Consider the following 56791-nt stretch of genomic DNA (forward strand, 5'->3'; position numbering starts at 1 on the left):
TCGACGAAGTCCATCAAGCCCGGTGGGCTGTTCCACAGCACGAACTCTCCGGACCTGACGCCGTCCGGGTCTCCGTCGGGGTCGCACTCCGGTTCGCCGTCTTCGTCCACTCCGGACTCTTCGCCCTCCTCACCCTCTTCGCCTTCGAGCCCACCGCGCACCCCGGATGCTCCGTCCACTCCGGACAGCTCCCCGTCCGCTCCCGGCTCGGGTTCGCCGCACACGGGCCCGTCGTCCACCCCGGACGCCCCTGCCGCGCCCCCGCGCAACACCGGCCAGACCACCCAGTCCTCGGTCGCCACCCCCGAAGCGCCGGCTCGCGCGGACGTCCCGCACGCCCCGCAGCCCCCGCGCACCCCGGACACCACCCCGTCGTCGCCCCAGCCGGGCCCGATGGGCAGCGCACCGAACGCCGCCGGCAACGCCCCCGCCGGTCGCCCCGGCACCCCCGGCTCACGCGGTGACGTGCCCCCGTCCGCCCCAGCCGCCCCGCGTTCCCCGGACCACTCGACGACGGCCTCCCGCGCCGACGCCCCGTCTCGCCCGTCCACGGCTCCGACGCACTCGGCGCCTTCGGCTCCGTCGTCGCCGTCGATGCCGTCGTCCCCGTCCGGTGGCATGCCCTCCGCCCCCGGCGGTGCCCCGCACGCCCCGTCGTCCGGTGCTCCTTCCGGCGCCCCGCGCACCGACGCGACCCCGCCCAGCCGCGCCACCGCTCCCTCGGCGGCGGCACCGCACGCCCCGTCGACTCCGCACACCCCGTCGACCCCGTCGGCACCCCCAGCGGGCGGCGGCACCCCGCACGCCCCTTCCGGCGGCTCCCCGTCGGCCGGCTCCCCGCGCACCGACACCCCGATGCGCCCGCAGCCGTCCACGCCGTCGTCCCCGAGCGCTCCGCACACCCCGTCGGCCCGCACGGACGCGCCCACCGCGCCGTCCTCCCGCCCCGACGCACCCCAGACCCATCCGGCAGGCGGCCCGACCGCGCCGTCCCGTCCCGACGCCCCGCACACCGGCACGACCACGCCGTCGTCGCGCCCGGACGCCCCGCACAGCGGACCGGCCGCACCGCACAGCCCCAACACACCCCAAACCCCCACCGCGCCGCACTCTCCCACCGCGCCGCACTCCCCCACCGCGCCGCACGGCGGCCCGAACACCCCGTCCCGCCCGGACGCGCCGCACCGTCCCGACGCCCCCAACCGTCCCGACGCCGGCCCACGCCCGGACACCTCCCGCCCCCGCACGGACGCCCCCGCGGGCCACCCGTCCCGTCCCGACGCCCCCACGCGCCCGGACACCCCGCACCGCCCCGACAGCCCGTCTCGCCCCGACGGCTCCCGTCCGCACTCGCCGGACTCCCCGCGCTCGCGCGGCACCGGCACCGACGCACCCCCGCACCACGCGCCGGACGCGACCCGTCCCGAGGCGGCCACCCCGCACTCCCCCGCGGCTCCGCACTCCCCCGACGCACCGCACCACCCCGACGCGCCACACCACCCGGACGCCGACGCGCCGTCGCACACCCCGGACAAGCCGCACGACCCGGACTCCCCGGACCGCCCCCACGACACCGACGTGGACACCACACCGGCGGACCGCCCGTCCCCGGAGGCCGCACACCAGCGCCACGCCGAGCAGACACCGGCCGGCGTCTCGCACCACGGCGGCGACCCGGACATGGGCGACCTGCCCCACCGCGTGCCGGACGACCCGCGCTACTTCACCGCGGACGTCCACGTCACCCCGGACGGCCACGCCCGCATCGGCGGCCACGACTACACCCCCGCCGAGTACGCGGACATGCTGCGCCGCGGCGGGTACGACGGCAGCCGCCCGGTCCGCCTGATCGGCTGCGACGCGGGCAGCAACGACTTCGCCCAGCAGCTCTCCCGCCACCTCGACGCCCCGGTCCTCGCCCCCACCAAGCCGGCCTGGACCGACGTGAACGGCCGCGTCTTCACGAGCGACGCCGACATCCGCCCCGACGGCACCCGCCAGCCGAAGATCCCGCCGAACGGCGAGTGGGAGACCCACCACCCGGACGGCACGAAGACCAAGACCGGCGACGACGGCTACGCCCCGGACACCGAGCGCCACGACCCGGACGCGACGACGGACACCGACGGTGCCAAGGATCGCGGCACCGACGACACCGACTCGACGAACGACGCGGCCGACGACAGCTGCACCAAAGACGGCGAGAACGCGGACGAGCCGCCCAAGGCACCGTCGGCGAGCGACCAGCCGGTAACCAACCCGAAGCACTTCCCGGACCCTGCGGTGGATCCGGGGACCGCGCCCGACGCCCGCGACCCCGACTTCGACCAGGACAGGTCCCGCGGCTCGCTCGTCGACGAGGTCGACCCGAACGACACGAGCCGGGTCACGCTGAAGGACGGGCTCATCCACGCCGTCGACGGCAAGCCGGTCAAAGAGTACATCCAGGACCTCTCCCGGCAGCGCGCGGAATACCACGCCGCCAACAAGCTGCCGGGCGACGGTCCGTGTTCCGCGGTTGCCATGGATCTCAAGACAGGCAAGATCACCGAGGGCGTCAACGGCAGCAGCACGGACCTCATCGACCCGGAAAACCTGCACCCGCTGCTGCGCGAGAACTACAAGGGCATGGGTGATTGGCAACACCCGGTCATGAAGAACGAGACCGACATGCAGCAGATGCCGGTGCTCGGGGAGAACGGCAAGGCGCTCAAGGACGCCGAGGGCAAGGTGATCCACGAGCCGTGGATCATGCAGGGCCAGGCCCACCACGACGAGCCGTTGCGCCACGCCGAGGTCAAGGCGGTCAACGAACTGCTGTGGGCCCGCCAGCGGGAGTTCGACGCGCAGTGGAAGGCGGAGCACGGTCCTGACTCCGTGCCGCCCGCGCTCGGTCGAGAAGCGCTGCAGGAGATGCGTTTCGACCCGCGCTGGACGCAGGACATGATGCAGAAGAAGGTCATGATAGCGCCGATCGGCAGCGACGCTCCGGCGTGCGCCAACTGCAACACGATTCTGCGGGATGTGCCCAGTTACACTGGCCGCATTCAATATTCACCCTTCGACCACAGGTCCAAGGCAAGTTTCATACCTCCAGCGACGGAATGACCCATGCGCATCGACAGCACTGAGTCGTACTTGGACGAGACCACCCGCATCCATCACGATGGCGAGCTCTTCGACGGGGAGGTTGAAACCAAGGACGCAGACGGCAACGTCATCGGCCTCATCACCTACTGGCAGGGAATTCCGCACGGGCCGCAGACCCTCTGGTACCCGAACGGGCAAAAGCGCCAGGAGGGCGTCAACAACGCTGGCCTGGCCGTGGGTGAGTGGCAGAAATGGCATTCCAACGGCCAGCTCGCCGAGTGGCGAACGTTCGACGCGCAGGGTCAGCCGGTCGCACGCAAGCGCTGGGACAAGGACGGCAGTCTGATCGAGGACAAGACGTTCGGCCGGTGACCGATGGTGCGTGTCAACTGCGGCCAGGCCGCCGAAACGGCGGCCGCCGTCCTGCTGCACAACGGCAAGCCGTTCACCGGTTAGCTCGAAGACACCGACGCTGAAGGTCGCGCCATCGCGTTCGCGTTCTACGTGAACGGCGTCGAACTCGGTTTAGACCGAGTGGCGAAAGCTCATCAAAGGCCGGTACGACCGGGGTTGCGCGGCCGGCAAATGGCGCGAATGGCACCGAAACGGCACCCTGGCCGAGCAAAGCCTGTTCAACTAGATCGGCGAGCTGATCCAACTGCGGCGGTGGGACGAGAACGGCGCTCTCGTGGAGGAGCGACTATCCGGTGTCACATGAAGACTCTGACATCCGCATCCGAGTGGAGGACACCGAAGACAGGGTCGAAGGTGTCTTTCACAATGGGCACCCGTTCACCGGCGAGGTGGTCGAGGTCGGTGCCAGCGGCAACCTGATCTCGCTGTACACCTACTACGCGGGCGTACAGGACGGACCTTACGCCGAGTGGTACGCCCCGGACCGCCTGTTCAGGTCTGGCACGATGCGCTTCGGCATGCTCAGCGGCGTGAACCGGCAGTGGCACCCGAACGGGCAGCCAGCGCTCGAAACCGAGTTCGACCAGGGGCGTCAGCTCTACCGCCGCGAATGGGACGAGGACGGGAACACGATCGCGGACGAGGGGTGTTAACCACGAGCGACGAAGCCGCCACCGAACTCGGCGACGCCCTCAGCGAAGGGCTGATCACACTCATCGACCAGAACCCGATCCGCCTCCACGAGACCGATCGCTAAGCCCTCGCCGTGACCGACCACCACTGCGCCGGTGACACGGACGCCGCTGGTCAAGGCACTGGAGCTGCACAGGCAGCACTGGACCCGACCATCGGAAAGGCCTGGAAGGGTTCATCGCTCGCACCGCTCGTCCTCGCCTGCTTCGCGAAGGACGCCGGCCTCGAGATCCGGCTGCGGTCGCACTACCTGCCGAACACGCTGCTCGGTGGGGGCCGAGTGGGTGGAGTGATTACGTGAAGGCACACCGCCAGTAGCGCTGACGGGAACCACCGGAAGATCAACACCCTCGGAACCAGTGTGAACGGGTCGAAGCCACCGACCCGCCCGCACGTGCACGGGCAGCCCGATAAGATCAGCGCGTTGTGACGGGGAGAGGGGCGAGGAGCACATGGGCCAGCCAGCGACACCGCTGAGCGAGCAGGAACAGCAGCAGCTCGTGCGGCAGATCGGCCGTGCCATGCTGCCGGCGATGCCGCAGGGCTGGCAGCGCATCCGTGCCGAGTACCGCGCGGCGGGCAGGCACATCGAGGTCGACCTCGCGTTCGCCGGGCCCGACGGGCAGCTGCGGCCGGTGCGGCCGCCGATGGACGTGGTGCAGATGTTCGGCCAGCTGCGCGCCGGGATGTACCAGCCGGACCGCGGCACGTGGCTGAGCGCGACCTACGAGATCGAGGCGCCGGCGGCGTTCACGGTCGACTTCAACGCCGAGGACGAGCCGCGCTGGCGCAACACGCCGCCGCCGATCGGGTTCCGCGACGAGCTGCAGACGTTCCCGCGGCCGGACCAGCTGATCCCGGACTGGTGGCGGCAGCGCGTCGGACTGCCGCCGCTGCCCCAGCCGGAACCGGAGCCGCAGCAGGAGTTCCACGTCCCGCCGCAGCAGCCCGAGCAGCAGCCGTCGGCCGACCTGCGCACCGCGAAGGTCTACGACGGCAAGAACGACGACGGCCGCATCGTGGTGAACCGCCAGCCGGTCGACCCGCAGCTGGTGGACAACCTGCTCACCTACCTCGAGACGGCGCCGGTCGTGCTGGCCGCGCGCAGCTACGACGTGGACGAGTTCTCCGCCAACGGCGAGCAGGACGTGCCGCTGAACTTCCGCACCGACGGCACCTGGGTCTGGGCCGGCGCGGTGCCGCACTACCTGCGCAAGTACGGCCTGCCGCCGGAGCCCGAGCTGGTGGCGCACGCGGTGTCGCGCGGGTTCCGCATCGGTGAGGTGAGCGAGGCGGCGCAGGACCGCGCGGTCTCCCTGATCACCGGTCAGTGAGCGAGAAGCGCTGAAGGGGGCTCGGCTGCGGCCGGGCCCCCTTCTCCACGTTCTCAGCCCGTGGTCGCGACGACGGGGCGGCGTGCCCGCACGGCGAGCGTGACCAGCACGGCGACCCCGGCGACCACGTAGAGGTTGCCGATCACCTGCTGCCACCACGCCCACTGCTGCTCCACGTCGTTGTCACGCGGGAACAGCCAGTGCGGCCCCACCGCGAACACCGCCACGACCAGCCACGACGCCCAGTGCCGCCGCAGCGCGGGCCGCGACAGCAGCACCAGCGCGGGCGCGATCCAGATCCAGTGGTGCCCCCACGAGACCGGCGAGATCAGCAGCCCGCCGAGGGCCACGGCGAAGAACGCCTCGACCTCGCCGACACGTGCCGCCACCCACCACGTCAGCGCCACGACCAGCAACGACAGCACGACCCAGGTGAGCACCTGCGGGCCGCTCTCCAGCCCGAGGCGGGCGAGCAGGCCGCGCAACGACTGGTTCGACGCGTAGGTCAGGCGTCCGACGCGGGCGGGGTCGAGCAGCGCGTGCGTCCAGTACTCGCGCGCGTCGCCGAACGCGATCAGGAACCCGAGCAGGCCGAACGCGAAGAACGACGCGATCGACACGAGCACCGGCTTCCACTGGCGCCGGGCCACGAAGAACAACGCGAAGAACGCGGGCGTCAGCTTGATCGCCGCCGCGAGCCCGATCAGGGCGCCGCGCGGCCACCAGCGGGTGCGTTCGAGCAGGCAGTCGGCCATGACCAGCACGCCGAGCAGCAGGTTGACCTGCCCGAACCAGAGCGTCTCACGCAGCGGGTCGAAGATCGACGACACGGCGGCCGCGCCGAGCCCCCACTTGACCGCCTCCGGCCCCCACCCGAGCACGCGCGAGGCCGCGACCAGGCACAACGTCGTGAGCAGCGCCAGGTTCGCCACCGCGACCGCGAGGATGGCGACCACCAGCGGCACGAGCGCGAGCAGGCTGAACAGCGCGGCGGCGGCCGGCGGGTAGGTGAAGGGCAGGTCGGGGCCGCCGAGCGGCTTCGCGAACCCCTCGACGTAGAGCGGGAGGCCCTGCAGCAGCGCGTCACCACCGTTGCGGTAGACGCGCAGGTCGAGCGACCACCCCGGCGGGCGGAGCATGACGTACGCGAGCGTGCCGATCATGACGACGGCCCACGCCACGACGACGCGCTTGGCTCCCCGGTCCAGCTGCATCGGGAAATCCTAGCGATGGGGGTGCTGAGGCCCACGTCACGGACACCGGGCCGGATTTCTCACGTAGCGTTGTCGCGTGACCGCGGAACGTGGAACTCTGTTGGTGGAGCGCACAAATGCGCACGCTCGGGCTATCCTGTGCGCATGAGCCCCGCACTGGAGACGGTGCTGGCCAAGGCCGGCCTGCAGGTGACGCCCGACGAGTTCCTCGCGCTCGTGACCGACGCGGCGCGCAGGCTCGCGCCGCCACATCCCGAGCCGGTCAGCTACTTCACCCCCGAACAGCAGACGGCACTCGCCGACGTGGGCCTCGACCTGTCCCCGGCCGGCCCGTCCGACGCCAAGCCGCGCACCCGCACCGTCGTGGCGCACGCGGTCCTGCGCGACTCCGCGCTGACCGTCGCCGACGCCGCACGTCAGCTGCAGATCGACACGAGCCGCGTCCGCCACCGCCTCGGCGTGGGCAGGCTCGTCGGCTGGAAGGACCGCGGCAGCTGGCGCCTGCCAGCCTGGCAGTTCGCCGGCACCGGCGTCCTGCCCGGCCTCGAAGCCGTGCTCACGGCCGTGCCCACCGACCAGCCGGCGCTCGTCGTCGCCGCGTTCATGACCACCGCCCAGGAGGACCTGCTGGTCGACGGCAAGCCCGCGACACCCCGCGACTGGCTCCTCGCAGGAGGAGACCCGCGCCTCGTCGCCGACCTGGCCTCCGCGCTCGGCACCCCCGCCTGAGCCGTTCCCGAACACCCGACAGGACCCGAATGTCACGGCTTCCGCAGCCGCCTGCCCCTGCCGTGCTCCAGGCACACCTGCGCCGCACAGAGGACGTGGTGGCCGTCCACCGCGCGACCCGCCTGGTGCGCGTCTTCACGGCCAAGGGCTCCCACCCGCAGCGCTGGAACTCGTTCCGCTACGCGGGCCCCCTCCCGCACGCCCGCTTCGACGCGCAGGCCCCGACCCCCGACGGCAAACCGGCCCCGGACCACGAGAACGGCGTCCTGTACTTCGGCCTGTCCGTCCGCACCTCCGTCGCCGAGGTCTTCCAGGCCACCTCGATGGTCGACCGCCGCACCCGCTCCCCGTTCCTGGTGGTCCTGCGCCCGCGCCGCACCCTGCGCCTGCTGGACCTGGGCGGCCTGTGGCCGACGCGGGTGGGCGCCTCGCAGGAGATCTCGACGGGCCCGAAGGCCGTGACGCAGGCGTGGGCCCGCGCGATCCGCGCGGCCTACCCGGAGCTCGACGGGCTGTGGTACCGGTCGTCGATGGACTCGGGCGACCCGGCCGTGTGCCTGTGGGACCCACCGGGAGCTTCGGGGCTGCCGGCGGCTCCGGACGTGTTGCTGCCGTTGGACCACCCTGGGCTGGACCTGCCGTTGGCGCGGGTGTGCGAGGAGTTGAACTACACGCTCCTGGGCTGAGTTCCTTCCGCCAACTGGAGCAAGATCGCATCCGCTTCTCCACTCGCGGCCTTGGCGTCTTCATCATTGCCGAGCACCGCGTACACGCCAGCCAGGTTGCGCAACGCCTCCGCTGTACCCACCCGATTGCCCAGGCGCCGGTGCAAGGCAAGCGCCTGTCGTGCGCTCACCAAGGCGGGAGCGAACCTCCGCGACCAGAAATGGATCACACTGGCGATGTTCAGCGTCTCCGCTTCACCCGGCTCGTCCTTCGGCTCCAGCCCGTGGTGCAGCTCCAGTGCGGTTGAGATGGCAGCCAGCGCCTCGTGGAGCTGCCCCAGCCCTTGAAGACATCGCGCCTTCAAGGTGTACGAGGCCGCGAGCCACGCGTCGTCGTCGCCTGGGTGCAAGCTCCTCGAGATGGTGGCGTGAGTCAGTGCAAGTTCGTCCATACCTCGTGTCAGGAACATGGCTGCCAAGGCTTCCTGGCAGTGCGCTTGCTGTATGCGATCACCAGCTTCCATCGCAAGAGAAAGCGCGAGCTTGAGGACATGCGTCGCCTCCTGCCAGTCAGACAGCCTGCACAGTGCTCGCCCAAGTCCTCTGTGGACACGGGTCCGCTCGATCTGGTCGCCGGCTCGATTCACGGGATCGATCGCTTCCCGATACACCGTGACTTGATCGCGCCAATGACCTCGTGAATTGAGGTAGCTGTGCAGCGTCAGCGCAAGCTGCCAGGCATATCTGTCGTGCCCCATCGCAGCCGCATGACCAACCATGCCCGTCAACACCGCATGTTCGTTCGTGAACCACTCCGCTGCCTCAGTCAGCCCGTCGAACGTCAGCGGCGCCACCACCGGGTCCAGTGGCGGCAGCTCGATCCCGATCCGCTGAGACACCAACGCCCGATCTCCCGCCCACGCCGTGTGCAGGTAAAACCCGAGCATCCGCCGCTGCGCCTCGTCATCGCTCCCGGCCAGCTCCATCGCGAACAACCGCAGCAGGTCGTGGAACCGGAACCGCCCGGGCAGGTACTCGTCCAGCAAGCTCGCCGCGACCAGTTCCCGCAACAACGCTCTGCAGTCCCCCATCCCCGCGAGCGCCGCGGCCGCATGCACGTCGACGTCCGGTCCGGGATGCAGCCCCAGCAACCGGAACAGCCGCGCGGCCGGCTCCCGCAACGCCCGCACGGACCACGAGAACACCGCCCGCGCACTCAGTTCGTCCTCGCCGAGGTCGAGCGCTTCCAACCGGCCGCGGCGCAACTCGGCGACCACCTCACCGACCGGCAGGTGGGGTTGCGCCACGATCCGCGCCGCCACGATCGCGAGCGCCAGCGGCAACCCGGCGCACAGTTCCGCGACCTCGGCCAGCTCCGCGGTGTCCACGCCACCCAGCCGCACCTTCAACAACACCACGGCCTCGTCGGCGGACAACCGGTCGAGCCGCAGCGGCCGTGCCCCGTGCTCCGCCACCAACCCCGGCAACCGCCGTCGGCTGGTGACCACGACGAAACAGCTGGCGCTGCCCGGCAACAACGGCCGCACCTGCTCGACGGTGCGCACGTTGTCCAGCACGAGCAACACCCGCCGCCCCGCGACCTTGCTGCGGAACAACGCCGCCTGCGCGTCCAACCCGACCGGAATCGCATCACTCGAAACCCCGAACGCGTCAAGGAACCCGCGCACCGCTTCCGCCGCCGCCATCGGCTCGCGATCCGGCTCGAACCCGCGCATGTTCACGTACAGCTGCCCGTCGGGAAACCGGCCGGCCACCCGGTGCGCCCAGTGCAACGCCAGCGCGGTCTTGCCGACCCCGGCCATGCCGTTGACCGCCGAGATCACCACGGCACCCGAGCTCAGCGCCGACTCCAGCTGGTCAAGCTCCGCGCTCCGCCCGCTGAAGGTGGCCACCTCCAACGGCAACTGCCGCGGCACGACCTCCGCGGCCTGCGGGTGGACGTGCACGCCGCCGTACACGGCCCCGGCCTGCACCACCGCGCCGTGCACCCTCCCGGGCACCGTGTTCTTCACCGGAACACCATCACGCCATGCGAGGTGCGGCGCAGCGTCCGAACGGGTCGTGTCCGGCTACTCGGTCGTCAGGTGGTCCAGCTCGGCGAGCTTCTGCTTCACCTCGGCCAAAGTCGCGCGCTGCAGCTCGTTCAAGATCACCAGCGCTTCCTCCCACGCGGCGCGGGCATCGTCAGGCCTTCCGAGAGCGCGGTGCACGTCTCCGATGCGCTCCACCGCCTCGGCGATGCCCGGCCGGTTGCCGAGGTGCCGATGCAGGTCGAGTGCTTCGGCAGCGGCCCGCATCGCTGGCTCGAACTCGCTCCTGCCCAGCTCGATGAGGCTGATGGTGTTCAGCGCCTCGGCCTCGCCGGTCTCGTCGTCGCGCCGCGACAGGCCGCGGTGCGCCTTCAACGCCGCCCGCGAATGCTCCAAGGCCTCGTCGAACCGGTGCAGCGCCGCGTAACAGCGGCCGGCCACGTTGAGCGCGAACGCCCGCCACACCGGGTTGTCACCGGGCGGGTGCAGGGCGAGCGCCGCGGTGACGTGTTCCAGCGCGCGATCGTGCAGCTTGCGCTCGGAGTACAGCCACGACAGCGCCTCGTGGCTGTGCGCCTCCTGCCGGTGGTCACCGGTCCGGCGGGCGAAGTCCAGCGACCGCACCAACACCTGTTCTGCCTCGTCCCAGTCGGACAACCTGCTGAGAGCCCTGCCGAGTCCTCTGTGGATCCGGGTTTGCGCGAGGGGATCGCCCAGCCTGTTCACCGGACCGATCGCCGTGCGGTAGACCGCCTCGTAGTCGCGCCAATGGCCGCGGGTGTCCAGGTAGCTCCGCATCGCCAACGCGAGCAGCCAGGCGTGCTCGTCGGACTCGATGGCGGCCGCGTGGTCGACCATGGCGGTCAGCACGGCGTGCTCGGCCGCGAACCACTGCCCGGCATCGGCAGGTCCGGTGAAGGTGACCGGTTCGACGAGCGGGTCGAGCCCAGGCAGCTCGACGCCGACGCGTTTGCGCACCAACGCCCGATCACCCGCCCATGCCGAGTGCAGGTAGAACCCGAGCATCCGGCGCTGCGCATCGTCTTCCGTTCCGGCCAGCTCTCGCGCGAACGCCCTGAGCAGGTCGTGGAAGCGGTACCGGCGGTACAGGTACTCGTCCACGAGAGTGGCGCGGACCAGCTCGTCCAGCAGCTCGCGGCACTCGGCGACCGGCAGCCCGGCGAGAGCCGCAGCCGCGCGAGCATCGATGTCGGGCCCGGGGTGCAGGCCGAGCAGGCGGAACAGACGCGCAGCGGGCTCGGTCAGCGCGCGCACCGACCAGGAGAAGACAGCTCTGCAGTTGTGGTGCCCGTCGAGTTCGAGTGATTGCAGCCGTTCTGCCCGCAGCTCCTCGACCTGCTCTTCGACCGGTGTCGTGCCGCGCCCCGCGATCCGCGCGGCCACGATGCTGAGCGCGAGCGGCAGACCCGCGCACAGCTCGACCAGATCGGCCAGTGGCTCCGGGGCGACGTCACCGAGCCGGTCCAGCAGCAGAGCTGCGGCCTCCTCCTTCGGAAGGAGGTCCAGCCGCAACTGGGCGGCGTTGTGCAGGGCGACGAGGCTGTCCAGTCGGTTGCGGCTGGTGATCAGCACGAGGCAGCCGGAACCACCGGGGAGCAGAGGGCGGACCTGAGCTGCTTCGCGCACGTTGTCGAGCACCACGAGCACCCGCCGACCGGCGACCTTGCTGCGGAACAACGCGGTTTGCGCATCGAGGCTGACCGGAACAGCGTCGCTCGGCACCCCGAGCGCGTCGAGGAACACGCGGACCGCTTCAGCCGGAGACATCGGCTCCTGGTCCGGGTCGAATCCCCGCATGTTCACGTACAGCTGCCCGTCCGGGAACCGCTCGGCCGCCCGATGCGCCCAGTGCAACGCCAGCGCGGTCTTGCCGACACCGGCCGTACCGTTGACCGCGGAGATGACCACGGCGTCCGACCTCACCGCAGACTCGAACCGGTCCAGCAGGCCGAGCTCCGCCAGCCGTCCGCTGAACTTGCCGACACCGGCGATGAGCTGCTTCGGCACCTCCGGCTCAGGCGCGACCCGCACGTGGACATCCCCGTACACGTCCCGCGCCTGCACCACCGCGCCGTGCACCGTCCCGGACACCGTGTTCTCCACCGGAACACCATCCGCCGGAACGGGGCACGGCACAGCGGCCGAACGGGTCAGTTCCTCACAGGTAGCGCCCCCACCACTCCAGCACCGCCGCGAACCGCTGCCTGCGGTGCCGCGGCTGGCCGGACCGGGTCAGCTCGTGCCCCTCGCCGGGGAAGATCAGCATCTCCGCCTCGACGCCGCGCCGGCGCAGGGCCACGAACATGCGCTGGGCCTGTTCGAGCGGGCAGCGCCAGTCCTGCTCGGAGTGCACGACCGCGAACGGGATGGTGATCTTCTCCGCGTAGGTCAGCGGGCTCATCGCGCGCTGGGCCTCGGGGTCGGGGCCGCAGTAGGCGTCGGGGAAGTAGTAGCCGATGTCGGAGGAGCCGGAGAAGGAGTCCCAGGCGTTGACGGCGCGTTCGCTCCAGGCCGCGCGGAAGCGTTCGCCGTGGTGCGCGGACAGCCAGGAGGCCATGAAGCCGCCGTAGGAGCCGCCCATGACGCCGACGCGGCCGGCGTCGCAGTCGGGGTGTTCCAGCGCCACGTCGAGCAGGGACAGCACGTCGTCGACGTCGACGGTGCCGAACTTGGCGACCACGGCCTGGCCGTGGGCCTGACCGTAGCCCGCGGAGCCGCGCGGGTTGGGCAGCACGACGGCGTAGCCGGCGGTGGCGTAGACCTGGGCCTCGTCGAAGAAACCCCAGCTGTGGTACATGAACGGGCCGCCGTGCACGGCCAGCACGACCGGGTGCGGGCCGTCGCCGTCGGGCAGCACGAGCCAGCCGTGGACGGGGTAGCCGTCGGAGGCGGAGCCGGTCAGCTCCACCACGCGGCGGGCCGGCACCTTCGAGAACGACGTGCGCGTGCCGGTTCCGACGAACTCGACCTCGCCGGCGTTGTCCGGAGTGGACACGACGGCGACGACGGTGGACCCGTCGGAGGCGAACGACTTCACCACCGCGGACTCGCCCGCGAGCACCTCGCCGGTGCCGCCGCCGGACAGCGGGATTCGCCGCAGCTCCACGGCACCGCGGTTGCGGACCGCCACCAGCACGTCCGGACCGACCACCACGGGCGGGCCGGACAGCCGTTCGACGTCGACGGATTCCTCGTCGGTGAGCCGCTCCGGGCCACCGGAGCCGTCCAGCGGCGCCCGCCACAGGCCGGTGTTGCGCGCCACCGCGTCGATCCCGGTGAACTCCGTGCCCAGCCAGTGGACGAACCCCTCGGCGACGAACGGCATCGACGCCTCGCCCCGGCTGCGGACCAGCACGGACGCCGGGCCACCGGAGGCCGGCACCGTGTACAGGTCGCTGACCAGCGTCTCGGCCGCGCCGAAGTCACGTGGTGCGGCGAACACCAGCTCCTCCGGGGACAGCCACGCCGGGTCGGCCACGTCGAAGGAGCCGTCGGTGACCTCGATGACCTCGCCGGACAGGTCGGTCACGTGCAGCCGCGGCCGGCGGTCGAGCAGGAAGCCGACGTCGTCGACGCGGTAGTCGAGCCGCGTGATGCGGCGCGGCGCCTCGGCCTCGGGGCCGTCGTCACCGGTGCCGTAGCGGCCCTCCTCCGGGATGCGCGCCACGAACGCGATCCGCGTCGAGTCCGGCGACCACACCGGGGCGCCCGCGCCCAGCGGCAGATCGGTCAGCTTGCGCGGTTCACCGCCTGCGGTCGGCATGACATAAAGCTGCGGTTTCGTTTTGCCCGAAACGCGCAGGAATGCCACCTGGGTGCCATCGGGAGAAATACGCTGTGCATGATCACGGTCACCGTGTGTCCACGGTGTCGTGCTGCCGTCGGGGTGGACCCGGTGCAGGCCACCCCGGTAGGTGTTGGTGGCGAAGTCGGGCGTGGCGAGGCTGACCAGCACCAGGTCTCCGGACACCGCGACGGTGCCGGGCGTGGTGAGCAGCTCCAGGTCTTCGGGGCGCACGGCACGGACGGTAACAGGTTTCTTTAGCAACGCTCACAACGTTTTGTTGACCGATCACAAAAATTGACTCGCCACATAGATTTCCGCGTATGACGCGCATCGTGTTCTCCGGTGGACGGGTCTTCACCGGCACAACGACCGAGCCAGGCGACGTGGTGGTCGGGGGTGACCGCATCGTCGACGTGGGCACCGACCTCGACGGCGACACCAGGGTCGACGCCACCGGCCACACCCTGCTGCCGGGGCTGTTCGACTGCCACGTGCACTTCATGTTCAGCGGTGCCGACCTGGTCCGCGACCTGAACACGCCGTTCTCGCTGCCCTTCTACCAGGCCATCGGCAACATGCGCGCGACGCTCGACTGCGGCATCACGACCGTCCGCGACGCGCTCGGCGCCGACCTCGGGGTCGCGGAGGCGGTCCGGCGCGGGCTCGTCCAGGGGCCGCGCATGCAGATCGCGATCAACATGGTGTCGCAGACCGGCGGCCACAACGACGACTGGATGCAGTGCGGCGCGCACGTCAGCCCGCCGCTGCACCCCGGCCTGCCCGACACCGTCGCGGACGGCCCCGAGGAGCTGCGCAAGGTCATCCGCACGCTGGTCCGCCACGGCGCGGACATCATCAAGATCGCGTCCAGCGGCGGCGTGATGTCACCGCGCAGCAACCCGCGGCACGCGCACTTCCGCGACGACGAGATCGCGATGATCGTGCAGGAGGCCACCGCGGCCGGCATCGCGGTCATGTCGCACGCGATGAGCGGTGACGGCATCCTCACCGCCGTGCGCAACGGCGTGCGGTCCATCGAGCACGGCGTGTTCCTCACCGACGAGGGCGTCGAGGAGATGCTGCGGAACGGCACCTGGCTCGTGCCCACGCTGATGGCGCCGCGCATGGTGCTCGACCAGGCCGCCCGGGGTGTCGCGATCTCCGACGTGGTCCTGGACAAGGCGAAGATGGTGGTGGCGCAGCACTTCCAGTCGTTCCAGAAGGCGCACCAGGCGGGCGTGAAGATCGCCATGGGCACCGACTCGGGCGTGGGACCGCACGGCGACAACCTCACCGAGCTCACCCTGATGACCGAGTACGGCATGACGCCCGCGGAGGCGCTGCACGCCACCACGCGGTCCGCGGCGGCGTTGCTGCGCCTGGAGAACGAGCTCGGCGAGCTCGCACCGGGCAAGCTCGCCGATCTGGTTCTGGTCGAGGGGGACGCCGAGCAGCACGTGAAGGCCGGAACGCTGAGGCAGGCCGTCCGCGCCGTCTACCAGAACGGCGTCCCCGTCGGGTAGCTAGTGGTCGGCGCCGATGTGCTTGGCGGCTTCCGGGTGGCGCTTCACCTTGAGCAGGCTGGCGATCGTCGTGATCGCCAGCACGCCGACGATCACCGACAGCGAGACCTCGATGCCGATGGTCGGCACGTGGAAGGGCTCGCCGCCGTTGAGGAACGGCAGGTTGTTCGTGTGGAGCGCCTCCAGGATCAGCTTCACGCCGATGAAGCCGAGGATCACCGAGAGGCCGATCGACAGGTAGACGAGCTTCGCGAGCAGGCCACCGAGCAGGAAGTACAGCTGGCGCAGACCCATCAGCGCGAACGCGTTGGCCGTGAACACCAGGAACGGCTCCTTGGTGAGGCCGAAGATCGCGGGGATCGAGTCGAGCGCGAAGAGCAGGTCGGTGGAGCCGATCGCGACCATCACGATGAACATCGGGGTCACGAAGCGCTTGCCGTCGATCTTGATGAACGACTTGGCGCCGTGGAACTCGTTGGTGACCGGGAAGACCTTCCGCACCACGCGGAGCATCAGGTTCTCCTTGTACTCCTCCTCCTCGTCGTGGTTCTCCCTCGCCAGCTGCCAGCCGGTGTAGATGAGGAACGCGCCGAAGATGAAGAAGACCCAGCTGAACTCGGCGATGAGCGCCGCGCCGAGCGCGATGAAGATGCCGCGCATGACGAGCGCGAGCAGGATGCCGATCAGCAGCACCTTGTGCTGGTGGATCGCGGGCACCTTGAACGTCGTCATGATGATCAAGAAGATGAACAGGTTGTCGACGCTCAGCGAGTACTCGGTGATGTACCCGGCGAAGAACTCCGTCGCGTACTGCCCACCGGAGAAGTACCAGATGCCGGCCCCGAACAGGGCGGCCATGGCCACGTAGAACACAACCCACCGGGCGGCCTCACCGATCGTCACCTCATGGGGTTTTCGATCGACGATCACGAGGTCCACGGCGAGCAGGACGAGCAGACCAACGATCGTCGCGATCCACATCCATGCGGGGACGTTCACAACCCAACCTCCGGGATTCCTCAGCGCACGCCAAACAACCCGGAGGTCTCCTCCGCCGCCCGGCCGGTCCTGTGAAGACCACCCGCACGACCGACGGCACCGGAAGCCCGACGCTGGACTCCGTACTGACGACACCGCCGCTTAGGGAGTACTCCCCTCCATCCTGCGTGAATATTGTGCTCCACGACGACCGGTTAGCGCCACACAGGGTGAGCAGACCCACGCAACCAGGTGCGATGGGAATACGTTGCGTGGTCTCCTGAGCAGTACCCGACCGAACCTGAAGCCCGGCTGAAGATCGACTCTTGCTGAGACCGGCACCGGGTCCCGACAGGTCGCTCTCAGCGAAACTCGCATATCGTCATCGCTGTGTCCCGCCTCTCCCGCATTCGCGGCAGGTGGTCGATCCCCGCTCTGATAGTGGTCGCGGCCCTCGTGGCCGGTGGCTTCTACTTCACCAGATCAGGCGACGACCCCGCGCCCGTGCAGTACAAAGAAGCGAACATCGACGCACCCGAGAGCCCCGACAGCGCTCAGACGGTGACGATCGAGACGCGTCTTTACCTCCCCCAGCAGACGCCCGCGCCCGCGATCATGCTCGCGCACGGCTTCGGCGGCAGCCTGCGCAGCGTGCACACGCAGGCGGAGGAGTTCGCCCGGCGCGGTTTCGTCGTCCTGACGTGGTCCGCACGCGGTTTCGGCCGCAGCACCGGCCAGATCGCGCTCAACTCCCTCGACCGCGAGGTCCGCGACGCGCAGAAGCTCGTCGACTTCCTCGCGACCCGCGACGAGGTGCAGAAGGACTCCGGTGGCGACCCGCGCGTGGGCGTGACCGGTGCCTCCTACGGCGGTGCGCTGTCGTTGCTGCTCGCCGGCACCGACAAGCGGGTCGACACGCTCGTCCCGGTCATCACCTACAACGACCTCGCGCAGGCGCTGCTGCCGAACTCCGCTTCGGCCGAGCCGCGTTCCGACGCCACGCCGGGAGCGACCGCGTTCGGTGAGGACGGCGTCTTCAAGCGGTCGTGGGCGGGCATCTTCTTCTCGGCCGGCATGACGTCGATCGACCTCGCCTCGCCCACGGGTGAGGCGCCCGAGGTGGGTGACACCGAGTCGAACAACCAGGCGCCGGCACAGCAGCCGCAGCAGCAGCCGGGTGGCGGTTCGGGCGCGGCCGCACAGCCGCCCACGCCGTCGCTGGGCGCCTGCGGCCGGTTCACGCCCGCCGTGTGCACCGCCTACACGGAGGTCGCGACGACGGGCAAGGCCTCGCAGCAGACGCTCGACCTGCTGCGCCGCTCGTCACCGGTCGAGGTCACCGACAAGATCACCCAGCCGACGATGCTGGTGCAGGGCGAGCAGGACACGCTCTTCGGCCTCGACCAGTCCGACGCCACCGCACAGCAGATCGCCGCGGCGGGCGGCAAGGTGAAGACGGTCTGGTACGCGGGTGGTCACGACGGCGGCAACCCCGGCGCCACGCTGCGCGGACAGATCGCCGACTGGATGGTCTTCCACCTGATGGGCAAGGGCACCGACCCCGGTACCGGCTTCGAGTACCAGGTGCAGGGCGCGTTCCGCTCGTCCGGAACGCCGTCGCTGCGCACGGTCGTCGCCCCCTCCTACCCCGGTCTGGCGCCCGGTTCCACGAGCGAGCGCCGTTCGGTGAAGCTCAGCGGCCGCGAGCAGGTGGCCGTGAACCCCGCCGGCGGCAACCCGGCGGCGATCTCGAACCTGCCCGGTCTCGGCTCGGCGCTGGCGCGGTCGTCGTCGATCTCGTCGCGGCTCTCGCTCGACCTGCCCGGTCAGGCGGCGGTGTTCCAGTCCGACGCCCTGACCTCGCAGCTGCTGCTGACGGGTTCCTCGACGGTCCGGCTGCGGGTGGCGCGCGGTGACCAGAACAGCGGCGAGGCGATCCTGTTCGCGAAGCTCTACGACGTGTCGAAGGACGGCACGCGGGTGCTGCCCGGCTCGGCCGTGGCCCCGTTCCGCGTGGCGCTGCCGCCGGACGGTTCCGCCGCCGAGGTGACCGTGACGCTGCCGCCCGCCGTCCGCCCGGTCGAGAGCGAGCACCGGCTGGCGCTGGTGGTCTCGACGACGGACCAGGCGTTCGCGAACGCCGAGCAGCCCGCCGCGTACCGCATCTCGCTGGCCGACGACACCATCTCGGTGCCAGTCGTGCCGGGCCGCAACGTGACGACCGGTTTCCCGGTGGCCGCGCTGTGGGGCATCGTGATCACGCTGCTGGTGCTGATCGGCGCCGGTGTCATCGCGATGTTCCGCCGCCGCCTGGCGCACGACTCGGACCCGGAGCTGTCCGGGGTGCCGCTGGTGATCTCGAACCTCACCAAGTCCTACCCCGGCGGCCTGACCGCGGTGAAGGACCTGTCGTTCCGCGTGGAGCACGGCCAGGTGCTGGGCCTGCTGGGTCCCAACGGTGCCGGCAAGACCACGACGCTGCGCATGGTGATGGGCCTGATCCACCCGTCCGAGGGACACATCCGGGTCTTCGGGCACAAGGTGACGCCGGGTGCGCCCGTGCTGTCGCGGATCGGGTCGTTCGTGGAGGGCTCCGGTTTCCTGCCGCACCTCTCCGGTGCCGAGAACCTGCGCCTGTACTGGGCGGCGACCGGTCGCCCGCTGGAGGAGGCGCACGTCGAGGAGGCGCTGGAGATCGCGGGCCTCGGCAACGCCGTGAACCGCCGCACCCGCACCTACAGCCAGGGCATGCGGCAGCGCCTCGCCATCGCCCAGGCGATGCTGGGTCTGCCGGACCTGCTGATCCTGGACGAACCGACCAACGGTCTCGACCCGCCCCAGATCCACCAGATGCGCGAGGTCCTGCGCCGGTACGCCGCAGCCGGCCGCACCGTCCTGGTGTCGTCGCACCTGCTGGCCGAGGTCGAGCAGACCTGTTCGCACGTGGTCGTGATGCACAAGGGCCAGCTCGTCGCCGCGGGCGAGGTGGCCGACATCGCGGCAGGCGGCGGCGAGGCGACGTTCCGCGTCGACTCCCCGTCGAAGGCAGCGGAGGTGCTGCGCAACCTCGAAGGCGTGCACGACGTGCACGAAGACGAGGACGCAGTGCACGCCTCGATGAACGGCGTCCCGCGCGCTGCCGCACTATCGGCCCTCGTGGCCGCCGGTGTGGCCGTGGACCAGGCGGGCCCGCGACGCAGGCTGGAAGACGCGTTCTTGGAGCTGGTCGGTGAATGACTTCCTGATGGCAGCGGCGTCCACCACGGCGGACGCCCCGGACCCGGTGTCGCTGGAGGCGCTGGCGGAGGCGGGCCTCGACGTGGCCGCCTCCGACGACGAAGAGCAGCGGGAGGCCACCGCATGACCTCCACCCGCTCGGTGCCTCCCGCGCGCCCTCTGGCGAACGCCAACCGCATCCGCCTGAGCGCCGGCAGGCACGCTCCCGCAGGCGTCCCCTCCTCCTGCGAGCGCACGTCGCTCGCGCGCGAAGGGGGTCCCCTTGACTCAATTATCCCAGGCAGCACCGACAATTTCGGCGCACCGGACGCGGCGGAGGCCGTTGACCGCAGCGCGCACGGCGCCGGCGTTGCCGCTGAGGTGAGCACCTTGGTGAGCGCCGGCACGGCGAACACCCCAGCGACCGCTGACGTGGCAGGCACCGATGTGCCGGGCACACCGGTGGGCGCCGACATGGCGAACACCCCGGTGGGTGCCGACGCGCCGGGTGAGCACAGTCCGGCCGGTCACGGCGAGCACGACCCGGCCGACGGCGTCGGCGGGCAGATCACGACGAGCGCCGGTGTTGCCGGCGCGCGCGTCACGACCGCCACCGACGAGGTCGGCCGGCACGAGGAGGTGGACCGGTGAGCGAGAACGGCGTCCACACCGACCCCGGAGCGATCAGCGACCTCACCGAGGCCGCCGCCCACCAGCAGACCGAGGTGGCCGAGGACGGCTCCTCGAAGGGTTACCGGCCCCGCAGGACCCTGCGGATCAGCGTCGAGCTGCAGCGCCAGGTCAAGCGCCGCCGCACCCAGCTCGTGCTGGGCTTCCTGGTGCTGCTGCCGTTCATCCTGGCCCTGAGCTTCGAGCTGGGCGAGAGCCAGAACCGCCGCTCCGGCGGTTTCGTCGACCTCGCCACGGCCAGCGGCATCAACTTCGTGGTGCTGACGCTGTTCGTGAGCGGCAGCTTCCTGTTGCCGATGATCGTGGCGCTGTTCTTCGGCGACACGATCGCGTCCGAGGCGTCGTGGTCGAGCCTCAAGTACCTGCTGGCCGCACCGATCCCGCGCCACCGCCTGCTGCGCCAGAAGGCGATCAGCAGCGGCCTCCTCAGCTTCTTCGCCCTCGCACTGCTGCCCGCGGTCGCGCTCGGCGTCGGCGTGCTGTGGTACGGCGCGGGCGAGGTCGTGAGCCCGACCGGTGAGGCGGCACCGTTCGCGGACGGCGTGCTCGGCATGGGGCTCGCCGTCTGCTACATCGCGATCAACCTGTTCTGGGTGGCGGGCCTGGCGCTGTTCCTGTCCGTGTCCACCGACGCGCCGCTCGGCGCGGTCGGCGGCACGGTGCTCGTGTCGATCCTGTCGCAGATCCTCGACCAGATCGAACCGCTCGGGGACCTGCGCAACTACCTGCCGACGCACTACTCGATGGCGTGGGCCGACCTGCTCTCGACCGACGTGGACTGGTCGGAGATGACGCGCGGGGTGTTCTCCGCGCTCGTCTACGGCGGCATCTTCACGCTGCTCGCGGCACGCCGGTTCATCACGAAGGACATCACCAGCTAGCTAGTGCTTGCCCTGCACGCAGAACTCGTTGCCCTCGGGGTCGAGCATGACGACCCAGTGCCCCATCCGGCCCTGGTCGAACTCCTCGACCTTCGTCGCACCGAGGGCGACGAGCCGGTCGACGGCCTCCAGACCCGCGTTCACGTCGAGGTGGACGCGGTTCTTGGCCGTCTTGCCCTCCGGCACGCGCTGGAAGAAGAACCGCGGCCCCGCGCCGTCCGGGTCGATGATCGCCGAGTAGTCGTTCCACCGCTCCTGCGGGATGTTGTTCGCCTGAGCGAACTCCTCCCAGGTCGCGAACCCGCCGGGCGGCGGCTGCACCACGTACCCGAGCGCCTCCGCCCAGAAGGCGGCCAGCTTCGCCGGGTCCGCCGCGTCCATCGTCACCTGGATTTCGGTTGCCATGGCGCAACGGTAAGACCGAATGCGGACAACCACTGTCCGGAGTGGTGGAAGATCGAAAACCGGGGCTAGACCGGCCGCTTCCGCTTCGGCAGCCGCGCGACGACGGCGTCGTAGGACCCGTCCACCAGCTCCAGCAGGTCGTCGTCGGGCACCGAACCCTTGAGCGCGATGGTGTTCCACCCGTAACGCCCGATGTACCCGCTCACCGTGATGTCCGCGGGAAAGCGCTCTCTCCACACCGCGGCGGCCTCCCCGTCGGCTCCGCACTTGAGCCCGACGGTGTGCACGTCCAGCCCGACGAAGGCGAAGGCCTTCCCTCCCACCTTGCAGACGAGCTCGGCCTCACCCCACGGGTACGTCTCCTCCGCGCCGGGTTTGGCGGCGCAGTAGGCGATCAGCTCGTCCATCGTCACAACGCGATTATCGCCCGCCGAAGCCCGCGACGAAACGAGTGAGCAGCTCCGCGAACGCCGCCCGCTCGTCCTCGCTCCACTCCGCCATCGCCGCCGCACAGGCCGTCTGCCGCGCCCGGTGCAGCTCGGCACTGGTGGCCCGCCCCCGCGGCGTGCGCACGAGCAGCACTCGCCGCCCGTCCGCCTTGTCGGCAACGCGTGCGACCAGACCGGCGTCCACGGCGCTGGTGACGAGTTTGCTGGCCCGCGGCTGATCGACGTGCAAAGCCGCCGCAACCCCGGAAACCGTGGCCTGCACCCCGCCCCGCTCGGCCGCTTCGATCACGTCGAGCACGTCGAAGGCCGGTACGGCCAGCTCGGCGAGCGCCCTGCGTGACTGGCTGCGCCGCATCGCGATCAGCGCCTGCTCCACCGCGGCGAGGTGGGTGTCGACGTCCACCGGGAGATCATGGCCGCATCACGCTCGAATGGGTGTTGTCAGCCGACATCTCACCCCAGAGGGCGATTTACGCGCCGCAGTTGCCGGCTTCACGGTGAGCGACCGGTCGTCCATTGTGGACTGGGCGGGTGCGGTGGGACCTGCGTTGTGCGCGGTGGAGGTGAGGGCGGGGCGGGAGCGGCGGGCGTTGCGGGACGACGGTGGCGCCGTTGTGGCGAATCGAGACGATGGGGTTGGCCTTGCGGGCGGTGGTATAGCGGCGGTTGCTGTCGTCGCGGAACAGCGATGTCCGCTGGACGCGCGAGCCGGCGCGAACCAATGCCGAGGCAGCCCGGAACCGAGGCAGCCTGGAACCGTGGCGATCAGCCGGGGAGACCAAGCGGCCGCGTGCCGAGGCAAGAAGCGGGGGCGCTTGCGTTGTGGGCGGCCCGCGCCGCGCGGGCTACGTCACACCGGCCGCGTGCCGAAGCGGGGAGCGGGGCACCTGCGTAGCGGACGGCACCCGCCACGGGGCTACTCCACGCCGGTCGCGTGCCAAGGCAAAAACAGGCGCGCTTGCGTTGTGGGCGGCCTCCGCTGCGGGGTTACTCCGCGCCAGCCGCGTGCCGAAGCGAGGAGCGGGCGCCTGCGTAGCAGACGGCACCCGCCACGGGGCTACTCCCCATGCTGGCCGCGTGTCGAAGCGAGGAGCGGGGGCGCTTGCGTTGTGGCGCCCCCGCCTCGGGGTTACTTCACGCCGGCTGCGTCCATGCCCCGCAGCTCCTTCTTCAGGTCCTGGACCTCGTCACGCAGGCGCGCGGCCAGCTCGAACTGCAGGTCGCGGGCCGCGTTCATCATCTGGTCGGTCAGCTGCTGCACGAGGTCAGCGAGCTCGGAGCGGGCCATGCCCGCGCGTTCGTGGGACTGCAGGACGCCGGCGGAGCGGCCGCCCTCGCCGGTGGCGCGCTTGCCGCGGGACTGGTTGCGGCCCGAGCCGCCGACCGGCACCTCGTCGTCGGCTTCGGAGTACACCGTCTCGAGGATGTCGGTGATCTTCTTGCGCAGCGGCTGCGGGTCGATGCCGCGTTCCTCGTTGTAGGCGATCTGCTTGACGCGGCGGCGGTTCGTCTCGTCGATCGCGTGCCGCATCGAGTCGGTGATCTTGTCCGCGTACATGTGGACCTCGCCGGACACGTTGCGGGCAGCGCGGCCGATCGTCTGCACCAGGGAGGTGCCCGAGCGCAGGAAGCCCTCCTTGTCCGCGTCGAGGATCGCGACCAGGGACACCTCGGGCAGGTCGAGGCCCTCGCGCAGCAGGTTGATGCCGATCAGCACGTCGTACTCGCCGAGGCGCAGCTGGCGCAGCAGCTCGACGCGGCGCAGGGTGTCGACCTCGGAGTGCAGGTAGCGGACCCGGATGCCGAGCTCCAGCAGGTAGTCCGTGAGGTCCTCGGCCATCTTCTTGGTCAGCGTGGTGACCAGGACGCGCTCGTCGCGCTCGGCCCGCTCGCGGATCGAGTGGACCAGGTCGTCGATCTGGCCCTCGGTCGGCTTCACGACGACCTCCGGGTCGACCAGGCCGGTCGGGCGGATGACCTGCTCGACGAACTCGCCGCCCGCCTGGCCCATCTCGTACGGGCCCGGGGTCGCCGACAGGTACACGACCTGGCCGATGCGGTCCGCGAACTCCTCCCACGTGAGCGGGCGGTTGTCGAGGGCGGACGGCAGGCGGAAGCCGTGCTCCACGAGGTTGCGCTTGCGGGAGGCGTCGCCCTCGTACATGCCGCCGATCTGTGGGACGGTCACGTGCGACTCGTCGATGACCATCAGGAAGTCGTCGGGGAAGTAGTCGAGCAGCGTGGCGGGGGCGGTGCCGGCGGCGCGGCCGTCGATGTGGCGGGAGTAGTTCTCGATGCCGTTGCAGAAGCCGACCTGGCGCATCATCTCGATGTCGTACTGGGTGCGCATGCGCAGGCGCTGGGCCTCCAGCAGCTTGCCCTGGCGCTCCATCTGCGCGAGCGTCGTCTCCAGCTCCGCCTCGATGTCCCGGATGGCGCGCTCCATGCGCTCGGGGCCCGCGACGTAGTGGGTGGCCGGGAAGATCCGCAGGTCCTCCACCTCGCGGACCACGTCACCGGTCAGCGGGTGCAGGTAGTAGAGCTTGTCGATCTCGTCGCCGAAGAACTCGACGCGCACCGCGAGCTCCTCGTAGGACGGGATGATCTCGACCGTGTCGCCGCGCACGCGGAAGGTGCCGCGGGTGAACGACATGTCGTTGCGCGTGTACTGCACGTCCACCAGGGCGCGCAGGAACTGGTCGCGATCGACCTCGGCCCCGGTGGCCAGCGGGATCGAGCGGTCGAGGTACGACTGCGGCGTGCCGAGGCCGTAGATGCACGAGACGGACGCGACCACGATGACGTCGCGCCGGGTCAGCAGCGACATGGTGGCGGAGTGCCGCAGCCGCTCGACGTCCTCGTTGATCGAGGAGTCCTTCTCGATGTACGTGTCCGTCTGCGGGATGTACGCCTCTGGCTGGTAGTAGTCGTAGTAGCTGACGAAGTACTCCACCGCGTTCTGCGGGAAGAGCTCCTTCAGCTCGTTCGCCAGCTGCGCCGCCAGCGTCTTGTTCGGCGCCATGACCAGCGTCGGCCGCTGCAACCGCTCGACCAGCCACGCCGTCGTCGCCGACTTGCCGGTACCGGTGGCGCCGAGCAGCACCACGTCCCGCTCGCCCGAGCGCACGCGCCGCTCCAGGTCGGCGATGGCCGCCGGCTGGTCGCCCGCCGGCTGGTACTCGCTGACCACGCGGAACTGCCCGCCGGTGCGGGTGATCTCGCCGACGGGACGGTGCTCGGAGTGCGCCTTGACGGTGCTCTCCTCTTGCGGGAGCTCGGTTGCGAATGCCACGGGAAGCACGTTACGCCGGGGGTCTGACAATTTCAGATTGTGCCTGGTCAGAGCCCTCTAATCGCACGGACAGCAGTTGCAGTCGCAGTCGCAGTTCGGGCCGCAGTCCGGCCCCGGGTCGCACCCGTCGCGCCGCTTGTCGCTCCACGGTCCCGGGAACGGGTCGCGGCAGCAGAACTGGCACGTGCCGCACATGTAGAGGAACGCCCCGCAGCCCTCGAAGCACCCGCGCGGCTGCCGCTGCCAGTTCAGCCTCGGGTACGCCCACAGCCCGCTGCCCGGATCCGACCAGCGCGGCTTGTCCGGCGGGTGCTGGTGGCGCTTCCGCTTGCCGAACACCCGGACGATCGACTCCTCCAGCTCGTGCACCAGCAGCTTGTGCACCAGCCGCCCGTCCACGAACTCGACCTCGGCCAGCGCGAGCCGGATGCCCGCCACCGCGTCCAGGCACAGCCGGTGCGCCTCCTGCACCGACGTCCCGGTGGCCAGCAACGGGTTCCACGAGCCCGAGGCGCGGTCCTCCTCCAGGTCCTCCGCCGCGTCGATCAGATGGGCGACCCGCCCGAACAGCCGCCCGACCTCGCGCAACGGCTCCGCGTTCGCCGGCCGCCCCGCGATGATCGCCGTCTGCGCCACCGCGAACCCGGTGGCGGTCTCCGTCGGCTCGGTCACGGCCAGCACCGAGCTGCCCAGCCCCGCCGCTGCCTCGACGAGCGTCTGCCGACGCACCGAGTCGATCATCACCGACGCGTCGAACCCGAGGTCAGCGGCCGTTCCGATGCCCTTGGCCGCCCACCGCTGGGCGACCGCGCGCCCGGCCCAGCCGACCCGGCCGGCCAGCCCGTCACCGTCGTCGACGTGGTCGTGGACCTTCAACGAGGCCAGCACCAGCGACACCGATGCCGCCAGCCGCGCGCCCGCACCCACGGCCACGTCCGCGGACTTCATGCCGCGCAACGCGCACGGCCCGGCGGACCGGCGCGACAGACCGGTCTGCGCCTCGACCGCGGCTGAGATCATCAACCCGTCGTAGTTGGTGACGAGACGTGACAGATGACCGTGCTCGTCGCGCAGCGAGAGGCACATCCCGCACAGGTGCGCGAGCCACGCGGACCGCAGCTCAGCGCCCAACCTGTTGCGGCAGGGGCGGATGATCCCGAACATGCGCGCGATCCTAAGTGGCCGCTGACGAATCTGATGGCAGTATCGCTGACGTGGCACACATCCATCCGCCGAAGATCGAGTACTTCGACCTGGACGCCAAGAGCAACACCGATCCCAAGGGGCAGCTGAGGAGCGTCGACGAGTACCGCCTCACCCCGGCCGGGCTCTACATGTTCCGCCCGCTCTCCGGGCACCCGAGGATCAGCCACTTCGAGAGCTGGTTCCTGCCCAAGCTGAACCTGCGGGTCACCCGCCAGTCCTGGCACCGCGGCCACGAGCAGGACTTCGACTTCTACGTCGACGTCGTGGAGATCTCGGCGATCGGCAGCGTGTGGCGCACGACCGACCTCTACCTCGACCTCCTCGTCCGGACGGGCCGCAGCACCACGGTCCTCGACACCGACGAGCTGCTGAGCGCGCTCCAGCACAACTTCATCACCGCGGAACGCGCGCAATGGGCATTGGAAACCACCTATGCGGCGCTGTCCGGAATTTCAGCACACGGTCACGACGTGGTTCGGTGGCTCACCTATTCGGGTTGTCCTACGACCTGGCGTTGATACACAGAGTGTGGTCGTCATCTGACCGTGACGTAACAAATCGATCCGCCGTGTAACTGCGAGCACATATTTGACTACCCTCGGCGTCGTGGGAGCGGTCACTACACCTCAGCTGGTCGACACCGTCGACACCATTTCGGGCGTCCGGAGCTATTCATCCGGGGGCATGCGGCACCTCAGCTCGTGCCACGTGGAGCGCTGGGGTCTGCGGATCGAGCACCCCACACCGGAGGACCCGTTCTCCGACTCCGAGGTGACGTGGCTGCTGCCCGACGTCGGCGTGCGGCTCACCACGTTCCACCCGCGGTCGCGGCACGCGCGCAGCGGCCCGAGCGTGCTGACGGCCGTGCGCGTCGAGCGCGACCACCGCCACTGGCAGACCACGGACCTGCTGCTGGGCCTGGCCGTTCCCGGCGGCACCACGGCCCGCATCGTGCGCAGCGAGGAGTTCGCCGCCGCCGTCGCGGGCCGCGTGCTGCAGCCGGGCGACGCCGACCAGGCGCTGCGCACGGTCCACCGCACCCTCGAAGAGCTCAGCAACGTCAACCACAACCTCACCTCGTGGCTGACGTGGCACGGCATCTACGACGCCTGGCCGCCCCTGTAGGCCTTGATCCGCTCCACCGCGGCGACCATGAACGGCTCCTTCGCGTCACCGTAGGCGAACCCGCTGTCGTGGCCCGCAAACCGTTGTGACAGTTCGAGTTTCACGTTCTCGTACTCCTCGCGGGCCCGCGCGTCGTGCCGCAGCCAGTCGCGGAAGTCGACCGCCCACCGCCAGTTGGCCGCGCCCTCGACCCGCAGGTGCAGGTTCACCCGCCGCCCCGGATCCGCACCCGCGTGCAGCCGCTTGTCCCAGCCGCCGTCCTCACCGCGTGGCGTGTCCTCGTACGGCCCCACGTACGGGAAACCGGCCTGCGCCAGCACTTCCCGCAACCCGTCGGCGGTCTCCATGTCCTCGACGGCGAGCTGGAAGTCCAGCACGTCCTTCGCCGCGAGCCCGGGAACGCTCGTCGACCCGATGTGCTCGACGTGCCGCCCGCCCGCGGCCAGGGCGATCCGCCGCGCGACCCGCGCGGCCTGCGCCGGCCACGTCTCGTCGTAGGGCACCACGACCGGCTGCCCCGACGCGTACGTCCGCGTCCGCACGTTCTCCTCGAACCGGACGAGCCGGTCCCACAGCCCCGTCACGTCCGGGACCTCGCCGGAGTTGTCGAGCCACACGTCCGCGGCCGCCCGGCGCTGCTCCTCGGTGGCCTGCGCGGCGATCCGGTTCCGCGCGTCGTCCTCGGCCATCCCGCGGCTGGTGACGAGGCGGTGCAGCCGGGTCTGCGCGTCCGCGTGCACGACGATGACCAGGTGGTAGGCGGCAGCCAGGTCGCGCTCCACGAGCAACGGGATGTCGTGCACCACGATGCCGTCCGCCGCCGCCATCCGCTCCGCGGTGAGCTGCCCGATGCGGGGGTGCGTGATGCCGTTGAGCGTCTGCCGCGCCTCCTCGGTCGCGAACGCCTTGGCCGCCAGCGCGGCCCGGTTCAGCGTGCCGTCGGCGTTGAGCACGTCGTCACCGAACGCCTGCACGACCTCCGCGAGGCCGTCGGTGCCCGGTTCCAGCACCTCGCGCGCCAGCTTGTCGGCGTCGATGATCGTCGCGCCGCGTTCTTCGAGCAGCCGCGCGACCGTCGACTTGCCCGACCCGATCCCGCCGGTCAATCCCACCCTGAGCATGCCGGTCAGGTTAGCCGGGCCGCGGGGGCGAGCAGGACCGCGACGCTAGACCGGCGGTGTCATCGCCTGCTGCGCCAGCGGCGGCAGGATCTTCGTGAGGTTCTGCGGCGGCACGAAGCCGTTGCGCGAGCGCACCACGAACGTCGACTTGCCCAGCGACCCGATGAGCAGCTGCTCGTCCTTGCCCTCGATGAGCGTGCCCTTCTGCTTGCCGACGTCGACCTCGGTGATCTTCGCCCCGTCCTGCCGCTCCGCCTCGACGCTCTCCGCGACGCGGGTGCGGGCGGTGAGCTCGTCGGTGTAGGTCGACAGGCCGATGATGATCTTCGCGGCCGGCAGCCCCTGCTTGGGCGGGATGCCGTAGTAGCAGTCGATCTTGCCGGTGCGGCCGATGCCCGGCTCCTTGACGCCGATGATGATCTGCGGCTCCCCCGGCAGCTCCTGGCCGAGGATCGCGTTCATCGTGTCCACGTCGACCACGAGGTCGCAGTCGTCGGGCAGCGCGGGCCGGTCGACCATCGCCAGTGCCTTCGACTGCGTGGTCGGCGGGGTGATCTTCGGGATCTGCGGCGGCGGCGCCGAGGACTGCGGGGCCGCGGACGAGCAGGCGGCGGTGAGCGCCGCCGCGCCGAGTGCCATGAAGAAACGTATCCCACGCATAGGTTTCTCAACCTACACAACGGACTCAGCCCTTCACCACAGAGTGAACGAGTGGCGCCCCGTCCGTCTTTGTGGCATCTGCGAGTACTACCAACTCGCCCTCGCCCCGCCTCCAACTGCACCCAACCGGTCCGTCCCCCTGAGGCCACGTCGCACAGCAGAACCGGCAACGGAACGCCGCCGTCGTTCAACGCGAGCCGCCCGGCGGTCTCCAGCATCGACTCGGCACGACCATCCGCTTCCGCCAGCCACAGCTTCGCAACGCCATCGCCACGACCGCCTGGGCGCGATGCCAACGATTCCGCGATCTCCTCCCTGGTCACGAGCTCACGGCGGATCGCGTCGTCCGCCGCCCACACAGCGTCCAAACCGTCGTGCTCGATGACCTCGTCGATCCACTCGTCCATGGACCTCAGCCTGTACAGGTGAGCCGTGTAGCGGAGGCGCCCGCGCCCATCTGTGGACAAGTCGAGCAGTTGGTTGCAGTCAGATGCCTGTTGATCTTGAGTTGGCAGTACTTGCAGATGCGGGCGGCAACAACGGCGAAGGCCCCCGCACCGTGAGGTGCGGGGGCCTTCGTCAGTCAGCTACCCGAAGGTGCCGGGGTGGCTCACATGCCGCCCGACAGCTTCTCGCGGAGCGCCGCGAGCTGCTCGTCGGAGGCCAGCGTGCCGCCGGACTGGGCCGGCGCGCCGACGGAGGTGGACGGGGCGTCGCCACCGGAGGTGTAGTTGCCCGCACCCTCGGCCGAAGCCTCTTCCTCGGCCTCGGCGGCCTTGCGGATCTGCTTCATGTGGGCCTCGTAACGAGTGTGCGCCTCGGCGTACTGGCGCTCCCACTCCTCACGCTGCTTGTCGAAGCCGTCCTGCCACTCCTGGGTCTCCGGGTCGAAGCCCTCGGGGTAGATGTAGTTGCCCTGGTCGTCGTACTCGGCGGCCATGCCGTACTGGGTCGGGTCGAACTCGGTGTCGACCGTGAAGCCCTCGTTGGCCTGCTTGAGCGACAGCGAGATGCGGCGGCGGTCCAGGTCGATGTCGATGACCTTGACCATGACGTCGTCGCCGACCTGCACGACCTGCTCCGGGATCTCGACGTGGCGCTCGGCCAGCTCGGAGATGTGGACCAGGCCCTCGATGCCCTCGTCCACGCGGACGAACGCACCGAACGGAACCAGCTTCGTGACCTTGCCCGGCACGATCTGGCCGATCGCGTGGGTGCGGGCGAACTGGCGCCACGGGTCTTCCTGGGTCGCCTTCAGCGACAGGGAGACGCGCTCGCGCTCCATGTCGACGTCGAGGACCTCGACCGTGACCTCCTGGCCGACCTCGACGACCTCGGACGGGTGGTCGATGTGCTTCCAGGACAGCTCCGAGACGTGGACGAGACCGTCGACGCCACCCAGGTCCACGAAGGCACCGAAGTTGACGATCGAGGACACGACGCCCTTGCGGACCTGGCCCTTCTGCAGCTGGTTGAGGAACTCGCTGCGGACCTCGGACTGGGTCTGCTCCAGCCACGCGCGGCGGGACAGGACCACGTTGTTGCGGTTCTTGTCCAGCTCGATGATCTTCGCTTCGAGCTCGCGGCCGACGTACGGCTGCAGGTCGCGGACGCGACGCATCTCGACGAGGGAGGCGGGGAGGAAGCCGCGGAGACCGATGTCGAGGATGAGACCACCCTTGACGACCTCGATGACGGTGCCCTTGACGGGCTCGTCCTTCTCCTTGAGGGCCTCGATGGTGCCCCACGCGCGCTCGTACTGGGCGCGCTTCTTGGAGAGGATCAGACGGCCTTCCTTGTCCTCCTTCTGGAGAACAAGCGCCTCGACCTCGTCACCGACCTTGACGACCTCGTTGGGGTCGACGTCGTGCTTGATCGACAGTTCGCGCGAGGGGATGACACCCTCGGTCTTGTAGCCGATGTCGAGCAGGACCTCGTCCCGGTCGACCTTGACGATCGTGCCTTCAACGATGTCGCCATCGTTGAAGTACTTGATCGTCGCGTCGATAGCTGCGAGGAAGTCCTCCTCCGTCCCGATGTCGTTGATCGCGACCTGCTTGGGCGCAGCGGCAACGGGGGCGGTGGTGGTGTCGGTGGACATTAGGTAGGTGGCTCCGGTACGGATTGGCATTAATGAGTGGTAGTGGTGCGCGCGCAGCATCGCAGCGACCTGGAATCCCCGACCGTCTGGATCATGGGCAGCACTAACCCACTACGCACGCGATATCGTACGCGGCTGCCAGACGCGCAAGCAAACCAGCCCCCACGTGAAGGAGCAGTGTGTCCAACCAGCACACGAGCGCGGAGCACGCGCTCGGCACGGCCGGCATCGTCAAGCGCGGGGCGGACGCCGCCGAGTCGCGCGTGGCGAACCGCATCTGGTGGGACGCCGACGCGGACTCCTACCACGACGCGCACGGCGACTTCCTGGGCGCGGCCGACTTCGTCTGGTGCCCGGAGGGCCTGCGCGAGGAGGACGCCGGTTTCCTGGGTGAAGTCGCAGGTCAACGCATCCTGGAGGTCGGCAGCGGCAGTGCACCGTGCGCTCGTTGGCTGAAGGTGCGGGGTGCCGACGTGACCGCGCTCGACATCTCCGAGGGCATGCTCCGCCACGCGCGTGAGCACAACGCCGAGACCGGTGTCGACGTGCCGCTGGTGCAGGCCAGCGCGGACCAGCTGCCGTTCCGGTCCGGCACCTTCGACGCGGCCTGCTCGGCGTTCGGCGCGGTGCCGTTCGTGGCCGACGTCGAGCAGGTCTTCAGCGAGGTCGCCCGCGTCCTCAAGCCCGGCGCGAGGTGGGTGTTCGCGGTGAACCACCCGATGAGGTGGATCTTCCCCGACGACCCCGGCCCGATGGGACTCACCGTCACCCAGTCGTACTTCGACCGCACCCCGTACGTGGAGGTGGACGCCGAGGGCCGGGCCACCTACGTCGAGCACCACCGCACGCTCGGCGACTACGTCCGCGCGCTCACGGCGACCGGCTTCGCGCTGGAGGACCTGGTCGAACCGGAGTGGCCGAAGGGGCACACCCGCAACTGGGGGCAGTGGAGCCCGCTGCGGGGCAGGCTCTTCCCCGGCACCGCGATCTTCCGGACCCGGCTCACGTCGTAGTCTCCGGTCCATGAGCTCGGCACGCGGACTCGTGGCGGCCCAGTCAGCCCGCTTCGCCGCACTGGACCCGCTGCTGCCCCCTGCCGCCGAGCTCCCCCGCGACGGCCACGTCCTCACCGCCGCGCTGCCCGACGGCACCCGCGTGGCCGGCGTGGTCTGCCACGACTCGTTCGAGCCGCACTCCACGACCCGGCTGTGGTCGGCGGCCGAGGTCTGGGAGCTGGTGCCGCTCGTCGGCACCGCGCAGGGGATGGACGCGCTGCTCACCCGGTTCCGCCGGTACCTCGACGAGGTCGACATCGGCGAGGACACGGCGTGCGTGGTGCACTGGCCGAGCCGGGACACGGTCGCGGCGCGCGCGTTCCTCGACCACGGCATGGTGCCGCTGTCCGTCCTCGGCGTCCGGCTGCGCACCCCGCACCCGCACTTCCCGCGCACGGTCGCGATCCGCCGCGCCACCCCGGGCGACCTCGACGGCGTCGTGGAGCTGTCGCTCGCGGAGCTGCGGTACTCGTCGCTGGTGGGCTCCACGATCGTGCGACCGGAGGCACCGGCCCTCAAGCGCCGCGCACTCGCCGAACGCCTGAACAACGCGAGCCCGATCTGGCTCGCCGAACGCGACGGCGTCGCGGTGGCGCTCGCCGAGTGCGCGGTCGTGGCGTCCGAACCGGGCACGGCCGCGGCCCAGCGCCTGCCCCGCGGCCGCTGGGGCTACGTGAACTGCGTCTCGGTGCTGCCCGGCGCCCGCGGAACGGGCATCGGCCAGCAGCTCGTCGCCCACGTCCACCAGGAGCTGCACCGCCTGGGCACGGTCGGCACCTACCTCTACTACAACCCGCCGAACCCGCTGAGCAGCGTCTTCTGGCCGCGTCAGGGCTACCGGCCGCTGTGGACCGTCTGGGAAGTACGCCCCGCGTCCGCCCTCAGGTGACCTATGTCCGAGTTGCCACGCGCACCGGTCTGCGCGAGAATTTGTACTGACCGGTCAGTTTAAACGGAAGGTAAAGCCGTGGAGATCCACGCCCAGCGCGCCGGCGTCACCGGGGCCCATGGTCCCCTGCTCCGGCCGACCTCGCTGACCGTGCGGCCGGGCGAGCTGACCCTCGTCGCCGGCGACCCCGGCACCGGCCACACGGCGCTGGGCCTGCTGCTGTCCGGTCGCATGAAGCCCTCCACCGGCACGGTGTCGCCCGAGCTGAAGACGCTGCGCAAGCACGTCGTCCTGGTCGACGCCCCCGAGGTGAACGAGCCGGAGGAGGCGCTGACGCTGGCCGCCGTCGTCGGCGAGGAGCTCGCGATGAACGGCATGGCCTCCGGGAAGAAGGCGGTGCACGACTGGCTCGTCGAGCACGCGGCCGACGAGCACGCGGCCAGCCGCTTCGAGCACGTGCCGCCGCGGACGCGCTGCGCGGTGCTGCTCGACCTGGCCGCCGCCCGCCCCGGCGTGACGGCGCTGGTCCTCGACTGCCCCGACCGCTACCACCCCGACCCGCGCGAGTGGTTCGCACTGGCCCACGACCACGTGACCCCCGAGCGGTCCGTCGTCGTCCTGTGCTCGAACTCCTCCGCCCAGATCCTCGACCTCCCGCACGCGCGCCTTGGTGAGGACAACGACACCAAGATGGAGACCTCCGCATGAGCGCCCTTCGCATGGCCTTCAACGAGCTGCGCCGGATCACCTCCGGCACGCTCCCCCGGCTCGCCGTCCTCGCACTGGCACTGGTGCCGCTGCTGTACGCGTCGCTCTACCTGTACGCCAACAAGGACCCGTACTCGAACCTGAACAACGTCCCGGCCGCGCTCGTCGTGCAGGACCGCGGGACGAAGGACCTCAACGCCGGCAAGGACGTCGCCGACGAGCTGCTCAACGGCGGGAAGTTCAAGTGGCAGGTCGTCGGCAGCGGCGAGGAGGCCGACGAGGGCGTGCGCAAGGGCAAGTACATCTTCGCGCTCACGCTGCCTGAGGACTTCTCCGAGGCGCTCACCTCGCCCGCGGACATGAAGCCGCGCCAGGGCGTGCTGACGCTCACGACCAACGACGCCAACAACTACCTCGGCAGCACGATCGCGAACCAGGTCGTCACCGAGGTGCGCCGCGCCGTCACCGAGAAGGTCTCCACCGAGGCCGCCGACCGGCTGCTGCTGGGCTTCTCCACGATCCGCCAGGAGACCACGAAGGCGGCGGACGGCGCGGCGAAGCTCGCCGACGGCAGCGCCACCCTGCGCGACAAGCTCACCGAGCTCGACGGCGGTGTGCAGCAGCTGTCCACCGGCTCGGTGACCGCCGCGACTGGCGCCGTCCAGCTGCGCGACGGCCTGCACGAGCTCCGGTCGCAGACCCAGGCCCTGCCCGCGGGCGCGCAGAAGATCGCCGACGGCGCGCGCCAGGTCGCGGACGGCAACGAGACCGCCGCGACCGAGGCCGAGGCGTACGCGCGGCTGGCCCAGTCCCTCGTCGGCGCGCTCGACCAGGCCAACGGCGACGTCGCGACCCGGTTGCGCGCACTCGGGTTCACCGAGGAGCAGGTGCAGCGGGTCATGACCGCCCTCACCCAGGCCCGCCAGCCCCTCGACAACGCCAACGGCAAGGTCCAGGGCGCCGCGGGCAACCTGCGCAAGCTCGCGACCGGCGCGGACCAGGTCGCCGACGGCGCCGCCCAGCTCTCGTCGAAGATGCCGGGGCTCGTCAGCGGTGTCGGCCGGCTCGACGACGGCGCCACCAAGCTCGCCGACGGCAACGCCCAGCTCCGCGACGGCCTGCAGAAGGCGGCCACCGGCACCCCGCAGCTCAGGGACGGCGCCGCGCAGCTCGCGGACGGTTCCGCCCAGCTGCGCGACGGCCTGACCGGCGGCGTGGGCAAGATCCCCGACACCGACGACCCCACGCGCGAGGCGATCGCGAAGGCCATCGGCGACCCGGTGGCGGTGAAGGGCCTGTCCCAGACGAAGGCGGCCACCTACGGCGCCGGTCTGGCCCCGTTCTTCCTCGGCCTTGCGACGTGGATCGGCGCGTTCGTGCTCTTCCTGCTGCTGCGCCCGCTGTCACGCCGTGCGCTGGCCGCCGGCCAGTCGGCGTTGCGGGTCGCGTTGGGCGGATGGTTGCCCGGTGCGTTGCTCGGTGTCGTGCAGGTGCTCGTGATGTTCTCGGTCGTGCGGTTCGTGGTCGACATCGAGCCGTCGAACCCCTTCGGCACGTTCGCGTTCCTCGTGCTGATGTCACTCACGTTCGTCGCGATCCTGCACGCCCTCAACGCCGCGTTCGGCGCCGTGGGCAAGTTCCTCGGCCTGATCCTGCTGATCCTGCAGCTGGTCAGCGCGGGCGGCACGTTCCCGTGGCAGACGATCCCGGTGCCGCTCTACCCGCTGCACTACGGCCTGCCGATGGGTTACGCGGTCGACGGCCTGCGGCACCTGATGTACGGCGGTGACCTGGGCAGCGTCGGACAGGACGCGCTGATCCTTCTCGCCTGGCTGGTCGGGGCCCTAGCCTTGTCGTCCGTGGCGGCCTACAAGCAGCGGGTGTGGACACCCTCGAAGCTGAAGCCGGAGCTCGTGCTGTGAGCGCGCGGACGACGGCGACGAAGCAGAAGCTCTTCGACGCGGCGTTGAAGCTGGTCGGCGAACGGGGTGCGGCCTCGGTGACGGTCGACGAGATCGCCGCCGAGGCGGGTGTCGCCAAGGGCACGATCTACTACAACTTCGCCTCGAAGGACGCACTGGTCGAGGCGCTGCTGCACCACGGGGTGGAGATCCTCGCCGGCCGGCTGCGGTCGGCGGAGGCGGCCGGGTCGTCCGAGGACTCCCTGGAGGCGCTGGTCGACCAGATGCTCGGCTTCTGGGCCGAGTACCCGGCGTTCGGCCAGCTGCTGGTGTCGGAGCTGTGGCGGACGCCGGGCCAGTGGCACGGGACGTTGTCGTTGCTGCGCGACGACATCGTGTCGATCGTGCGCGGTCAGATGAAGCGCCTGGCCGACGCGGGCCGTCTGCCGGAGGGCGTGGAGGTCGGCACCGCGTCGGCGGCGTTGTTCGGCACGCTGCTCGTGATCGCCCTGGACTGGCAGGTGTTCCAGCCGGAGCGGTCGCGGGCGGAGGTGCGGGAGTCGGTCATGCTCCTGGTGCGGGGGCTGGGACAGGCCCGCCGTCCCTGACCGCGCTCAGGAACCGGCCTGGTGCAGCGAGGGCGGCTTGCCCTCCAGCGCCCGCACGACGGCGTCCAGCACGGCCTGGCCGACGTGCCGGGCGGCGTCGTGCGCGAAGCGGCCGAGCAGGACCTGCTGGGTGGGGTGCGCGCTCAGCACGGCGTCGGGCACCGGTGCGGACGTGTGCACCTCCACGACCGGCGCGTGCTCGGCCAACAGCGGTGCGACGGCGGTGAGCACGGCGGTCCGGTAGCTCGCGTGCACCCACGCCACCAGCAGGTTCACCGGGCGGCCGGCCAGCTCGTACCCGACCTCGGAGGCCAGCTCCGCCGGTTTGGCCCAGTCCGCCTTCACCCAGGTCGGCCGGTGCCCGCGCGACACCGACGCCCGCGCGGCGCGGCCGGGACCGTCGTCGGCGGCCAGCGGCCGGGTGCGGCACGGCAGCACCACCTGCCACCCGCGTGCCACCAGCCGTCCCGCGCAGCCGGCCAGCATCCCGCTGCCGCCGAGCACCAGTGCCGTCCTCACCGCGCACGCTCCTCACCGACGGCGGCCAGCGGCCCGGTCAGCCACCGCTCCACCTGCCCCTGCCCGCTCAACCGCACCACGACGACCTGGCCCACCAGCGCCCGCACCCTGGCCCGGTTGCGCCCGTAGGACTTCCAGCCCCACCGCAGGATGTGCTCGGGGTCCGTGAACACCGACCACAGCGACGACTCCTGGTTACCGTTCCACAACTCCACCCGCCCCGCCCGCCGCCGGACCGTCCGGCGCACGAGCCGGGTCATCACCGTCGCGAACGGGTGGTCGAGCCAGACGACCGTGTCGGCGCGCGCGGCCAGCTCGCGGCGCACCTCCTTGTACTGGTACTCCGTCACCCACCGGTCCTGGTGCGCGAACTCGGCGACCTCACCGGCGAACTCCGGCCGCGGTGTCCACTGTGGACCCCAGTACAGCCGGTCGAGCTCGACGTAGCGGACACCGCGCAGTGCGGCGATGCGCCGGCACAGCGTCGACTTGCCGGAGCCGGCGTTCCCGGCGACCAGGATGCGCCGGGGCACGTGCGGCAGCGGGTCTGCTGGTCCGAGCAACGGCATCGGGTCAGGCTAACGGGAACCCCGTGATCACAACACGGTCAGCGGCGCTGGGGCCGCGGCACCGCGAACTGCAGCTGCATCCACGAGATGCGCCAGACGAGGAAGCACGCGAGTCCCGCTGCGACCACGGCCGCCACCGTGGACAGCGTCGAGAACACCAGGTACGCCCCGGTGTCGAGCAGCAGTGTCTCCAGCAGGTCGGTCAGCACCATCGCGAGGAACGCGCACTGCCACGGCTTGATCAACGGACTGGTGGTGCGCTCGGCGAACGGCTTGCTGCGCTGCGACGGGTCGCTGGCCCGCCACACGTCGGTGATCGTCCGGACCCCGCGCAGCGCGATGGCCTCGGCGTTGTGGGTGGCGTTGCGGAACCACAGCACGAACGCGACGGCGGCGGGCAGGTAGAGCACCTGCGCCAGGAAGCTCCACGTCGACGAGCCGCCGGACCAGTCGTTCACCGCGCCCCACACCGACTCTGCGGCGACGAGGGCGATCAGGCCCTGGCTCGCGAAACCGGTGAGCCGGACGTCCCTGAGGTCGATGTAGGTGTCCACGGGCTACCTTCCGAAACCGCAACCGAGTTCCGCGAACGTAGCGATCTTCTCGGCGGCGCGCACCACCTCCCGGTCGATTCCGTCGAGCACGATCCGGTCACCGTCGCGGCGGGCGGGCAGCAGGGCGTGCGCGAGCGGTTGGCCAGGCACCCGTCCTCGCCTTGGCGCCCGGCCCGTGCGTTCGGGTGCCCTCCAGGACCTGCTGACCCGCGAACGCGAAAGGGGCCACGGCGGTTCGCCGTGACCCCTTCTCCGCTGCGGCGGCTCAGCCGACCGTGCGGTCGCCGAGCAGCGCCCACTGGCTCCAGCCCGCCTTCTCCTTGTAGAAGCGGCGGATCGGCTTGCCGTCGTCGGTGCGGGCGAAGACCTCGATGGTCTTGGTCTGCGCGTGGTACATCGCGGTCGGCGCCCCGGAGACCTTGGTCGTGCCGAGCTTGGTCCACGTGGTCCAGCCGCTGTCGGTGGCACGCGAGTGCTCGACCTGGCCCTCCGCGCCGAGCTGCAGCACGTCGATCGAGCCTGTCGTCGTGTTGTAGACCGCCGACGGGGCACCGACGCCCTTGCCGCCGAGGGTCTTCCACACGCCCGCCGCGTACTGCTCGACGCTGCCGGCTGCGCTGCGGACGAAGACCTGGTCGACGGCGACGCTCGGGTCGCTGACGATCTGCACGTCGCCCTGGTCCTGCCACTTCTCGCCGTCGAACTTCACGAGCTTGCCGTCGTCGCTGCGGGCGTAGACGTCCTTGTCGAGCACGGCGGGGTCGCCGGCGACCTTGCGGTCACCCAGCGCGTCCCAGCGGCCGGCCGCGAACCGCAGCAGCGCGCCGTCCACGCCGCGGGCGAGCACCTCGACGGCCTTGTCCTTGTCGTTCCAGCGCAGCACGGGGTTGCCGGCCACGGCCGTGTCGCCGAGCGCGAGCCACTTGCCGTCGGCGCGGTGGTAGACCCGGCCGTCGGTGCCGCGCGCGTACAGCTCGACGATCTTCGTCGCCGGGTTGAGCAGCGCGACCGGGTCGCCGGCGAAGAGCTCGGGGCCCAGCTGCTGCCAGCCGGCCCAGCGGCTCGTCTTGTGGAAGTTCGTGATGATCGTGCCGTCCGCGGCGCGCGCGTAGACCTCGAGCGACTGCGCGGCGGTGTTGGAGATCTGCGGGCCGCTGCTCACGGCCGGCGCGTCGGTGACCGGGGTGTCGCCGGTGACCGCGCCGGCGCCGCCGGACTCGACCAGGCCGTTGTAGCGCAACGGCACGTACCGGCTCGCGGTCGCGGCGCTCCACACCCGCTGCACGGGACGGGACCCGTCCGGGCCTGCCTGCTCGCGCACGATCGGCCGGGTCTTGGCGGCGTCCGCCCAGCCGATGAACAGCGCCACGTGGTTGAGGCGGTCGTTCAACGCGTCGCCGGGGCGCAGGTCCTCCCAGTCGATGCGGTGCGCGACCTGTTCGAGGATGTGGGTGGTGTAGGAGATGCGCAGGCCCCACGCCATCGACACGTAGCCGGAGCAGTCGGTGCGGTAGGCGCCGTACTTGTTGCCGAAGCAGTCGCTCTGGCTGTAGGGCACCCGCGCGCTGATCCACGTCCGCGACCGCGCGAGGACCTCGCTGCGCGTGATCTTCGAGTTCGCCGCGTACGTCCCGCAGTTCGCGCCACCCTCGGCGGCCGCGACCGCGACGTCGGGCATGGCCAGCGACGAGCCGAACGTGATGGCCGCCGCGGCGACCGCCAACATCCCCAGCGATCTCATGCCGGTCACCGTAGCAAGTCGGTGTGAAGTTTTGGTCCGGTCGAACGGCCCGAGTTCGGCCGGCCGGTCAACCGTGAACGGCCGGTCGGCGGTCAGTCGAGGAGGCCGCGGTACCGCCGCGGCACGTACAGCTCCTCCGCGCTGTCGTACGGGTACCGGACCACCCGCAGCCGCGTGCGGTGCCCGCCCGCCTGTTCGTACGCCCAGTACCGGTCTCGTTCCTCCGCCCACGCCGCGAAGATCACGACGTGCCGGGTCAGGTTGGTGCCGTCGGTGCGCAGGACGATGTCGCCCGCGCGCAGCTCCGTGCGCTCGACCGCCGCGCTGACACCGGCGAGACCGGGGGTGTCGAGGCCGCCGTGGCGGTCGTCCGGCTTGCCGGGCAGGCCCCAGGCCATCGACACGAACCCGGAGCAGTCGGCGCGGTAGATGCCGTGCTCGTTCGCGTGGTACTTCGCCTGCCCGTACGGGACCGAGTCGCGCAGCCACGTGCACGCGCGTTCCACGATCTCGGCGCGGCCGATCCTGCGTCCGGCGGTGCGTGCAGTCGTCACGGGGCCATGGTCGAGCACCGACCTCTAAATGCCCTGCAAACTCGCTATAAGGTCCGCGTCGGTGACCTCGGCGGTGGCCCAGGCGAGCGGGTAGCTCAGCCGGATCGTGTCGATCTCCTCGCTCAGTTGCACACCGGGCAGCACCTTGCGGACCAGCGCGAGCATCGCGTGGTTGCCGGGCAGCACGTCGCCGTGCAGCTCCGCGAACCCCAGCCGGGCGGCCACCTCGGTCAGCGCCTCCAGCAACCGCCGGCCGGCGCCGCGGCGCTGCCAGCGGTCGACGACGGCGACGGCGATCTCCGCGCCGCGCTCGCCGGTGCGGATGACGCGGGCGATGCCGATCGGGTCATCGCCGACGCGGGCGCACACGGCGGCGTGCCGGGTGCCGTCGACGTCCACCAGCACCCGGCGCGCGGCGGCGGTGAGGCGCGGTGTCGGCGAGTGGAAGCGCTGGAAGCGGCTTCGTGCCGACAGACCGGCGAACACGGCGTCCACCGCCGCCGGTGCCGTGGCCCGGTCGAGCTCGGTGACGCGCATGAGACCCCCTGAGTTCGGAATCCGAACTGTAGCTGAGTTCGAAAAACGAACTCAAGGGATATCCTGGGGGCATGTCGTACGCGAGCTTCGCCAGCCTGCCGTGCACGCTGGGCCGCCCGGCCGCACTGCTGGGCGAGCGCTGGACGTTGTTGCTGCTCCGCCAGATCTTCCTGGGCACCCGGCGGTTCGAGGACTTCCAGACGACGATGGAGATCTCCCGCAGCGTGCTGACCGACCGGCTGAGCATGTTGCTCGACGAGGGCGTGCTCAAGCGCGTGCCGTACCAGGCCGATGGGCGCACACGGCACGAGTACCGCCTCACGGAGAAGGGCAAGGACCTCTACCCGGTGCTGATGGCGCTGCGGACGTGGGGCGAGAAGTGGATGCTGACCGAGCAGGAGGACGAGTCGTTCACGCTGGAGCACCGCGACTGCGGCGGTGGCGTGCGGGCGAAGGTCGAGTGCGCGGACTGCGGGGCCGAGCTGACCGCGCGGGACGTGCACGTGACGGCGCGCGGGTGACCTCGCCCGGCGGGTGGCACCGGGCGAGGCCGTGGTTCACGCGGGCAGGTGCGCCGCCCGCCACTCGACGGCGCTGAGCCCCGCCAGCTCCCCCGCCTCCCGTGCGCGCAGCACGCTGAAGAGCGCCTTGGCCTCGGCCCAGACCTCCTCGTCCCCGGTCGCGGCGGCGAGGTCGCGCATCGTGCGGGCCCGCCAGATCGGCAGCCCCAGCGCGGTCCACCGGTCGAGCGCGTCCCGCAACAGGCCGGCGGCCTCGTCGTCGCTGCCCCGCGCCAGCGCGGCCTCGCCGAGCGTCCTCGTCACGAGCGCCACGCCGAACCGGTCGTGCTGACGGGTGCAGACCTCCAGGCACCCGGCCAGCAGGTCCTCGACGTCGGTGACACCGGCGGCCTCACCCGCCCGCAGCGCCGCCTTGGCGAGCGACTGGACCGCGTACGTGGCACCGAGCTCGTCCCCGGCGGCGCGCAGGACGCGCTCCGCGTCCCGGCTGAGCTCCACCGCCCGCACGTACGTCCCCTCCGCGCGGTGGCACAGGCTCAGCCCGCGCAACGCCAGCGCCTCACCGCGCTGGTCGCCGAGCCGCCGGTAGAGCTCGACGCACCGCTCGAACGCCGCGACCGCCTCGGTGAGGTCGCCGTGGTCGCGGTGGATCGCACCGACGCCGTAGCTCGCGGCGGCGACGACCCCCTCGTCCCCCAGCGCGATCGCCTGGCCGAGCAGCTCGCGGGCCGGTTCGAACTCCGCGAGGTCGCGCAGGACCGTGCCCATGCCCACGCACGCGACGGCGAGCGTCGCGGTCTCGCCGATGTCCCGCGCGATCTCCGCGGCCTGCTCGAAGTTCCGCAACGCCTCGACGAAGTCGTCCTGCTCGTAGCGCAGCTGCCCGAGCCCGGCCAGCAGCACCGCCTCCGCACGCCGGTTGCCGCGGTCGCGGGCGGCCCGCAGCGCGACCTCGTGGGTGCGCTGCCAGTTGCCGAACTCGTTGCGGGCAGCGAAGGGCGACGACAGCAGCGACGCGATGACGGTCGTGGTCAGCTCGTCGACACCGAGGTCGTGCGCGCGTTCCACGACCCGCACCACCGCACCGGTCTCCGCGTGCAGCCAGCCGGTCGGGTCCTCCTCGACGTCCTCGGCCAGCCGCGGGTCCACCTCGACCGGCGGGGCGAGCGGAGGGCGCAGGCCGAGCGTCACGCGCGGCAAGGCCCGCACCGCGGTCTCCACGAGCGCGAGCCACGTCGCGAGCGTGCGCGCGACGGCCGCCGCGACCTCCTCCGCCGGTTCCGCCGCCGCCTGCTCGGCGCCGAAGAGCTGCACCAGGTCGTGGAACCGGTAGCGCACCCGGCCGAGCTGGTCGACGCCCGCGACGTCCACCAGCCGCAGGTCCACCAGGTGCTCGACGACGTCCTCGGCGTCGTAGGGCGGGATGTCCAGCAACGGCGCCGCGACCCACGCGCCGAAGTCCGGCAGGTCGAGCAGCGACAGCAGGTGGAAGGCCCTGCGGTGCCGGGCGTCCAGCTCGGCGTAGTTGAGCCGCAGCGACGAGCGGATCGCCAGGTCGCCCGTCTCCAGCTCGTCGAGCCGGCGCCGTTCGTCGGACAGCCGCCTGGCCAGCGTCCGCAGCGGCCAGTGCGGCCGGGCGAGCAGCTTCGCGCCCGCCGCCCGCAGCGCCAGCGGAACCCCGCCGCACAGCCTCGTGATCTGCTGCGCGGCCTCGGGTTCACCGCCGACGCGCTCGGTGCCGACGATGCGGCTCAGCATCTCCGCGGAAACCTCCTCGCCGAGGAACCCCAGCTCGATCGGTTCCGCACCCTCCAGGCCGGTGAGCCGGCTGCGGCTGGTGATGATCACGAAGCAGTTGGCGTTGCCCGGCAGCAGCGGCCTCACCTGCGCCTCGCTCCTGGCGTTGTCGAGCACGACCACCAGCCTGCGGTCCGCGACCGTGCGCCGGTACAGCTCGACGCGTTCGTCCGGTGCCGCCGGCTGGTCGTTGCCGGGGATGCCGAGCAGGCCGAGGAACCGCCCGAGCACCTCCTGCGGTTCGAGGTCGCGCCCGGCCCCGCGCAGGTCGGCGAACAGCTGACCGTCGGGGTAGGTGCGGCGCAACAGGTGCGCGGCGTGCACGGCCAGCGCCGACTTGCCGGCCCCGCCGAACCCGGAGACCACGACCGTCGGCGTCGCGGTGCTGTCCGCCGGCGCCTCGCACAGCGCCATGACCTGCTTGAGCGCCTCCTCGCGGCCGGTGAAGTCGCTGATGTCCGGCGGCAGGTGGTGCGGGACCACCTGCGGCCGGACCACGACCGGTGCCGGCACCGCCCTGGCGGGCGACTCCTCGATCGTGCCGTTCAGGATCGCGGTCTGCAGGTCCCTGAGCTTCTCGCCCGGCTCGATCCCCAGCTCGTCCAGCAGGTACTCGCGGGCTTCCCGGTACACCGCGAGCGCATCCGCTGTGCGCCCCGCACGGTGATATGCCCGCATGAGCAGCTCACGTGTCTCCTCGCGCGCCGGGTGCGCGTTGGCCAACGCGGTGAGCCTGCTGATCGCGTCCTGCTCCCGGCCCTGGTGCAGCTCACACCTGCCGAGGCCTTCCTCGGCGCTGAGCCGCTGCTCGCCGAGTGCGAGCGCGTGCCCCCGTGCGAACTGCGCCTCGACCCCGTGCAACGCCGGTCCGCGCCACAGCGCCAGCGCCTGCCGGTAGTGCGCGACGGCGGTGCTCAGGTCCCCTGCCCGCTCCGCCTGCCGCGCCGTGGCGACGTGCCCGGCGAACATCTCGGCATCGCTGTCGACGTCGAGCACGTACCCCGGTGCGCGCGTGATCAGCGCTTTGTCGAGCGCCCTGCGCAACGACGACACGTAGGTGTGCACCAGCGCGACCGCGGTCTGCGGCGGCTGGTCGTCCCAGATGAGGTCGATCAGCCGTTCCACCGGCACGACCTGCCTCGGTTGCAACAACAACGCGGCGAGCAGGGTTCTCGGCTTCGGTCCGCCGAGGTTCACCTGTCTGTCGCCGACCCACACTTCGACTGGCCCCAGTACGAGCGCTTTCACGCCCACACCCCCATCCCCCAGTAGATGAGCACGCGTGTGCGTCTACGAGGATGCACTACTCGGCGTTCGGGGCAACGCGTTTCGGCGTTCCGGGCCACGACCGGTGCTACCGCAGCGACTCCAGGTGCCGGTGCAGCAACGCCACCGCCAGTTCCGGTGTCATCCGATCGGGGTGCAGCACCCCGCCCACGGTGAGCCCGTCCACCAGTGCCGCCAGCCGCTCGACCTCCACCCGCACGTCGAGGTCCGCGGCGGCGGTGCCCTCCGCGACCATCCGCCGCACGACCTCCCCGCAGAGGAACCGCAGCCCGTCGTACAGCCGTTCGGCGTGCGGGAGCAGGGCCGGCCTGGTGCGCGCCGCCGTCGCGAAGGCCAGCCACAGGACGGCTTCGTCGCGGCGGCGGTCGTCCAGCGGCAGCACCTCCGACAGCACGAGCACACCCGGCCTGCCCTCGGCCTCGCCCAGCCGCTCGACGTGGGCCAGCACGCGGGCGCCGATCGAGTCCACCAGCGCCTCGACCGCGAAGACGATCATCGCGTCGTGGCTGTCGAAGTAGTGGCGGACCGAGCCGATGGCGAGGCCCGCCTCCAGGGCGACGGTGCGCAGCGAGGCGCCCTCGACGCCGTCGCGCACGACGACGCGGAACACGGCCTCGGCGACGTGCTTGCGGCGGGCGGCGGGATCGACGACTCGGGGAGACACGGCCACTTTGTAGCATGACCCTGCTAGTTTAAGTAGCAGGGTCATGCTACTTAGGGGGAAGCCATGACATATCTGCTGATAGCAGCGGGTGTCCTGTACGTGCTCGTGCGCAGGTTCCTGGGTGAACCGCTCAACGCCAGGGACCTCCTCGCGCCACCCGTGTTCCTGCTGTTCTTCGGGATCAGGGCGACGACGGACTTCCACGCGAGCTACCTGCTGCCGCTCGCGGCGGGGTTCGCGTTCGGCGTGCTCCGGGGCGTCACGACCAAGCTCTACGAACGCGACGGGCACCTGTGGCAGCGGTACACGCCGTGGACGTTGCTCGTGTGGGTGGCGTCGATCGGCGTGAGCACCGGGCTGGGGTTCCTGATCGGCGGGCACGCGCCCACGCAGCTGTCGATCGGCGTGAGCATGCTCGGCGAGCTGTGCGCGATCGGCGCGAAAGCGCTCAGCACCGGTGTTCCGTTCGCGCGGGAGGAGACACGGAGCCCGCTCGCGAGGTTCCATGACAGGCGTGGACCGTCGTGACTTCCTCGTCGGGGCCGGACTGCTCGCCGTCGCACCGGCCGCAGCGGCGGCCGCGCGGGAACTGGACTGGGGCGCCGTGCGGCGCGAGTTCCGGCTGGACCCCGATCTGGTGAACTTCGGCCAGTTCTACCTGGCGTCGAACCCGCGCGAGGTGCGTGACGCGGTCGAGTCGTTCAAGCGGAAGCTCGACGCGAGGACGAGATCACGACCAGGCTCCACGGCGCGATCACCCCGCGGACCCGTGCCGTCGGCATCACCTGGGTGCAGTCCAGCACGGGCCTGCGCATGCCCGTGCGCACGTGCGCCGAAGTGGTCGCCGAGGCGAACAGGGGACGCGCGCAGGAGGACCGCTGCCTGCTGGTCGTCGACGGTGTGCACGGGCTGGCCGCCGTGGACGAGGACCCCGCGCGGACCGGCGCGGACGTGTTCGTCGCGGGCACGCACAAGTGGTTGTCCGGGCCGCGCGGCACCGGCATGACGTGGGTGAACCCGCAGGTGAGCGACCAGGTGGTGCCACTGCTGCCGAGCCTGGGCGGCCGCGGCGGCACAGCCCTGCTGGGACCGGGCGGGTTCCACGCGTTCGAGCACTTCTACGCAGTGAAGGCCGCGGTCGAGTTCCACCGGCGGCTCGGCCGGGACCGCGTGGCCGCCCGGATCACCGAGCTGGCCACGCGGTTCAAGGAAGGACTTGCCGAGCTGCCCGGCGTCACCGTGCACACGCCCCGCGACCAGGACCTGTCCGCGGGGCTCGTGTGCTTCGACGTCACCGGGCAGACCGGTGACCAGCTCGTCGCCCGACTTGAGCGGAAACGGATCCAGATCACCACCGCGCCCTACCGGCGGCCCCATGCGCGGATCGGCGCCGCCATCACGAACACACCGGAGGAGGTGGACCGGACGCTCGCGGAGATCCGGTCGCTCACCCGCTGGTGGCCGCGACGACCTCGATCTCCAGGAGCCACTCCTCCTCGTAGATGTCGCAGGCGATCACCGTGACCGCCGGCTCGTGGTCACCGAGGACCTCTTGGCGCACGCGGGAGTTGGCGCCGCGGTACTTGCGGTCGGACAGGAACGTCGTCGCCTTGACGATGTTCGTGCGGTCCATGCCGGCCGCTTCGAGCGCGGCGAACACGTTCGCCCACGCCTGGCGGCACTGGTCGTCGAAGTTGTCGGGCACGTTGCCGTCGGCGTCGACCGGGATCTGACCGCTCACGAACAGCAGCTTGCTGCCGCCGGGCACGCTGGCCGCCTGGACGTAACCGGGACTGGGGATCGCCGTGTTGATCGGCGTGAAGGATGCGGTACGCACGCACCGCATCCTCCCGCATGGCCACGATCAGGTGAGCCGGCCGCCCATCTTCTTGAACACCTCGGCCGCCGGACGTGCTTCTTCGCCGTCGACCTGGACCTCCAGCAGGATGATCCCCTCGGTGCCCGTCACGACCGCGACACCGCCGTCCGCCTGCCGCACGACCCGGCCGGGCGTGCCGCAGAAGCCCATCGACGGCGGCGCGGCCCTCTTCACCGCGACCTTGCGGCCGTCGAGCATCGTCCAGGCGTTCACGTACGGGTCGGACTGGCCGCGGACCAGGTCGTAGATCTCCCTGGTGCTCCTCGTCCAGTCGATCCTGGTGTCGTCCTCGGTGATCCGGTGCCAGAACGTGCGCTTCGACGCGTCCTGCGCGGTGCCCCGGTCGCCCGCGGCCAGCTTCTCCAGCGCCTCCAGCGTCGCCGGCACGTACTGCGCGGTCACCTGCTCGTAGACCTCCGTGGCCGTGTCGTGGTCGCCGATCGGCACGACCCGCTGCACCACGACGGGCCCCGTGTCGAGCTCGGGTTCCATCAGGTGCACCGTCACGCCGGTCTCGCTCTCGTGCTCCCGCACCGCCCAGTTGACGGCACCGAACCCGGAGAACTTCGGCAGCAGCGCGTCGTGCACGTTCAACGCGCCCAGTCGTGAGGTGGTCAGCAGCTCGCCGGGCAGCCGGGTGCGCCAGTTCGTGGACACGATCGCGTCCGCTCCCAGCTCCCGCAGCTGCGCCGGGAGCTCGGGCTCGCGCCCGTTCGACGAGATCACGGACCGCAGCCCGTGCTGCTCGACCAGGTCGGCCACGTGGGGCTCACCGAGCCCGGTGAACTCGGTGCGGTGGGTCAGCACCAGCACGACGTCGTGGTGTTCGACGAGCGCGCTGAGCACCACCGCGCCGAGTTCGCCGTAGCCGAAGAAGACGATCCTCATGAAACTCCCTCAGGCGCTGGGTCGGCCGCCGCGGCGACCGACGCGAAGCGCAGCGCGTTCATCCGGATGAAGCCCTCCGGGTGGTGCCGCTCGTAGGCGGCCGCGCCCACGCCCGCCTCGAACGACACGCGCTTGCGGCTGTGCCGGGAGAACGGCGAGGTGCGCCGCAGCACGCTCACGTTCCCCTTGTACAGCGCCACCTCGACGTCGCCGGACATGTTCTGCTGGCTGTGGTCGATCGCCGCCTGCAGCATCTCCCGCTCGGGGGCGAACCACAGACCGCGGTAGACGAGCCTGGCGTAGCGCGGCATCAGCTCCTCCTTGAGCAGCGCCACCTCGCCGTCGAGCGTCAACGCCTCCAGCGCGCGCCGCGCGGTCAGCACGACCGTACCGCCGGGGGTCTCGTACACGCCACGCGTCTTGATGCCGATGATCCGGTTCTCGACCATGTCGACCCGGCCGACCGCGTGCTTCGTCGCGAGCTCGTTGAGCTTGCCGAACGTGTCGGTCGCGCTCAGCGGAACGCCGTCGACCGCGACCGGGTCGCCGCCCTCGAACGTGATCGTGACGCGCTCCGGCTCGTCCGGTGCCTCCGCGAGGTCGCGCACCCGGAAGAACACGCCGTGCGGGGGCAGTGCGCCGGGGTCCTCCAGCACCTCGCCCTCGTAGGTGGTGTTCATCAGGTTCTGGTCGACCGAGTACGGCCGCTCGGCCGCACCGGTGCTGTCGATCTGGATGCCGTGGTCGGCGGCGTACTTGAGCAGCTGCGAGCGGGTGTTGAGGTCCCACTCCCGCCACGGCGAGATGATCTTGATGTCCGGGTTGAGCGTCTGGTACGCGAGCTCGAACCGCACCTGGTCGTTGCCCTTGCCGGTCGCGCCGTGCGCCACGGCGTCCGCGCCGACGGTCTTCGCGATCTCGATCTGCTTGGCCGCGATCAACGGCCGCCCGATCGCCGAGCCGAGCAGGTAACCGTCCTCGTAGACGGCGTTGGCCCGCAGCATCGGGAAGACGTAGTCCCGTGCGAACTCCTCGCGCAGGTCCTCGACGAACACCTCCGCCGCACCGATGGCGTACGCCTTGTCCCTCGCCCTGTCCAGCTCCTCACCCTGTCCGAGGTCCGCGATGAACGCGACCACCTCGCACTCGTAGGTCTCCTTCAACCACGCCAGGATGACCGAGGTGTCCAAACCGCCGGAATAGGCAAGAACCACTTTGTTGACCACGACGCTCCTCATACTTTATTTCAGACGCGGAAAAGGTCTTCCATGGTTTCGTGCGAGATTTCCTTGCTCAGATCCCGCTCGGCCGCGTAAGCCATGTTGATGATCGTGCGCGTGGCGCCTTCCTCGACCGGGTGCACGCGGTGCAACGTGGTGTCGGTGCGCAGCAGGTAGATGTCGCCGGGCCGCAGCTCGTACGAATAGATGGGGTTGTTCACCAGCTGCTTGAAGACCTGCGGGTTCTTCTTGTCCCAGGACGTACCGGGCACCGTCTGCACGAACCCGCCGAACTCGACGTCCGGGCAGTCCACCACGTAGATGACCCCGAAGCTGTAGTCGTCCCAGTGCCACCCATGCGTGTCACCGGGGCGCTCGAGGTGGGTGATGACGTAGTGCTCCGGCTCGTACGGACACTCCAGAACCTGCTCACCTGCGACGTTGCTCAGCGCCCTGATGAAGGCGGGGCTGCTGTAGAGGTCGACGGTCGCACCCGCGTGGGCCCGGATGTCGGCCGCCGTGACGTTGCGCATGTACCGCGGGCTGTTGCTGGTCTCGGCGAGGTGCAGGTCCCTGCGGATCGACTGCTCGGCGAGCAGGTCGTTCACCTCTGCGGCCACCATGGCTTTCACGTCGGCCGGCAACAGGTAGGACACGAGCGCGAAGCCCGTTTCGTAGAACGACTTGCGCGAGGCCCACAGCTGCTCGTTGTCCACCTCGCGGTGAACGTGCTCCTCGATGGACGAATCCAGTGAAGTGACGATGGACAATTCCGTCTCCCCGGTCGGTCGTTTGCAGCCGAAAAAATCCCCCACTGAAATCGGCTCCTAATGTGACGCCCCGACAGCCTGCTGGTTTTGTTCAGCCGGTGTCAACGGCGGTTAACCGGGGTGGTTCGATGCCGGAATGGGCGGGATCAACGTCCGTTATGGCTGCAGCGCGGGCGGCGACGCCGTTCCGGGCGGCGGGACCTCGGCGCTCTCGGCCACGACACGCGGTGGTTCCCGTGTCACCTCGTGGGCCGTGCACCCTCCGGCCGCCGCTAGGGCGACCAACCCGGCGGTGGCGAACGGCGCAACGCCGATCCACCCGCGGGGCCGGTCCTCCTCGCGCACCGGGGCTACCCACGTCGGCGGCGGTTCAACCACATCGGGTTCGAGTTGTCCGGCCTCGTGCGGCCCCGGCACGAACAGGACGCCGGTGCGCCAGGGCCACCCTGCCCGGTGGCTGACCGGCCGGCGGGCGCGGGTGGTGGCATCACGGCCGATGACCGCGGTCTACGCGCGCGGTGCCGATGTCAAGGCCGACTCGGTACGCCATGAGCGGGCCGGACGTGCGCGGACACACCATTGGAGCGTTCCCACCGACTGGCGTGGGAGCGGGGCCACAGCCGAACTCTTCCCCTCAACTCGTTGACGAGCAACAAATTGAGGGGAAGAGTTCAGGTTCTACGGCAAGTTTTCCAGTGCGGCGGAACGGATCGGTCGCGCTAGTGCGCCGCGTCGTCCCACGAACGGCCGACGCCCACCGAGACCTCCAGCGGCACCTGGAGCTGGTAAGCGTTGCCCATCTGGTCGCGGACCAGGGCCTCGACCGCCTCGCGCTCGCCGTCGGCGATCTCCAGCACCAGTTCGTCGTGGACCTGGAGCAGCATGCGGGAACGCAGGCCGGAGGACTCCAGGGCGCGGAAGACACCGAGCATCGCGACCTTGATGATGTCCGCGGCGCTGCCCTGGATCGGGGCGTTCAGCGCCATGCGCTCGGCCATCTCGCGGCGCTGGCGGTTGTCCGAGTTGAGGTCGGGCAGGTAGCGGCGGCGGCCCAGCACGGTCTCGGTGTAGCCGTCCTTGCGGGCCTTCTCCACGATCTCGTTGAGGTAGTCGCGCACGCCGCCGAAGCGGGAGAAGTACGCCTCCATCTGCTCGCGGGCCTCTTCGGTGGGAATGCGCAGCTGCTGCGACAGGCCGAAGACGGACAGGCCGTAGGCGAGGCCGTACGACATGGCCTTGATGCGGCGGCGCATCTCGCCGGTCACCTCGGAGGTGGGGATCGAGAACGCCTGCGAGGCAACGTAGGTGTGCAGGTCCTCGCCGGAGTTGAAGGCCGCGATCAGGCCCTCGTCGCCGGACAGCGTCGCCATGATCCGCATCTCGATCTGGCTGTAGTCGGCGGTCATCAGCTCGGCGTAGCCCTCGCCGACGACGAACGCCTGCCGGATGCGGCGGCCCTCGTCGGTGCGGATCGGGATGTTCTGCAGGTTCGGGTCCGTCGAGGACAGCCGGCCGGTCGCCGCGATCGTCTGGTGGAACGTCGTGTGGATGCGGCCGTCGTCGGCCACCGACTTCAGCAGGCCGTCCACAGTGGACTTGAGTCGGGTGACGTCGCGGTGCGACAGCAGGTGCTGCAGGAACGGGTGCTCGGTCTGCTCGAACAGGTTCTGCAGCGCGTCGGCGTCCGTGGTGTAGCCGGTCTTGGTCTTCTTCGTCTTCGGCATGTTCAGCTCGTCGAAGAGGACCGCCTGCAGCTGCTTGGGGCTGCCGAGGTTGATCTCCTTGCCGATCACCGAGTACGCGTCCTGCGCCGCCTGCTTCACGCCAGCCGCGAAGTGCGCCTCCAGCTCGGACAGGTGGTCGACGTCGATCGCGATGCCGACGGCCTCGACCTCGTCCAGCACGTTCATCAGCGGCAGCTCGAGGTTCGCCAGCAGGTCGGCGCCGCCGATCGTCACCAGCTCGGCGTCGAGGCGGTCGGCGAGCTCGGCCACGGCGCGGGCGCGCAGGATCGCGCCGGTGGCGACCTTGGCGGCCTCCTCCGACTCGTCCGACAGCAGCGACAGCTGGCCGTCACCGGACTCCTCGGCCCGCAGCTCGCGCTTGAGGTAGCGCAGCGCCAGGTCGTCGAGGGCGAACGAGCGCTGGCCGGGACGCACCAGGTACGCCGCGAGCGCCGTGTCCGAGGTCAGGCCGCGCAGCTTCCAGCCGCGGGCGCGGACCCGGCGCAGCGGCAGCTTCAGGTCGTGGCCCGCCTTGGTGACGCCCTCGTCCGCCAGCCACGCGGCGAGCGCCTGCTCGTCGGCCTCGTCGAGGCCTTCGACGGCGACGTAGCCGCCCTCACCGGAGGCGGTGCACAGGGCGACGCCCTCGACGTCCTGGCCCGCGATCCGCAGCGCCACGCCGACGCGGGCGCCACGGGCGTGCTCGTCGAGCCATGTGGCCAGCGTGCCGGCCGGGATCGCGCCGCCGGAGACCTCGAAGCCCTCCTCGGCCTCGGGCTCCGCGGTCGACAGGGTCTGGAACAGCCGGTCGCGCAGGACGCGGAACTCCAGCTCGTCGAACAGCCGGTGCACCGCGTCGCGGTCCCACTGCCTCACCGCCAGACCGTCGATCTGGTACGGCAGTTCCAGGTCGCGCACCAGCTCGGTGAGCTGACGGTTCATGATGATGTTGCTCAGGTTGCCGCGCAGCGCCTCGCCGACCTTGCCCGGCACCTCGTCCACGCGGTCGACCAGCCCGTCGAGCCCGCCGAACTGGTTGAGCAGCTTGATGATCGTCTTGGGGCCCACGCCGGGCGTGTTCGGCAGGTTGTCCGACGAGTCGCCGCGCACCGCCGCGTAGTCGGCGTACTGCTCGGGCTTCACGCCGTGCTTCTCCTCGACGTAGGCGGGGGTGAACCGGCCCATCTCGGACACGCCCTTGACCGGGTACAGCACCGTCACCTTGTCGTTGACGAGCTGGAACGCGTCCCGGTCGCCGGTGACGATCTCCACCTCGAAGCCCTGCTCCACCGCCTGCGTGGTCAGCGTGGCGATGACGTCGTCGGCCTCGAAGCCCTCCTTCTCCATCTTGCAGATCTGGAGCGCGTCGAGGACCTCGCCGATCAGCGAGACCTGGCTGCGGAACTCGTCCGGCGTCTTGGAGCGACCGGCCTTGTACTCGGGGTACTGCTCGGAGCGGAACGTCTTGCGGGAGACGTCGAACGCCACCGCCACGTGCGTGGGCTGCTCGTCGCGCAGGATGTTGATGAGCATGGACGTGAACCCGTACACGGCGTTCGTGACCTGCCCGGTGGCCGTCCGGAAGTTCTCGGCGGGCAGGGCGTAGAACGCTCGATAGGCCATCGAGTGACCGTCGATGAGCAGGAGCCGCTTCACGTCTGAGGGAGTCACGAGCCCGAGTCTAGGGTGGTGGTCTGACAGTTTCGCTTGAGCCCTGGAGCGCACGTGATCGGCGACCTGCCCACCGAGTACGCAGACGAGCAGTTGCACACCCGCATGGGCATAGAAATCACCCGATGGGATGTCCAGGAGATGGTCGGCACCATGCCGGTCAAGGGCAACCGCCAGCCGTTCGGGCTGTTGCACGGCGGCGCGAACGCGGTGCTCGCCGAGCTGCTGGGCTCGGTCGCGGCCACCATGCACGCGGCGTCGTTCGGCTCCATCGCCCTCGGGCTGGAGCTGTCCTGCACGCACCACCGCGCGGCGCGCGAGGGGATCGTGACGGGCGTGTGCCGCCCGCTCCACCTGGGACGGTCCACGGCGACGTTCGAGATCGCCATCTCCGACGAGGAGGGCAAGCGGACCTGCACCGCGCGCCTCACGTGCATCATCCGCCCCAAGGCACCGGGGGCCTGAGCACCGGGGCAGGTCCCACCCGGTGTCCACAGTGGATGCGGCGCTGGCCTGGAGCCACCTGCGCTTTCGACTCGTCACGCCCGAACGTGGACCACGGCCGGGCTGAACAGCGAAACGGGGCGGAGGAAGGTTCCTCCGCCCCGTTCGCCGTGCTACCGGCTCAGTGCGACTCGCCCAGGTACGCGTCGCGCACCCGCTGGTCGGCCAGCAGCTGGTGCCCGGGACCGTTCAGCGTGGTCCGGCCGAGGTCGATCACGTAGCCGTGGTGCGACAACGCGAGGGCGGCCAGTGCGTTCTGCTCCACCAGGAGGATGGTGGTGCCGAGCGACTGCAGCTCCTTGATGGTGTCGAAGATGCGCTGGGTCATGATCGGCGAGAGGCCCATGGAGGGCTCGTCGAGCATGAGCAGGCGCGGCTTGGACATCATCGCGCGGCCGATGGCGAGCATCTGCTGCTCACCGCCGGAGAAGAGGCCGGCCTTGTTGTGCCGGCGCTCGCCCAGGACGGGGAACAGCTCGTAGACCCGGTCCATGTCGGCCTGCACGCCGTCGTCCTTGCGGACGTAGGCGCCGAGCTGGAGGTTCTCCTCCACGGTCATCCGCGGGAAGAGCCGCCTGCCCTCCGGTGAGTGCGAGATGCCCATGCCGAGGATGGCGTGGGCCGGCTCGCTGTGGATCGGCTTGCCCTGGAACAGGATCTCGCCGGACACCGGGCGCAGCAGACCCGAGATGGTGCGCAGGGTCGTGGTCTTGCCCGCACCGTTCGAGCCGATCAGCGACACGATCTGACCGGCCTCGACGGTGAACGAGATGTCGCGGACGGCCTCGATCGCGCCGTAGGCGACCGAGAGGTTGCGGACTTCGAGCAGCGGGCTCATGCCTGCTCCCCCTTCGCGGCCTCGATGTCGTGCTCGACTTCCTCCGGCGGCTTGCCGAGATAGGCCTCGATGACCCGCGGGTCAGCGCGCACGACCTCGGGGCTGCCCTCGACGAGCAGCTCGCCCTGCACGAGCACGGAGACCGAGTCGCACAGCCCGAAGATGAACTTGATGTCGTGCTCGATGACGACCACGGACACACCCGTCTCGCGGATGCGGAAGATCAGCTGCTGCGTCGCTTCCGTCTCCTGCGGGTTCATGCCCGCGGTGGGCTCGTCGAGCAGCAGCACCGACGGGTCGGTGGCCAGCGCGCGCGCGATCTCAAGACGGCGCTGGTCGCCGTACGGGAGGTTGCGCGCGAGCTCGTCGTCCGGTCCGCGCAGGCCGACGAACTCGAGCAGCTCGCGGGAGCGCTCGCGGGCCGCCTTCTCGCCGCGGTGGTAGGCCGGGCCGTGGAACAGCGACGCCAGCGGACCCTGCTTCATCCGCACGTGCCTGCCCACCATGACGTTCTCCAGCACGGTCATGCTGGGGAACAGCCGGATGTTCTGGAACGTGCGGGCGAGACCCGCGTCGGTCACCTTGGCCGGGTCGCCGGGCAGGACGTTGCCCTTGAGCAGCACCTGGCCGGTGGTCGGCGTGTACAGACCCGTGAGGCAGTTGAAGAACGTGGTCTTCCCCGCGCCGTTCGGGCCGATCAGGCCGACGATCTTGCCTTCGTCGAGCGACAACGTCACGTTCTTCAGCGCCTTGAGGCCACCGAAGACCATCGAGACGTCACGCGCCTCCAACACCGGCGTCACGCCTTCGCCTCCTTCGGCAGCTCGTCGACGTGGGTGCCGTCGACGTTCTCATCGGCCAGCTCCGCGCGCCGGTGCGCGTCGGGGATCAGGCCCTGCGGGCGGAACCGCATGATGAGCACCAGCGCGAGGCCGAAGATCATCAGGCGGTAGTCCTCGAAGTCGCGCAGCTTCTCGGGCAGCACGAACAGCAGCGCGGCACCGAGCACGGCGCCGGGGATCGAGCCCATGCCGCCGAGGATGACCGCCGCGAGCAGCGTGATCGACTCGAGGAACTTGAACGACTCGTAGGACACGGTGCCGTTCTTGTGCGCGAACACCGCACCCGCGAGACCGGCCAGCATGGCGCCGATGAGGAACGCGAGGATCTTCATCTTGCCGGTGCGGATGCCCATCGCGCGGGCCGCGTCCTCGTCCTCGCGGATCGCGATCCAGGCACGGCCGATGCGGCTGAACTTGAGGTTCGCGAACACCGTCATCGTCGCCGCGACCAGCAGCACGATGAGCACGTAGTAGAGGACACCGGCCGGCAGCTTCACCGAGCCGAGGGTCAACTGCTTGTTGAACTCCGTGCCGAACAGCGACAGCTGCGGGACGCCCGGGATGGCGTTGGAGCCGTTGGTCATGCCGCCGATGTTGTTCTGCGCGGAGCGGGTGAAGATCTCACCGAACGCCAGCGTCACGATCGCCAGGTAGTCACCGCGCACGCGCAGCGTCGGCGAACCGACGATGGCGCCGAAGATGCCGGCCACGACCGCCGCGATGACCGCGGCCACCGGGAACGGCAGGTCGATGCCGAAGTTCGCGGCGGCGGCACCGGAGAAGTTCGCCGCGACGAGCGCGCCGATGCCCATGAACGCCACGTACCCGAGGTCGAGCAGACCGGCGAGGCCGACGACGATGTTCAGGCCGATCGCGGTGGCGGCGTAGATGCCGATGTTCGCCGCG

At 70.5% G+C, this 56791-nt stretch carries 52 protein-coding genes and 1 pseudogene (1 of these 53 cut by a window edge); 22 read left to right on the forward strand and 31 right to left on the reverse strand.

What is annotated here, in order from left to right; translation table 11 throughout:
• Nucleotides 1-875: pseudogene (locus ACZ7CH_RS31975) on the reverse strand (hypothetical protein); the annotation flags it as partial.
• Here ACZ7CH_RS31975 and ACZ7CH_RS31980 point away from each other — a divergent pair.
• The 4 genes from ACZ7CH_RS31980 (at nucleotide 856) to ACZ7CH_RS31995 (ending at nucleotide 5531) form a co-directional block, all read left to right on the forward strand.
• Nucleotides 856-3108 carry a hypothetical protein gene (locus ACZ7CH_RS31980; protein WP_470375650.1) on the forward strand — a complete coding sequence of 751 codons (2253 nt, stop codon included), beginning with the start codon at nucleotides 856-858 and terminating at the stop codon, nucleotides 3106-3108. The pseudogene ACZ7CH_RS31975 and the gene ACZ7CH_RS31980 sit on opposite strands and share 20 nt — an antisense overlap.
• Nucleotides 3109-3111: 3 nt before the next feature.
• Nucleotides 3112-3462, forward strand: coding sequence for a toxin-antitoxin system YwqK family antitoxin (locus ACZ7CH_RS31985; RefSeq protein ID WP_470375651.1), 351 nt, complete (start codon nucleotides 3112-3114; stop codon nucleotides 3460-3462).
• Nucleotides 3463-3797: 335 nt separating this feature from the next.
• Nucleotides 3798-4157, forward strand: coding sequence for a toxin-antitoxin system YwqK family antitoxin (locus ACZ7CH_RS31990; protein ID WP_470375652.1), 360 nt, complete (start codon nucleotides 3798-3800; stop codon nucleotides 4155-4157).
• Nucleotides 4158-4649: 492 nt separating this feature from the next.
• Nucleotides 4650-5531: a hypothetical protein gene (locus tag ACZ7CH_RS31995; RefSeq protein WP_360397731.1), complete on the forward strand. Its 882-nt coding sequence runs from the start codon at nucleotides 4650-4652 to the stop codon at nucleotides 5529-5531.
• A 53-nt stretch (nucleotides 5532-5584) separates the two neighbouring features.
• Here ACZ7CH_RS31995 and ACZ7CH_RS32000 read toward each other — a convergent pair whose 3' ends face one another.
• Nucleotides 5585-6745 carry a glycosyltransferase 87 family protein gene (locus tag ACZ7CH_RS32000; RefSeq protein ID WP_470375653.1) on the reverse strand — a complete coding sequence of 387 codons (1161 nt, stop codon included), beginning with the start codon at nucleotides 6743-6745 and terminating at the stop codon, nucleotides 5585-5587.
• 144 nt (nucleotides 6746-6889) lie between these two features.
• Between ACZ7CH_RS32000 and ACZ7CH_RS32005 the strand changes: the two genes are divergently transcribed.
• Both ACZ7CH_RS32005 and ACZ7CH_RS32010 read left to right on the forward strand, forming a co-directional pair.
• Nucleotides 6890-7474 (forward strand): DNA-binding protein, encoded by a 585-nt coding sequence (locus ACZ7CH_RS32005; RefSeq protein ID WP_360397727.1) that lies wholly within the window; start codon nucleotides 6890-6892, stop codon nucleotides 7472-7474.
• A gap of 29 nt (nucleotides 7475-7503) precedes the next feature.
• A complete protein-coding gene (locus ACZ7CH_RS32010; RefSeq protein ID WP_360397725.1) occupies nucleotides 7504-8160 on the forward strand; it encodes an RES family NAD+ phosphorylase in 657 nt (218 codons plus the stop codon).
• On the opposite strand, the gene ACZ7CH_RS32015 is transcribed toward ACZ7CH_RS32010, so the two are convergent.
• From ACZ7CH_RS32015 to ACZ7CH_RS32025, 3 genes are read right to left on the reverse strand one after another with little or no spacing between them, the layout of a single operon-like run.
• The gene (locus ACZ7CH_RS32015; protein ID WP_470375654.1) at nucleotides 8142-10172 is read right to left on the reverse strand and encodes an ATP-binding protein; all 2031 of its coding nucleotides are present in this window, start codon (nucleotides 10170-10172) and stop codon (nucleotides 8142-8144) included. The genes ACZ7CH_RS32010 and ACZ7CH_RS32015 overlap by 19 nt on opposite strands.
• A 57-nt stretch (nucleotides 10173-10229) precedes the next feature.
• Entirely contained in the window at nucleotides 10230-12314 is a 2085-nt protein-coding gene (locus ACZ7CH_RS32020; RefSeq protein WP_470375655.1) for an ATP-binding protein, read from the reverse strand.
• 55 nt (nucleotides 12315-12369) lie between these two features.
• Nucleotides 12370-14229, reverse strand: coding sequence for a S9 family peptidase (locus ACZ7CH_RS32025; protein ID WP_470375656.1), 1860 nt, complete (start codon nucleotides 14227-14229; stop codon nucleotides 12370-12372).
• A gap of 89 nt (nucleotides 14230-14318) precedes the next feature.
• Between ACZ7CH_RS32025 and ACZ7CH_RS32030 the strand changes: the two genes are divergently transcribed.
• A complete protein-coding gene (locus ACZ7CH_RS32030; RefSeq protein ID WP_470375657.1) occupies nucleotides 14319-15521 on the forward strand; it encodes a metal-dependent hydrolase family protein in 1203 nt (400 codons plus the stop codon).
• Here the strand turns inward: ACZ7CH_RS32030 and ACZ7CH_RS32035 are convergent, their stop codons facing one another.
• Nucleotides 15522-16520, reverse strand: coding sequence for a TerC family protein (locus ACZ7CH_RS32035; protein ID WP_360397719.1), 999 nt, complete (start codon nucleotides 16518-16520; stop codon nucleotides 15522-15524).
• 369 nt (nucleotides 16521-16889) lie between these two features.
• On the opposite strand from ACZ7CH_RS32035, the gene ACZ7CH_RS32040 reads away from it, so the two are divergent.
• The 4 genes from ACZ7CH_RS32040 to ACZ7CH_RS32055 are packed head-to-tail and all read left to right on the forward strand — an operon-like array spanning nucleotide 16890 to nucleotide 21286.
• Entirely contained in the window at nucleotides 16890-19736 is a 2847-nt protein-coding gene (locus tag ACZ7CH_RS32040) for an alpha/beta fold hydrolase (RefSeq protein WP_470375658.1), read from the forward strand.
• Nucleotides 19729-19863, forward strand: a complete 135-nt coding sequence (locus ACZ7CH_RS32045; protein ID WP_470375659.1) for a hypothetical protein — start codon at nucleotides 19729-19731, stop codon at nucleotides 19861-19863. The genes ACZ7CH_RS32040 and ACZ7CH_RS32045 overlap by 8 nt, the downstream gene beginning before the upstream one ends.
• Nucleotides 19860-20366: a hypothetical protein gene (locus ACZ7CH_RS32050; RefSeq protein ID WP_470375660.1), complete on the forward strand. Its 507-nt coding sequence runs from the start codon at nucleotides 19860-19862 to the stop codon at nucleotides 20364-20366. The genes ACZ7CH_RS32045 and ACZ7CH_RS32050 overlap by 4 nt, the downstream gene beginning before the upstream one ends.
• Nucleotides 20363-21286 (forward strand): ABC transporter permease, encoded by a 924-nt coding sequence (locus ACZ7CH_RS32055; RefSeq protein WP_360397711.1) that lies wholly within the window; start codon nucleotides 20363-20365, stop codon nucleotides 21284-21286. The genes ACZ7CH_RS32050 and ACZ7CH_RS32055 overlap by 4 nt, the downstream gene beginning before the upstream one ends.
• Here the strand turns inward: ACZ7CH_RS32055 and ACZ7CH_RS32060 are convergent, their stop codons facing one another.
• From ACZ7CH_RS32060 to ACZ7CH_RS32080, 5 genes are all read right to left on the reverse strand, one after another.
• Entirely contained in the window at nucleotides 21287-21691 is a 405-nt protein-coding gene (locus tag ACZ7CH_RS32060) for a VOC family protein (protein ID WP_360397709.1), read from the reverse strand.
• A 65-nt stretch (nucleotides 21692-21756) separates the two neighbouring features.
• Nucleotides 21757-22098, reverse strand: a complete 342-nt coding sequence (locus tag ACZ7CH_RS32065) for an MmcQ/YjbR family DNA-binding protein (RefSeq protein ID WP_360397707.1) — start codon at nucleotides 22096-22098, stop codon at nucleotides 21757-21759.
• 13 nt (nucleotides 22099-22111) lie between these two features.
• Nucleotides 22112-22543, reverse strand: coding sequence for a MarR family winged helix-turn-helix transcriptional regulator (locus tag ACZ7CH_RS32070; RefSeq protein WP_458430836.1), 432 nt, complete (start codon nucleotides 22541-22543; stop codon nucleotides 22112-22114).
• Between the two features lie 726 nt (nucleotides 22544-23269).
• Entirely contained in the window at nucleotides 23270-25432 is a 2163-nt protein-coding gene (uvrB, locus tag ACZ7CH_RS32075; RefSeq protein WP_470375661.1) for an excinuclease ABC subunit UvrB, read from the reverse strand.
• A gap of 57 nt (nucleotides 25433-25489) precedes the next feature.
• Nucleotides 25490-26596, reverse strand: coding sequence for a DUF5685 family protein (locus ACZ7CH_RS32080; protein WP_470375662.1), 1107 nt, complete (start codon nucleotides 26594-26596; stop codon nucleotides 25490-25492).
• Nucleotides 26597-26646: 50 nt separating this feature from the next.
• Between ACZ7CH_RS32080 and ACZ7CH_RS32085 the strand changes: the two genes are divergently transcribed.
• Both ACZ7CH_RS32085 and ACZ7CH_RS32090 read left to right on the forward strand, forming a co-directional pair.
• Nucleotides 26647-27156 carry a ribonuclease FAU-1 family protein gene (locus ACZ7CH_RS32085; protein WP_360397699.1) on the forward strand — a complete coding sequence of 170 codons (510 nt, stop codon included), beginning with the start codon at nucleotides 26647-26649 and terminating at the stop codon, nucleotides 27154-27156.
• An 88-nt stretch (nucleotides 27157-27244) separates the two neighbouring features.
• Complete coding sequence (locus tag ACZ7CH_RS32090; RefSeq protein ID WP_470375663.1) at nucleotides 27245-27763, forward strand: ribonuclease FAU-1 family protein; 519 nt, start codon at nucleotides 27245-27247, stop codon at nucleotides 27761-27763.
• Here ACZ7CH_RS32090 and coaE read toward each other — a convergent pair.
• The 3 genes from coaE to rpsA all read right to left on the reverse strand — a co-directional run bounded on the left by coaE (nucleotide 27739) and on the right by rpsA (nucleotide 31645).
• The gene (gene coaE / locus ACZ7CH_RS32095; RefSeq protein ID WP_470375664.1) at nucleotides 27739-28884 is read right to left on the reverse strand and encodes a dephospho-CoA kinase; all 1146 of its coding nucleotides are present in this window, start codon (nucleotides 28882-28884) and stop codon (nucleotides 27739-27741) included. The two genes, ACZ7CH_RS32090 and coaE, sit on opposite strands and share 25 nt — an antisense overlap.
• 45 nt (nucleotides 28885-28929) lie before the next feature.
• Nucleotides 28930-29523, reverse strand: coding sequence for a hypothetical protein (locus ACZ7CH_RS32100; RefSeq protein ID WP_470375665.1), 594 nt, complete (start codon nucleotides 29521-29523; stop codon nucleotides 28930-28932).
• Nucleotides 29524-30154: 631 nt separating this feature from the next.
• Nucleotides 30155-31645 (reverse strand): 30S ribosomal protein S1, encoded by a 1491-nt coding sequence (gene rpsA / locus ACZ7CH_RS32105; RefSeq protein ID WP_360397691.1) that lies wholly within the window; start codon nucleotides 31643-31645, stop codon nucleotides 30155-30157.
• 179 nt (nucleotides 31646-31824) lie between these two features.
• Between rpsA and ACZ7CH_RS32110 the strand changes: the two genes are divergently transcribed.
• The 5 genes from ACZ7CH_RS32110 to ACZ7CH_RS32130 all read left to right on the forward strand — a co-directional run bounded on the left by ACZ7CH_RS32110 (nucleotide 31825) and on the right by ACZ7CH_RS32130 (nucleotide 36806).
• Complete coding sequence (locus ACZ7CH_RS32110) at nucleotides 31825-32658, forward strand: class I SAM-dependent methyltransferase (protein WP_360397689.1); 834 nt, start codon at nucleotides 31825-31827, stop codon at nucleotides 32656-32658.
• A gap of 10 nt (nucleotides 32659-32668) precedes the next feature.
• On the forward strand, nucleotides 32669-33589 hold the full coding sequence (locus tag ACZ7CH_RS32115; protein WP_360397687.1) for a GNAT family N-acetyltransferase: 921 nt from the start codon (nucleotides 32669-32671) through the stop codon (nucleotides 33587-33589).
• Nucleotides 33590-33667: 78 nt separating this feature from the next.
• Complete coding sequence (locus ACZ7CH_RS32120) at nucleotides 33668-34297, forward strand: ATP-binding cassette domain-containing protein (RefSeq protein ID WP_360397685.1); 630 nt, start codon at nucleotides 33668-33670, stop codon at nucleotides 34295-34297.
• Complete coding sequence (locus ACZ7CH_RS32125; RefSeq protein WP_470375666.1) at nucleotides 34294-36219, forward strand: YhgE/Pip family protein; 1926 nt, start codon at nucleotides 34294-34296, stop codon at nucleotides 36217-36219. Before ACZ7CH_RS32120 ends, ACZ7CH_RS32125 begins: the two co-directional genes overlap by 4 nt.
• A complete protein-coding gene (locus ACZ7CH_RS32130) occupies nucleotides 36216-36806 on the forward strand; it encodes a TetR/AcrR family transcriptional regulator (RefSeq protein ID WP_458430829.1) in 591 nt (196 codons plus the stop codon). Before ACZ7CH_RS32125 ends, ACZ7CH_RS32130 begins: the two co-directional genes overlap by 4 nt.
• A 6-nt stretch (nucleotides 36807-36812) precedes the next feature.
• On the opposite strand, the gene ACZ7CH_RS32135 is transcribed toward ACZ7CH_RS32130, so the two are convergent.
• The 7 genes from ACZ7CH_RS32135 to ACZ7CH_RS32165 form a co-directional block, all read right to left on the reverse strand.
• The gene (locus tag ACZ7CH_RS32135) at nucleotides 36813-37325 is read right to left on the reverse strand and encodes a hypothetical protein (RefSeq protein WP_360397679.1); all 513 of its coding nucleotides are present in this window, start codon (nucleotides 37323-37325) and stop codon (nucleotides 36813-36815) included.
• Complete coding sequence (locus ACZ7CH_RS32140; protein ID WP_470375667.1) at nucleotides 37322-37894, reverse strand: P-loop NTPase family protein; 573 nt, start codon at nucleotides 37892-37894, stop codon at nucleotides 37322-37324. The genes ACZ7CH_RS32135 and ACZ7CH_RS32140 overlap by 4 nt, the downstream gene beginning before the upstream one ends.
• A 38-nt stretch (nucleotides 37895-37932) precedes the next feature.
• Nucleotides 37933-38448 (reverse strand): hypothetical protein, encoded by a 516-nt coding sequence (locus tag ACZ7CH_RS32145; RefSeq protein ID WP_360390029.1) that lies wholly within the window; start codon nucleotides 38446-38448, stop codon nucleotides 37933-37935.
• A 3-nt stretch (nucleotides 38449-38451) separates the two neighbouring features.
• Nucleotides 38452-38598 (reverse strand): hypothetical protein, encoded by a 147-nt coding sequence (locus tag ACZ7CH_RS32150; protein WP_470375668.1) that lies wholly within the window; start codon nucleotides 38596-38598, stop codon nucleotides 38452-38454.
• Between the two features lie 115 nt (nucleotides 38599-38713).
• A complete protein-coding gene (locus ACZ7CH_RS32155; protein ID WP_470375669.1) occupies nucleotides 38714-40189 on the reverse strand; it encodes a DUF8189 domain-containing protein in 1476 nt (491 codons plus the stop codon).
• Between the two features lie 92 nt (nucleotides 40190-40281).
• Complete coding sequence (locus tag ACZ7CH_RS32160) at nucleotides 40282-40743, reverse strand: NlpC/P60 family protein (protein ID WP_470375670.1); 462 nt, start codon at nucleotides 40741-40743, stop codon at nucleotides 40282-40284.
• A gap of 24 nt (nucleotides 40744-40767) precedes the next feature.
• Nucleotides 40768-41280 (reverse strand): GNAT family N-acetyltransferase, encoded by a 513-nt coding sequence (locus tag ACZ7CH_RS32165; RefSeq protein ID WP_470375671.1) that lies wholly within the window; start codon nucleotides 41278-41280, stop codon nucleotides 40768-40770.
• A gap of 71 nt (nucleotides 41281-41351) precedes the next feature.
• On the opposite strand from ACZ7CH_RS32165, the gene ACZ7CH_RS32170 reads away from it, so the two are divergent.
• Nucleotides 41352-41801 carry a winged helix-turn-helix transcriptional regulator gene (locus ACZ7CH_RS32170; RefSeq protein ID WP_360390039.1) on the forward strand — a complete coding sequence of 150 codons (450 nt, stop codon included), beginning with the start codon at nucleotides 41352-41354 and terminating at the stop codon, nucleotides 41799-41801.
• Between the two features lie 36 nt (nucleotides 41802-41837).
• On the opposite strand, the gene ACZ7CH_RS32175 is transcribed toward ACZ7CH_RS32170, so the two are convergent.
• Both ACZ7CH_RS32175 and ACZ7CH_RS32180 read right to left on the reverse strand, forming a co-directional pair.
• Nucleotides 41838-44846, reverse strand: a complete 3009-nt coding sequence (locus ACZ7CH_RS32175; protein WP_470375672.1) for an AfsR/SARP family transcriptional regulator — start codon at nucleotides 44844-44846, stop codon at nucleotides 41838-41840.
• A gap of 106 nt (nucleotides 44847-44952) precedes the next feature.
• The gene (locus ACZ7CH_RS32180) at nucleotides 44953-45549 is read right to left on the reverse strand and encodes a TetR/AcrR family transcriptional regulator (RefSeq protein WP_470370628.1); all 597 of its coding nucleotides are present in this window, start codon (nucleotides 45547-45549) and stop codon (nucleotides 44953-44955) included.
• Between the two features lie 63 nt (nucleotides 45550-45612).
• On the opposite strand from ACZ7CH_RS32180, the gene ACZ7CH_RS32185 reads away from it, so the two are divergent.
• Both ACZ7CH_RS32185 and ACZ7CH_RS32190 read left to right on the forward strand, forming a co-directional pair.
• Entirely contained in the window at nucleotides 45613-46077 is a 465-nt protein-coding gene (locus tag ACZ7CH_RS32185; RefSeq protein ID WP_470375673.1) for a DUF1453 domain-containing protein, read from the forward strand.
• A gap of 201 nt (nucleotides 46078-46278) precedes the next feature.
• The gene (locus ACZ7CH_RS32190; RefSeq protein ID WP_470375742.1) at nucleotides 46279-47073 is read left to right on the forward strand and encodes an aminotransferase class V-fold PLP-dependent enzyme; all 795 of its coding nucleotides are present in this window, start codon (nucleotides 46279-46281) and stop codon (nucleotides 47071-47073) included.
• Here the strand turns inward: ACZ7CH_RS32190 and ACZ7CH_RS32195 are convergent.
• From ACZ7CH_RS32195 to polA, 5 genes are all read right to left on the reverse strand, one after another.
• Nucleotides 46997-47386 carry a RidA family protein gene (locus tag ACZ7CH_RS32195; protein WP_360390054.1) on the reverse strand — a complete coding sequence of 130 codons (390 nt, stop codon included), beginning with the start codon at nucleotides 47384-47386 and terminating at the stop codon, nucleotides 46997-46999. The genes ACZ7CH_RS32190 and ACZ7CH_RS32195 overlap by 77 nt on opposite strands.
• Before the next feature lie 27 nt (nucleotides 47387-47413).
• The gene (locus tag ACZ7CH_RS32200) at nucleotides 47414-48316 is read right to left on the reverse strand and encodes a methionyl-tRNA formyltransferase (protein WP_470375674.1); all 903 of its coding nucleotides are present in this window, start codon (nucleotides 48314-48316) and stop codon (nucleotides 47414-47416) included.
• Complete coding sequence (locus ACZ7CH_RS32205) at nucleotides 48313-49542, reverse strand: argininosuccinate synthase (RefSeq protein ID WP_470375675.1); 1230 nt, start codon at nucleotides 49540-49542, stop codon at nucleotides 48313-48315. Before ACZ7CH_RS32205 ends, ACZ7CH_RS32200 begins: the two co-directional genes overlap by 4 nt.
• A gap of 20 nt (nucleotides 49543-49562) precedes the next feature.
• On the reverse strand, nucleotides 49563-50306 hold the full coding sequence (locus tag ACZ7CH_RS32210) for a HalD/BesD family halogenase (RefSeq protein WP_360390064.1): 744 nt from the start codon (nucleotides 50304-50306) through the stop codon (nucleotides 49563-49565).
• A gap of 719 nt (nucleotides 50307-51025) precedes the next feature.
• Entirely contained in the window at nucleotides 51026-53653 is a 2628-nt protein-coding gene (gene polA / locus ACZ7CH_RS32215) for a DNA polymerase I (protein ID WP_458434340.1), read from the reverse strand.
• 153 nt (nucleotides 53654-53806) lie between these two features.
• On the opposite strand from polA, the gene ACZ7CH_RS32220 reads away from it, so the two are divergent.
• Nucleotides 53807-54166 carry a hotdog fold thioesterase gene (locus tag ACZ7CH_RS32220; RefSeq protein WP_360391443.1) on the forward strand — a complete coding sequence of 120 codons (360 nt, stop codon included), beginning with the start codon at nucleotides 53807-53809 and terminating at the stop codon, nucleotides 54164-54166.
• A 160-nt stretch (nucleotides 54167-54326) separates the two neighbouring features.
• On the opposite strand, the gene ACZ7CH_RS32225 is transcribed toward ACZ7CH_RS32220, so the two are convergent.
• The 3 genes in view from ACZ7CH_RS32225 to ACZ7CH_RS32235 are tightly spaced (each overlapping or abutting the next) and all read right to left on the reverse strand, a layout consistent with a single transcriptional unit that may run on beyond the window.
• Nucleotides 54327-55043: an ABC transporter ATP-binding protein gene (locus ACZ7CH_RS32225; RefSeq protein ID WP_360390069.1), complete on the reverse strand. Its 717-nt coding sequence runs from the start codon at nucleotides 55041-55043 to the stop codon at nucleotides 54327-54329.
• The gene (locus tag ACZ7CH_RS32230) at nucleotides 55040-55846 is read right to left on the reverse strand and encodes an ABC transporter ATP-binding protein (protein WP_360390072.1); all 807 of its coding nucleotides are present in this window, start codon (nucleotides 55844-55846) and stop codon (nucleotides 55040-55042) included. Before ACZ7CH_RS32230 ends, ACZ7CH_RS32225 begins: the two co-directional genes overlap by 4 nt.
• On the reverse strand, nucleotides 55843-56791 hold the 3' portion of the coding sequence (locus ACZ7CH_RS32235) for a branched-chain amino acid ABC transporter permease (protein ID WP_360390075.1). The gene runs 764 nt beyond the window's last position; the window shows 949 of its 1713 coding nt (coding positions 765-1713); the start codon falls outside the window, past its right edge; the stop codon is at nucleotides 55843-55845. The genes ACZ7CH_RS32230 and ACZ7CH_RS32235 overlap by 4 nt, the downstream gene beginning before the upstream one ends.

Source organism: Lentzea sp. NPDC037011, from assembly GCF_055607425.1.

What these genes read in the sequence shown, in the direction of transcription:
- ACZ7CH_RS31980 (WP_470375650.1), top strand. Translation starts at nt 856, where the DNA reads ATGCGCCCGCAGCCGTCCACGCCGTCGTCCCCGAGCGCTCCGCACACC.
- ACZ7CH_RS31985 (WP_470375651.1), top strand. Translation starts at nt 3,112, where the DNA reads ATGCGCATCGACAGCACTGAGTCGTACTTGGACGAGACCACCCGCATC.
- ACZ7CH_RS31995 (WP_360397731.1), top strand. Translation starts at nt 4,650, where the DNA reads ATGGGCCAGCCAGCGACACCGCTGAGCGAGCAGGAACAGCAGCAGCTC.
- ACZ7CH_RS32000 (WP_470375653.1), bottom strand. Translation starts at nt 6,745, where the DNA reads ATGCAGCTGGACCGGGGAGCCAAGCGCGTCGTCGTGGCGTGGGCCGTC.
- ACZ7CH_RS32005 (WP_360397727.1), top strand. Translation starts at nt 6,890, where the DNA reads ATGAGCCCCGCACTGGAGACGGTGCTGGCCAAGGCCGGCCTGCAGGTG.
- ACZ7CH_RS32010 (WP_360397725.1), top strand. Translation starts at nt 7,504, where the DNA reads ATGTCACGGCTTCCGCAGCCGCCTGCCCCTGCCGTGCTCCAGGCACAC.
- ACZ7CH_RS32030 (WP_470375657.1), top strand. Translation starts at nt 14,319, where the DNA reads ATGACGCGCATCGTGTTCTCCGGTGGACGGGTCTTCACCGGCACAACG.
- ACZ7CH_RS32050 (WP_470375660.1), top strand. Translation starts at nt 19,860, where the DNA reads ATGACCTCCACCCGCTCGGTGCCTCCCGCGCGCCCTCTGGCGAACGCC.
- ACZ7CH_RS32060 (WP_360397709.1), bottom strand. Translation starts at nt 21,691, where the DNA reads ATGGCAACCGAAATCCAGGTGACGATGGACGCGGCGGACCCGGCGAAG.
- ACZ7CH_RS32065 (WP_360397707.1), bottom strand. Translation starts at nt 22,098, where the DNA reads ATGGACGAGCTGATCGCCTACTGCGCCGCCAAACCCGGCGCGGAGGAG.
- ACZ7CH_RS32080 (WP_470375662.1), bottom strand. Translation starts at nt 26,596, where the DNA reads ATGTTCGGGATCATCCGCCCCTGCCGCAACAGGTTGGGCGCTGAGCTG.
- coaE (WP_470375664.1), bottom strand. Translation starts at nt 28,884, where the DNA reads ATGCTCAGGGTGGGATTGACCGGCGGGATCGGGTCGGGCAAGTCGACG.
- ACZ7CH_RS32100 (WP_470375665.1), bottom strand. Translation starts at nt 29,523, where the DNA reads ATGGCACTCGGCGCGGCGGCGCTCACCGCCGCCTGCTCGTCCGCGGCC.
- rpsA (WP_360397691.1), bottom strand. Translation starts at nt 31,645, where the DNA reads ATGTCCACCGACACCACCACCGCCCCCGTTGCCGCTGCGCCCAAGCAG.
- ACZ7CH_RS32115 (WP_360397687.1), top strand. Translation starts at nt 32,669, where the DNA reads ATGAGCTCGGCACGCGGACTCGTGGCGGCCCAGTCAGCCCGCTTCGCC.
- ACZ7CH_RS32125 (WP_470375666.1), top strand. Translation starts at nt 34,294, where the DNA reads ATGAGCGCCCTTCGCATGGCCTTCAACGAGCTGCGCCGGATCACCTCC.
- ACZ7CH_RS32140 (WP_470375667.1), bottom strand. Translation starts at nt 37,894, where the DNA reads ATGCCGTTGCTCGGACCAGCAGACCCGCTGCCGCACGTGCCCCGGCGC.
- ACZ7CH_RS32155 (WP_470375669.1), bottom strand. Translation starts at nt 40,189, where the DNA reads ATGAGATCGCTGGGGATGTTGGCGGTCGCCGCGGCGGCCATCACGTTC.
- ACZ7CH_RS32165 (WP_470375671.1), bottom strand. Translation starts at nt 41,280, where the DNA reads ATGCGCGTCACCGAGCTCGACCGGGCCACGGCACCGGCGGCGGTGGAC.
- ACZ7CH_RS32170 (WP_360390039.1), top strand. Translation starts at nt 41,352, where the DNA reads ATGTCGTACGCGAGCTTCGCCAGCCTGCCGTGCACGCTGGGCCGCCCG.
- ACZ7CH_RS32185 (WP_470375673.1), top strand. Translation starts at nt 45,613, where the DNA reads ATGACATATCTGCTGATAGCAGCGGGTGTCCTGTACGTGCTCGTGCGC.
- ACZ7CH_RS32200 (WP_470375674.1), bottom strand. Translation starts at nt 48,316, where the DNA reads ATGAGGATCGTCTTCTTCGGCTACGGCGAACTCGGCGCGGTGGTGCTC.
- polA (WP_458434340.1), bottom strand. Translation starts at nt 53,653, where the DNA reads ATGGCCTATCGAGCGTTCTACGCCCTGCCCGCCGAGAACTTCCGGACG.
- ACZ7CH_RS32220 (WP_360391443.1), top strand. Translation starts at nt 53,807, where the DNA reads ATGGGCATAGAAATCACCCGATGGGATGTCCAGGAGATGGTCGGCACC.
- ACZ7CH_RS32225 (WP_360390069.1), bottom strand. Translation starts at nt 55,043, where the DNA reads ATGAGCCCGCTGCTCGAAGTCCGCAACCTCTCGGTCGCCTACGGCGCG.